Here is a 57,671-nt window from a genome sequence, read left to right on the forward strand (position 1 = left end):
CACATCGATACGCGTCCTCGGCGCGACCACGGTCACCCTGCTGAACACGGTCGTACCGGCTGCCACTGCCCGCCCCCTCGTGAGTTGTCCACAGGTCTGCTCGGACCGACCCCGGCGCGACCGGAATCGGTCCTAGTATGGCCGCACCGATATCCCGCGACGCGCCGGTTGGCGGAAGTAGCGGAAAGGGGGGTGCTGTGGCTGGTGGAGAGCTGTCCGGCGGGGCGGTCGCGCCGTGGCGCGTCCTGCTCCTGCGGTTCCTGCCCGTGTGCCCCGCGGCGCTGGTCGTCCTCGCGTTGGCCGCCGACAGCGGCAACGCCACGCGGCTGGTCCTCGTCGGCTTGGTGGTGGTGGTCGCCGTTGTCCACGCGCTCACCCGGAACCTGCGCGGGCCCGCCGAGTTCGCGGTGGGTGCCGTGCTGGTGGCCGCGTCGGTCGTAGCGACCTACCTGCAGTGGTTCGCGGGCGCGGGCGTGCTGCTGATCGCGGCGCAGGCGCTCTTCGTGGCCGTCCTGGTGTTCGCGTTGATCGCGTGGTCCCGGCTGGTGGAGTCCGCCGCCGCGGCCGATCGGGACGGTTAGCCCGCTCGGTTGCCCACAATGCCGTGAGTTGTCCACAGGTCTGCGCGGACCGACCCCGGCGTGGCCGGAACCGGTCTTAGGATGGCCGCACCGATGTCGCGTGGTGCGCCGGTTCGGCGGCGATCGGGTTCCGGCCGGGTGCGAGGGGGTACGGGGTGGCTGACGTCAGGACGCTGTCGTGGGAGCGCGCCGTGCCCGCGCGCGCCGGTGCGGTGCCGACGTTCGCCGTGCCGTCCCGCGGTGGTTCGGTAGTTTCTCCCAGTCCCGCCCGTCGAGACGAAGAGGTGTCCTCCCGGTGAGCACGCTGCAGTTCAAGCGTTCGCCCCGCCTAGCCGCGCCGAGGCAGCCGGGTGGTGAGGTCCACCTCGAGCCGCCGCCCGAGGTGCCGAGGGTGATCCCGGGCAACATCATGATGAAGATCCTGCCCGGGGTCATGATCGTGGCCTCGATCGGCATGATGGCGTTCATGTTCGTCGTCGGCGGGCGGAACCCGACGTCGTTGCTGTTCGGCGGGATGTTCCTGATGTCGACCGTGGGCATGATGGCGGGCGGCATGGGTGGGCGCGGGGGCGGCCAGAAGAAGGCCGAGATGAACGAGGACCGCAAGGACTACCTGCGCTACCTCGGCCAGATGCGCGACCGGGCCCGCGAGGCCGCGCTCGACCAGCGCTCGTCGCTGGAGTGGACCCACCCGGACCCGCAGGCGCTGTGGTCGATCGCCACCAGCAGGCGCATGTGGGAGCGCCGCCAGGCCGATTCGGACTTCTGCCACCTGCGCGTCGGCCGCGGTTCGCAGCGGCTGGCGACCCGCCTCGTCCCGCCGCAGACCGGGCCGGTCGACGAGTTGGAGCCGATCGCCACGCTGGCGCTGCGCCGGTTCGTGCGCGCCCACTCGATCGTCCCCGACCTGCCCATCCAGGTCGCCGTGCGCGGGTTCGCCGCGGTCGGCCTCACCGGCGACAAGGCGCTCACCCGCGGCCTGACCCGCGCGTTGCTCGCCCAGTTGGTCACCTTCCACACCCCCGACGACGTGCTCATCGCCGTGGTCACCTCGGGCAAGGCCAAGGCGGAGTGGGAGTGGGCCAAGTGGCTCCCGCACGCCCAGCACCCGAGCCTGCTCGACGGCATCGGGCAGCTGCGGATGATGGCGGGCTCGCTGGCGCAGATCGAGGCGTGGCTGGACGAGGAACTGCGCGACCGGCAGCGGTTCACCCGCAACGCCCCGCCGCAGCCGGACCAGCCGCACGTGGTGATCGTCATCGACGACGGCGAGGTCACCCGCGAGGAGCAGATCATCCTGGAGGAGGGGCTGGTCGGCGTCACGCTGATCGACCTGTCCGAGTGCCTGGGCAACCTCACCGCCCGCCGCGGCCTGCGCCTGGTCGTCGAGGAGGACCGGCTCGGCGCCCGCAGCGCGTCTGGCGTCGAGTGGTTCGCCAGCCCGGACACGCTCAGCGTCGCCGAGGCGGAGGCGTTGGCGCGCAAGCTGTCCCCGTACCGGCTCTCGGCGACCGCGGCCGACTCCGGTGACGAGGAGCCGCTGCTGTCGAACCCGACGCTGCTGGAGCTGCTCGGCATCCCCGGCGACCCGATGACCTTCGACGTGCAGCAGGCGTGGCGGCCCCGGCCGGTCCGCGACCGCTACCGGGTGCCCTTCGGCGTCGGCGAGTTCGGCCAGGCCGTCGAGCTCGACATCAAGGAAGCGGCCATGGAGGGCATGGGCCCGCACGGCCTGTGCATCGGCGCGACCGGCTCCGGCAAGTCCGAGTTCCTGCGCACGCTGGTGCTCGGCATGCTCGCCACGCACTCGTCGACCACGCTCAACTTCATCCTGGTCGACTTCAAGGGCGGCGCGACCTTCCTCGGCCTCGACTCCGCCCCGCACGTCGCCGCGACGATCACCAACCTGCAGGGCGACCTCACGCTGGTCGACCGGATGAAGGACGCGCTGGCCGGGGAGATGAACCGGCGCCAGGAGGCGCTGAAGAACGGCGGCAACTTCAAGAACGTCTGGGAGTACGAGAAAGCGCGCGAGAACGGCGCCGACCTCGACCCGCTGCCCGCGCTGTTCATCGTGGTCGACGAGTTCTCCGAGCTGCTCTCGGCCAAGCCGGACTTCATCGACCTGTTCGTCGCGATCGGACGACTGGGCCGGTCGCTGCAGATGCACATGTTGCTCGCGTCGCAGCGGTTGGAGGAGGGCAAGCTGCGCGGCCTCGACTCGCACCTGTCCTACCGGATCGGCCTGAAGACGTTCTCCGCGGCGGAGTCCCGCGCCGCGATCGGCGTGCCGGACGCCTTCGAGCTGCCGTCGATCCCCGGTTCCGGGTACCTGAAGTTCGACACCAGCACCATGGTGCGGTTCAAGGCCGCGTACGTGTCCGGCCCGTACCGCCCCGCCGGGATGCAGGCCGCAGGCCCGGTCGCCGCGGTCTCCGGTGACCGGCGCGCGAAGCTGTTCGTGCCGGACTACGTGGAGATCCCCAAGGAGCCGGAGAAGCCGCTCGAGCCGGTCGTCGAGGAGAAGAAGCCCGAGGGCGGCCAAGAGGCCAGCGAGCTGGACGTGATCGTCAACCGGCTGGTGGGGCAGGGGCCGAACGCGCACGAGGTGTGGCTGCCGCCGCTCAACGAGCCGAACTCGCTCGACACCCTGTTCCCGCCGCTGCAACCCACCGAGGACCGGGGGCTCTCGCCGGTCGGGTTCTACGGCAACGGCAGGCTCCAGGTCCCGCTCGGCATCATCGACAAGCCGTTCGAGCAGCGCCGCGACCTGCTGTGGGCCGACTTCTCCGGCGCCGCCGGGCACGCCGCGATCGCCGGTGGTCCGCAGTCGGGCAAGTCGATGATGCTGCGCACGCTGGTCATGTCGATGGCGTTGACGCACACCGCCGAGGAGGTCCAGTTCTACTGCCTCGACCTCGGCGGCGGCACGCTCGGCTCGATCGAGGGCCTGCCGCACGTCGGTGGCGTCGCGGGCCGCATCGACCCGGACAAGGCGCGCCGGATGGTCGCCGAGGTCACCGGGCTGGTGGCCGAGCGCGAGCAGCGCTTCCGCGACCTGGGCATCGACTCGATGACCGACTTCCGCAACCGCAAGCGCCGCGGTGAGATCAAGGAAGACCCGTTCGGCGACGTGTTCCTGATCGTGGACGGCTGGCTGAACTTCCGCCAGGAGTTCGAGGCGCTGGAGATGCAGGTCGTCAACCTCGCCGCGCAGGGCCTGTCCTTCGGCATCCACGTGATCGTCGCGGCCAACCGGTGGGCGGAGATCCGGCCGGCGCTCAAGGACCTGCTCGGCACCCGGTTCGAACTGCGCCTCGGCGACCCGTCCGAGTCCGATGTGGACCGACGGGTGGCGGTGAACATCCCGGCCGGTCGCCCCGGCCGCGGCCTGTCCCGCGACAAGCTGCACTTCCTCACCGGCCTGCCGCGCATCGACGGGTCGAGCAACCCCGAGGACGTCGCCGGTGGCGTGCAGGACGCGGTCGCCAGGATCAAGTCCGCCTGGCGCGGCCGCGGCGCCCCCAAGGTCCGGCTGCTGCCGGAGGTGCTGCCCTACGACGAGCTCATCGCCCAGGACCCGCGCCGCGACAGCAAACTCGTGCCCATCGGCGTCGACGAGAACGACCTGGCCCCGGTGTACCTCGACCTGGAGTCCGAGCCGCACTTCATCGCCTTCGCCGACGGCGAGTCCGGCAAGACCAACCTGCTGCGCACCATCGTGCGCGGCATCATGGACCGCTACACGCCCAAGGAAGCGGTCATCATCCTGGTCGACTACCGGCGCACCATGCTCGGTTACGTCAACACCGAGCACCTGCTCGGCTACGCCGTCTCCTCCAACCAACTCGGCGACATGATCAAGGACGTCCGCGGCTCGATGCTCAAGCGCCTCCCCGGCCCGGACGTCACCCAGGAGCAGTTGAAGAACCGCTCCTGGTGGAAGGGCCCCGACCTCTTCGTCATCGTCGACGACTACGACCTCGTCGCCACCCAGGGCAACAACCCCCTCCAACCCATCGCCGAGTTCCTCCCCCAAGCCAAGGACGTCGGCCTCCACGTCATCACCGCCCGCCGCACCGGCGGCGCCTCCCGCGCCATGTTCGACCCCGTCCTCGGCAAACTCCGCGAAATCGCCAGCCCCGGCGTCGTCATGAGCGGCAGCAAAGACGAAGGCGCCCTCCTGGGCACCGTCAAACCCTCCGCCCTCCCCCCCGGCCGAGGCACCCTGGTCAGCCGCAAAGTAGGCCAATCCCTCATGCACATCGCCTGGATCCAACCCGAATAACCCCCTCGGGTGGCGGCCCCCAACGCCGCCACCCCACCCACCCAGGCACCCAACAACACTGACCCCCACCCGGCCCCCACCAACGCTGGCCCACGCGCGCCCCGCCACAACGTTGGCCTCACGCGCCCCGCACAGGCGCTTGCCCTAACGCACCCCTCACAGGCGTTGGCCTCCACCCGGCCTTCACGATCGTTGGCCCCCACGCGCCCCCGAACAACGTTGGCCAACCACGCGCCCCTCAACAACGTCGGTCTCCACCCGGCCCTCACGATCGTTGGCCCCAACGCGCCCGTCGCAGTCGTTGGCCCCTACGTGCCCCTCTCAGGCGTTGGCCGAACCGCGCTCCTCGGATCCGCTGGTGCCAAGCCGGCTCGATGGGGCGGACTTGTTTTGTGTGGGGGAGCAGTGCCCGTAGCGTCGTCCACGCGGCAGGGCCTGCTTTTCGGCCCCTGCTTTGTGGTTCTGCCACGGGTGCTGTCGGGGCCCCGCGCAAAACGAGTTCGCCGCATCGAGCAAAGCTCGAAACTCGCGCCAGGCCAATGCCGAAGGCGAGGCGTTCACCGTCGATGGCGCAGCCGAGTTCGAGAGCCGGATCCCCTCAGCTCAAGATCAAACCGCCCACAGCAGCCCCCGATACACAGCTTACCGAGCAGCACTGACAAACCAGGCCGAGCAAGCAGCCACCCTGTGGACAACCCCCACCCACAAGATCAAACCCACCACAGCACCCCCCGATACACAGCCTACCGAGCAGCACCGACAATCCGCGCCGAACGAGCCGCCCCCCTGTGGACAACCCCACCCACCCCACCCCCCACCAACCACGTAGGGTGACCTCCGACATACCGCCAGGTTTCGGTGGCAGCTGCTGCCAGGGAAGGTGGCACCGGTGCTGCGAGTCGCGGTGGACTTCGGGACTTCCAGTACCTGTGTGGCGATTTCCCTGCGTGGCCGTGAGCCCCAGGTAGTGGTAGTCGACGGTCAACCGCTCCTCTCGTCCGCTGTCTACGCGGGCACAGACGGCACTCTCTTCGTCGGTCAAGAAGCCGAGCGCCAAGCCGCGCTGGACCCGTCCAGGTTCGAGCCGCACCCCAAGCGGCGGGTTGACGAGACCGAGCTTCTCCTCGGTGATCGAGTCATTCCGGTCGTGCAGGTTTTCCGGGCTGTTCTAGGTCGGGCGGTGGCTGAGGCGCGGCGGGTGGCGGGTGGGGTTCCGGTTGATCAATTGGTGCTCACCCACCCGGCGGATTGGGGTGGGGTGCGGACGCAGGTCCTGCGCCGGGCCGCCGCTGGATTGGGGAACAGGATTCTTCTGGTGCCCGAACCGGTGGCCGCTGCGGTATTCCACTCGGCGAGCTTTCCCGGGCCGGGGCGGATTCTCGCCGTGCTCGACCTCGGTGGTGGGACGGTCGATGTCAGCGTTGTTCGGACGGAGCCGAACACGACTCTCTTCACCGTCTTGGCCACCAAGGGGAATCCGTCCTTCGGCGGCGCGGACATCGACCAGTCGTTGCTGGAGCACCTGGGTCGGGTGTCGGGCCATCCCGACGAGTGGGACTCGCTCATGCGGGGCCGCGACCTGCTCGACCGGCGGCGCAGGCGGGTGTTGCAGCAGGATGTGCGCGGTGCCAAGGAAACCCTGTCCCGGCACCCCTACGCCGACGTCCCGCTCCCGTCGCCCTTCCCGGACGCGCACATCACCCGAGACGACCTGGAGCGGTTGGTCGCCGAGCCGATCGGGGCCGCCGTCGACCTCGCGCTCGCGGCGGTGCGGGACGCGGGCACCACGCCCGCGCAGCTCGCCGGGATCTTCCTCGTCGGCGGGTCGAGCCGGATCCCGTTGGTGGCGCGGTTGGTCGCCGAGCGGACCGGGGTGGTGCCGGTGACCCTCGACCAGCCGGAGACGGTCGTCGCGCGCGGGGCGTTGCGGGCGGTCGCACCCGATGTCACGCACACCGGCCTGCTCACCGGTCCACAACCGATCTCCGGCCAGCACAGCACCGGCCAGCACAGTACGAGCCAGCACAGCACGAGCCACCAGAACACCGGCCCCCAGCCGATCCACCCGGCCGCCAACTTCCCCGCCACGCCAACGGAACCGCGTCGCAAGACCGGGCTCTACACCGGCATCGTGCTGCTCCTGCTCGCCCTCGTCGGCGGCGGGATCGGGCTCCTGGTCGCGCGGGACCAGAACAGCCCGGCCGCCACCACGATCGACCGCTACGACTACACCTTCGCCCTGCCCGACGGGTGGACGCAGACCGGCGGCAGCCCCGGCATCATGCGCACCGAGATCAAGCCGACCGGTGCCGAGCAGGGCAACGACCTCGTGCTGGTGCAGGAACGCGAACTCGCCTTCGACAGCGGCACCGACCAGCAGCGGGCGCTCGAGCGGCTGCGCGAGGACTACGACAAGCGCGCGCCGGACGTGTCCGAGTACGAGGAGGGCGCCAGCTTCGGCGGGCGGACCGTCGTGCACTACCGGGAGCAGTTGACCAAGCAGGGCGCTACCGTCGACTGGTACGTGATCCTGGAGGGCAAGTACCAGGTCAGCATCGGCTGCCAGTACACCGAGGCCGGTCGGGTCCCGGTGCGGCAGGCTTGCGAGACAGTGGTCCGCTCCACCGTCGTTCGGCGGGGGCAGTGAGCCGGGAGCAGGGAGGCGCGCGGTGAACGACGGGTTCGGCGAGCAGGTGGCCAGGTTCCGCGCCGAGGTGGCCTCCGCGATCACCCAGGCGCGGCGGGCCTCGGCCGAGGCGCGGGAGACCAGCGCCGCGTTCCGGCGCGACACCCAGCGGCTGGCGGCGAAAGCGGCCACCGCGCCGCCGCCGGAGCAGCAGCGGCCCACCCCGCCGCCCCCGGACGACGACGACTTCTCCCAGGACCAGATCCTGCTGCACGGCGGCTGACCTGCGGCGATCGTTCACACCTGTGAACCGCCCCGACCGGTCACCCGCCTGCCGCACCGGTCGTGACCTGCGGGTTCCCGGAAACACCGTTAACGGGAGCAACGACCTGCGGGGAACCTGCACCGAGGGGGAACCAAACCTGGCAGGGTCTTCGTCGTAAGCGGCGTACGAACGAAGAAGGCGTACGACCCAACCACAAGCCAGGGGGTTTCTCCCAATGTCCGGTTACGGAATCACGCCAGAAGAGATGGCCAAGGCCGCCGTCGACGTCGACAACGTCAACGAGGAGAGCCAGAACTCCCTCAAGAGCCTTGGCTCCGCGCTCCAGCCGCTGCACGACAACTGGTCTGGTAACGCCGCTCGCGCCTTCGCCACGCTGATGCAGCGCTACAACGACGACGCCAACAAGCTGCACACCGCCCTCGAGGCGATCTCGCAGCAGCTCAAGGAGAGCAACGCGGCCTACGTCCGCCAGGAAGAGGAGTCGTCCTCCTCGCTCTCGAACATCACCAGCGTCCTCGGCGGCTGAGTTCTCTCTTCCGCGGTAGTGCTTTCCGGCCCACCCCGTACTTGTTAGACGACTCCAGGGAGAAACCCAATGTCCGGCGACATCATCAAGGTCAATTTCGCGGAGGTCGCGAACGCGTCGCAGTCGCTCGCGTCGACCTCCAGCCAGCTGGAGACCCTGCTCGGCGACCTCAAGCAGCGCCTCGCCCCCCTGGCCGCCGGGTACACCGGTGCCGCCTCCGAGGCGTGGAACGCCAAGCAGGCCGAGTGGGACAAGGCGTACGACGAGCTCAAGCAGGTCCTGTCCTCGATCGCGGTCGCGGTGCAGCAGTCCGGTGAGAACTACGAGGCGACCGAGCGCGCGAACGCCAACCGCTGGGGCTGAGCCGTCCCGTTCTCCGCTCGTACCCACAAGGCCCGGGGCTAGTACCCCCGGGCCTTGTCGTGTGTCCGGTGCCCGAACCTCATCGCACCGGCACCGCCGCCCCGTCCGCTGCCAAGCCGGGAACGATGCCGGGCGGGGACGTGGGGGGCGGGTGGCGGGAGGGTGTGTCACCGTGTCGCAGCCCACACTCTGACGGGTGGGGGGAGGGCGGTTTTGACCCTCCAACGGGCACCCGGTAATCTCTTACGTTGTTGTGCGGCGCGGGGCGTAAAGCTCGGCTTGTTCAGTGCGAGTCGAGCCGCGTTGCGCGCTTCTGGGCGACCCGTTCGCCCAGGGGTGATGCCCGCACAGGCACCCATGACGCATGTTGACGATGAGGTAGACCCGTGCCCACGTACAGCCCTAAGCCCGGCGAGGTCGACCGAGCCTGGCACGTGATCGACGCCGAGGACGTGGTGCTCGGTCGTCTCGCCACGCACGTCGCGACGCTCCTTCGCGGCAAGCACAAGCCCACTTACGCCCCCCACGTGGACACCGGCGACTTCGTCGTCATCGTCAACGCGGAGAAGGTTGTCCTCACCGGCAACAAGCGGGACCAGGCGTTCGCCTACCGGCACAGCGGCTACCCCGGCGGTCTGCGCAAGCGGTCCTTCGGCGAGCTGCTCGACACCCGCCCCGACCGCCTGCTCGAGAAGGTCGTCAAGGGCATGCTCCCCAAGAACAAGCTCGGCCGCGCCCAGGGCAAGAAGCTCAAGGTCTACGCAGGCCCCGAGCACCCGCACGTTGCCCAGCAGCCCACGCCGTTCGAGATTGCGAAGGTCGCCAAGTGAGTGACGCCGTGACCCCCGAGGCCGTCGACGCCGACGCCGCCGTCGAGGACACCGCCGCCCCCGTCGAGACCGACGAGGCCGCGGCCGTCGACGAGGCTCCGGCCGCCGACGACGCGCCAGCCGCCGAGGAGGCCCCGGCTGACGAGGCCCCGGCCGACGACGCCGACGAGGCCCCGGTCGCCGACGAGGCCGCCGCTGTCGCCGAGTTCGACGCGCTCGACGAGGACGACGAGGACCAGGCCCCGGCGCTGCCGCACCTGACCTCGGAGACCGCGCAGACGGTCGGCCGCCGCAAGGAGGCTGTCGTCCGCGTCCGGATCACCCCGGGCAGCGGCAAGTTCCAGCTCAACGGCAAGTCGCTGGAGGAGTACTTCCCGAACAAGGTCCACCAGCAGCTCATCCGCGAGCCGCTCGTGGTCGTCGAGAAGCCCGAGTCCTTCGACATCCGCGCGAACCTGCACGGCGGCGGCATCACCGGCCAGGCCGGTGCGCTGCGGCTGGCGATCGCCCGCGCGCTCATCGAGCTCGACTCCGAGGACCGCCCGGTCCTGAAGAAGGCCGGCTTCCTCACCCGTGACCCGCGGGCCAAGGAGCGCAAGAAGTACGGCCTGAAGAAGGCCCGCAAGGCGCCGCAGTACAGCAAGCGCTGACCTTTCGGCGGCAGCACCGGCACCACCCAGCGGGAGCAGCACGTTCGCGACACGAACAGGCTGCTCCCGCTGTGCTTTTCCCCGGGTCCGCGCGACCCGGGGTTGTGCTTTCCCCAGACCCGCTCGCCCCGCGGATCTGGGCTCTCCCCTGAGCTGTGCTGTCCCCGGACCCGGCCCAGGACCTACCCTGCCTCCCAGCCCGTCCCCACACGCGGAGGATCCCGTCCATGGCTCGACTCTTCGGCACCGATGGCGTGCGCGGTCTCGCCAACTCCGAGCTCACCCCGGAACTGGCGCTGTCCGTCGCCGCGGCGGCGGCCAGGGTGCTGACCACCCACGACGGCACGCACCGCCCGGTGGCCGTGGTCGGCCGCGACCCGAGGGCCAGCGGCGAGATGCTGCAGGCGGCGGTGGCCGCCGGGCTCGCCTCGGCCGGGGTCGACGTGATGCAGGTGGGCGTGCTGCCCACCCCCGCGGTGGCGTTCCTGGTCGGTGACCTGGGCGCCGACCTGGGCGTGATGATCTCCGCATCGCACAACCCGATGCCCGACAACGGCATCAAGTTCTTCGCCGCCGGTGGTCAGAAGCTGCCCGACACGGTCGAGGACGAGATCGAGGCCGCGCTCGCCGCGCCGGTCGAGCGCCCCACCGGCGCGGGCGTCGGCCGGGTCTACGACATCGCCGACGCGCACGACCGCTACGTCGCGCACCTGCTCGCCGCCACCCCGAACCGGCTCGACGGGCTCAAGGTCGTCGTCGACTGCGCCAACGGGGCCGCGTGGGCCGCCGCGCCGCAGGCGTACCGGGAGGCGGGCGCCGAGGTCATCGCGATCCACGCCCTGCCAGACGGCGAGAACATCAACGACGGCTGCGGCTCCACCCACCTCGACGACCTGCGCGCCGCCGTGATCGCCGAGGGCGCAGACCTGGGCATCGCGCACGACGGTGACGCCGACCGCTGCCTGGCCGTGGACGCCACCGGCGCCGACATCGACGGCGACCAGATCATGGTCGTGCTGGCGCTGGCCATGCGCGAGGCCGGTGAGCTGGTCGACGACAGCTTCGTGGTCACCGTGATGAGCAACCTCGGCCTGCACGTGGCCATGCGCGACGCGGGCGTGAAGCTGCGCACCACCGCCGTCGGCGACCGGTACGTGCTGGAGGAGCTGCGGGCCAGTGGGCTTGCCCTCGGCGGCGAGCAGTCCGGCCACGTGCTCATCCCGTCGCACGCCACCACCGGTGACGGCCTGCTCACCGCGATGCGGCTGATGGCCAGGGTCACCGCCACCGGCCGCCCGCTGGCCGAGCTGGCCGGGGTGATGACCAGGATGCCGCAGGTGCTGATCAACGTCCGGGTCACCGACAAGGCGACCGTCGCGGCGTCCCCGCTGGTCAGCACGGCTGTCGCGGCCGTGGAGGCCGAGCTCGGCGACACCGGCCGGGTGCTGCTGCGGCCCTCGGGCACCGAGCAGCTGGTCCGGGTGATGGTCGAGGCGCCGAGCGAGGAGGCCGCGCGGACCGCCGCCGACCGCCTCGCCGCCGTCGTCGCCGACGTGCGCTGAGCCCCTACGCCGGTGTGCTTTACCCCACGTCCCCGGTCTTACACGTGGGCTGAGTCCTAACCCCTCGGCGCGGGCCGTCGTTACGATGCCCGCGCCGAGAGGGGGCCGCAGTGAGCATGGGGTTGTCCGAGTTCCTGATCGTGGTCCTGGTCGGCCTCGTCCTGCTCACCGTGGTGGTGGTCGCCAGGACCGCCGAGAAGCAGCGCCGCGCGCGCGAGCTGCGGGCCAGGGAAGAGCTGGACCGGCTGTCGCCGCCGGACGACCTCCGCTGAGTGACTCTCGCCGAGTGAATGCAGTGATTCCTGGGTCGATGCACAGCTGGGCTCGGTAGGTTCTTCTTTGCGTAAGTGACGGCACCGCAGGTCAGCGGCTCGCGTCCAACGCAGGACCACATCGAGGGGCAGGAAGTCAGGGGGGCGCTGTGGCGCTGGACGAGACCATGAAGATGGACCACGAGGTGGTGCGGTCCGCCGGTCTTGACATGGCCGACCTGGCCGTCTCGCTGCAGGAGGTGCAGCGCTACGCCTCGGGGGACGGGCTCAAGGCCGAGCACTTCGGCGGGACCGCGGACGGCGCGGCCGCGTTCACCGCCTTCAACGGCATCGTGCAGCAGCTCGCGGGCTCGGTCGGCAAGGCCCAGCAGTACTGCGTCGAGGCGGCCAAGCGGCTGACCGACTCCGCCAAGGCCACCGACAACACCGACGTCGACAACGCGTGGGGCATCACCGCGGCCGGGGGTGCGTGAGGGTGGCCGAGCAGTTCAGCCACGAGGTGCAGGCCGCCCTGCAAACCCCGTCCGACGTGCACACCGAGGACCACTCCGAGGCCATGCTGGCCAAGTTGGACGAGTTCCTCAAGGTCATGGGCCGCGACTTCCTCGGGTTCCTCTACGAGAAGTGGCGCAACCACCCCGCCTGCCTGCCCGGCAACCGCGGCAAGTGGTCGTCGCAGCCCGCCTGCGGGGACGGCTGGCAGGAGAAGACCGACTCCTCCGGTGGCCTCTACAAGCTGAAGATCATCAACTGGGGTTACCTCTGGGGCGCCCGGGGCAGGCTCGACAACCTGGCCAAGGCCGCAGGCGCGCTCGACGGGGCCGCGGGGGCGGTCACCACCAAGCTGCAGGGCGCGTGGAGCAGCAAGGCCGGTGAGGCCGCCGCCGGGAGGATCAACGACCTGCGCGCCGCGTCGATGGACTACCAGTCGCTGCTGACCCAGCTGCGCGACCACGTGGACGGCGCCCGCTCGGCGACCCGCACCGTGGTGGCGAAGCTCGCCGGGTTCGCCGACTCCTCCGACATCGGCGGCAAGCCCATGGTCGACCGGTACGGCAAGTACGCCATCGGCGGGCCGTTCGACCTGTTCCCGCGCGACCAGTACGAGACCTACATCGACGAGATGGGCCGCATCCTCGACAGCGGCGTGTGGGAGTCCGGGTTCTCCGCGAAGGAGGAGGCGACCTTCCTCAGCGGCTTCGGCCAGGGCCTGCTCAACCTGTCGGTCGTGCCGGTGTCCGCCGAGTCGCTGCACCAGCCGGGCCAGGTGCGGCTGACCGACGGCGACAACCGGTGGTCCGACCAGATCTGCCGCGAGCTCAACGACTTCTGCGAGTGCTACTTCCTGACCGTCGGCAACCTGCGCCGCCGGATCGAGGAGACCATCAAGGCCGTCGAGTCCGCGTGGGACGAGCTGAACTCGGCCACCATCACCATGACCGCGGACCCGTTCGGCAAGCTCAGCCTCGCCGGGGCGTCCCAGCCGCCGCCGGAGGAGAAGAAGCCGGACGCCAAGCCGGTCGAGCAGCAGCCGACGCAGACCGGCGGTGGACCCGGTCCCGGCCAGACCGGCGGTGGCCCGCCCCCGCCCGGTGCGTACGAACCGCCCGCGGTGCCGCAGCCGACCGATCCCGCCGCGGCCATCCCGGCTGTTCCCCAGGTCCCGCAGGTCCCGGCGACGGGTGCGCCGGAGACGGTGACGATCACCGACGGGGACCGGTCGATCAGCGTGCAGAGCCCGGACGGGCAGGGCAAGGTCAGCGTCACGGTCGACGACGGGTCGGGCAAGCCCAAGACCTACGAGCTCGACTTCGGGCAGTCCACACCGGGCGCGCTCGACCCGCTGACCGGGAAGCCGGTGCTCGACCCGGTGACGGGGCAGCCGGTGGGGTCGACGGCCGGGCAGCCCGGGGTCGACCCGGTGACCGGGCGGCCGGTGGTGGACCCGGTGACCGGGCAGCCCGTGCCCGGGCAAGGTGCGGGGCAGGTGCCCGGGCCGGACGGCGTGCAGCACGTGCAGGCGGGACCGGACGGGAAGGCCGTGATCCACGACGGCGACCTGACCATCACCGCCGAGCGGTCCGCCACCGACCCGGACACGGTCAAGATCACCGTGGACGACGGCGACGGCGAGCCGGTCACGTACACGGTGGACTACCAGGACCCGGCGGCGCCTGCGGTGGGCCAACCCGAGGTCAAGCCGACCGCAAGCGCTTTCGTCGGCGATCTCGGCGAGCTGACCCAGCCGGGGGCACGGGAGCCTCAGGCCGCCGCGCCGGGCCAGCCGGGTTACTCGGCCGATCCGTCGGTCCAGCCGAGTCACGCCGCCGATCCGTCGGTTCAGCCAGGCTATGCGGCGGAGCCTTCGGTCCAGCCGGGTTACGCCGTCGAGCCGTCGGTCCAGCAGGGGTATGCGGCTGAGCCGCTGGCCGCCGCGTACGACGGTGGTGGGGCACAGTCGACGTTCGCGGCCGGTGACCAGTCGGGGGCGTGGGGCGCGGCGGGCAGCGTGTTCGACGACCGCGCCGACACCGGCCAGGGCGAGATGTCCAGCGCCAGCGGCGACACCCAGGCGTCGGGCTCCGGTGAGGCCGGGTTGGCGACCGCGCAGCCCGGTTCCGGTGACCACGCGGGCGGCCAGGCCGGGTCCGGTCTCGGCGGCATGCCGATGGGCGCCATGGGCGGCGGTGGCGGTGGCAGCGGGTCCGGTGACTCCGAGCGCGCCGGGTCGCAGTGGCGCACCAGCGGCCAACTGTTCGACGACGACCACGCCACGGCCGAGTCCAGGATCAGCAGCGCCATCGACGGGGGCAGGTGAGGCATGACGCCGGAGACCAGGCAGGTGCTGGCCCGCTACGAGGACATCACCGCGCAGTACACCGCGAGGGTCAACGAGATCGGCGAGGAGTTCGCCGCCGAACTCGCGAGCCACGACGCCGAGGTGGCCGAGCAGAAGCGGCTCGCCGCCCAGCAGCAGCCCTCGATCGACGCCGCGCACGAGGCGGCCAAGGAGGAGTTCGCCCGCGCCCAGGCGGCCGCAGCCGAGGAGAAGCCGACCACCTGGACCCGCGAGTCCCGCCCGACCGTCCTCAGCTTCAACACCGACGAGGACCACCCGGCCCCGCCGCCCCCGGCCGCCCCCGCGCCGCCGTCACTGCCCGCGGTGGTCGTCCCCGAGGACCGCCCGGCCGCGTGGCCCCGCGACCAACGCCCCTCCGTCCACACCTTCGAAGCCGACACCTTCGACGACCCCACACCCCCCACCCCACCACGCCGCCCACCCCCCGCGGACGACCAGGACGACGACTGGTCCGGCCGCAGCTGGGTGCGCTGAGGTGACGCTGCGCCTCGACCAACAAGCCGTCACCGCCCTGGTCACCGAGGCCACCACCCTCCACGCCGCGCTAACGGACATCGCCACCTACGCCGAGGCCGAAACCCTCACCCCCCGCGCTTTCGGCCCCCTCGGCACCCGCGCAGGCGAAGCCTTCGCCGCCGCACACGCGGAAATCCTCACCGCACTGCACAAAGCCGCCCCCGAACTCGACAACACAGTCAGCGGCTTGGTGAAAGCCGCCCAACACCTCACCGAAACCGACCACGACGCCGCTGCCCGGATCACCAGGGCAGGCGAGCGGTGATGGACGTGCGGGAGTTGTTGGTCGAGCCCGTGGTGGAGGCCGAGGTTTCCGACTCGGTGATCGATACGGCGTTGGCCGGGGTGCGGTGGGCGTTGTCGGATCGGGCGGGTGGGGTGGTTTTTGGGCGGTGGCGGGGGCATGCGGCTGCTCGGGGTGGGTGGCGGCAGGAGGTGTGGGGGCCGCGGGATGAGCGGGTGCTCGATGATCTGCGGGGGACTGATTTCGGGGCTCTGCAAGGGGCCGTCGAGCGGTTGACGGCGGTAGCGGCTGCGGTGGGGGTTGTGCGGGAGGGGGCTGGGGGGCTGCGGGGGCGGTTGGCTGATACCTGGGGTGGGCGTGGGGCGGATTCGGCGGCGGGGAGGTTTGACGAGTTCGCGCGGCAGGCTCGGGGGTGGCAGGAGAAGGCGGTTCGGCTCGCGGCGGCGGTTGATGGGGCTCGGGGGGCGGTCCGGTCGGCGGCGCGGGAGTGGGGTGTGCAGGCCGAGTCGGTGCGGGGGATTGAGGTTGATCATCTGCCGACGCGGTTGACGCAGATCGATCGGCTTGACGGGGCGGTGCGGGCGAACCCGGTGGGATTGCTGCGCACGCACGGGGCTCACGCGTTGACCGTGCCCGGTGCGGATCCGTGGTCGTCCGCCGAGGTGATCGAGTACCTCGACGGGTACTGCTCCCGCTACGAGGCCGCCATTGCCCGCTTCCGGCGCGACCTGGCCGCCGTGCACAAAGCGACCACCGACACCTGGGACCTGTTCGTCCGGTTGCTGCCCGGTGAACCGCCACCCACACCCGCGCCCGCCCAACAACCAGCCCACCAGGAGCCCGCCACCGCCTGCCCAGTCTCAAGTGGACACACCACCGAACCAGGCCCCGGCGCCGTGGCCTGCGCCGAAACCCCACCCCCCACCGCAGACCCCCAACGCCAAGCCCCCACCCCCCAAACCAGCACCCCGACAGGCGGTGCACCAGGCGGGATGATGGGTGGAATGGGCGGCGGCGGTGGTGGTGGCGGCGACACCGAGCGCAAGTCGAGCCAGTGGCGCCTGGTCGGCAGCCTGTTCGACGACACCGACCCCGCCACCCGCTTCGACGGGATCATCGGCGAGGACCCGGCCAACCGCGCGAGGGGCTGATCGTGCTCGACGACACCGACCCGGCCGTCCGGGCAATCCGCGCGCCGTTCCAGCAGCTCAGCGCCACCCTCGCCGACGAGCTGGCTCGCTCCGGCGCTACCTACGAGCAAGACATGGAGCAGCGCCCCCGCAAGCGCCGCTCGCACCTGGAAGACCCCACCGACACCGGCGTCTTCACCGTCAGCTGGATGACCAACCGCGGCTAGTCCTTCGACAGCGTCGGCACCGTCTCGTAGCTCAACGGCGCGGCCTTCACCGACTCCGAGAGCAGCGGCAGGTACGTCTGGTCCCCCGCCAGGTGCACGAGGAAGAACGCCGTCAGCAGCGCCCGGCTGATCCGGTGCGTCGCGTGCTCGGCCTTCCCGTGCACGAGCAGCCCGCTCCAGTGCCGCCCCTCCGCGAACCCGAGGTGCGACGCCTTGGGCAGTTCCCGCAGCTGGGTCGGCCCGCCCCACGCCTGCGCGATCAGCTCACCGTGCGACCGGGGCGGCGCCACCAGGTCGTTGCCGCCCACCACGTGCAGTGACGGCATCGAACACCGCTGGGCCGCGTCGGTGGCGAATGGCTTCGTCTGCGCCGGGGCGAGCGTGGCGACGGCCTTGACCCGGTCGTCGTCCGCGGCAGCCAGCACCGCGGCACCCGCGCCCGTCGAGTGGCCGGCCAGCCCGAGCTTGTCCGGGTCGACGCTGATCGCCCCGTCACCCAGGCGGACCCCGGCGCACACGTCGAGTGCCGTGCGCAGGTCGGCGGCCAGCAGCCGGGCCGAGCCGAGCGGGCCGACGTGCGTGCCCGGCGCGGCGGTGACGATGCCCCAGGACGCCAGGTGCCGGAACAGGCCCCGGTAGCGGCTCGGCGGCTGCAACCAGCCGTGGCCGAACGCGACGGCGGGCAGGCCGAAGCCGGAAGCGGGGGTGAACACCACCCCGGGCATGCCGACCAACGCCAGGTCGCCCCGCAGAACCTGGTGCGGACCCCGGCGGGCGAGCTCGTCGAGCAGGTGCTTGGCCGTGCGTGCCATGGGGCAAGCCTATCGGCCGTCGAGGTTTCCGGTCGTTACCCTGGTGCGCGTGTGCGGAATCGTGGGATATGTGGGGCACCGTCCGGCTCTCGACGTGGTGCTCGCCGGGCTGCGACGGCTCGAGTACCGGGGGTACGACTCGGCGGGGGTGGCGGTCCTCGTCGGTGACGGCTTGGCCGTCGAGCGCAAGGCGGGCCGGTTGGCCAACCTCGAGGCCAGGCTGGACGAGGTGGGCCGGGACGAGTTCGCGGGCACCGCGGGCATGGGCCACACCCGGTGGGCCACCCACGGCGCCCCGGTCGACCGCAACTCCCACCCGCACCGCGACGCCACCGGGCGGGTCGCGGTCGTGCACAACGGGATCATCGAGAACTTCGCCGCGCTGCGCGCCGAATTGGAGGCGGCCGGGGTCGAGCTGTCCAGCGACACCGACTCCGAGACCGCGGCGCACCTGGTCGCCCGCGCGTACGCCGACGGCGACACCCGGGGCGACCTGCCCGCCAGCGTCCGGTCGGTCTGCCGCAGGCTGGAGGGCGCGTTCACCCTGGTCGTGACGCACGCCGACGTGCCGGACCTGATCGTCGCGGCCCGCCGCAGCTCGCCGCTGGTGGTCGGGATCGGCGAGGGGGAGACCTTCGTCGCCTCCGACGTCGCCGCGTTCATCGAGCACACCCGCCACGCCGTCGAGCTGGGCCAGGACCAGGTGGTGCTGATCACCCGCGACGGCTACGAGGTCGTCGACTTCCACGGCGAACCCGCCCCCGCGAAGCCGTTCACCGTCGACTGGGACCTCTCGGCCGCCGAGAAGGGCGGCCACGAGTACTTCATGCTCAAGGAAATCAGCGAACAACCGGCAGCCATCGAGAACACCCTGCGCGGGCACTTCGCGGGTGGGCGGATCGTGCTCGACGAGCAGCGGCTGTCCGACCAGGACCTGCGCGACGTCGACAAGGTGTTCGTGGTGGCCTGCGGCTCGGCGTACCACTCTGGCCTGGTCGCCAAGTACGCCATCGAGCACTGGACCCGGCTGCCGGTCGAGGTCGAGCTGGCCTCGGAGTTCCGCTACCGCGACCCGGTGCTCGACCGCGACACCCTGGTCGTGGCCGTGTCCCAGTCCGGTGAGACCGCCGACACGCTGGAGGCCGTCCGGCACGCCCGCGAGCAGAAGGCCAGGGTGCTGGCGGTCTGCAACACCAACGGCGCGCAGATCCCCCGCGAGTCCGACGCGGTGCTCTACACCCACGCCGGACCGGAGATCGGGGTCGCCTCCACCAAGGCGTTCCTGGCCCAGATCGCGGCGAACTACCTGGTCGGCCTGGCCCTGGCGCAGGCGCGCGGCACCAAGTACCCCGACGAGGTCGCCCGCGAGTTCCACGAGCTGGAGGCCATGCCCGAGGCCGTGGGGCGGGTGCTGGGCACCACCGCCCAGGTCCAGGCGCTCGGCCGGGAGCTCTCCGACGCCAAGGCCGTGCTGTTCCTCGGTCGGCACGTCGGCTACCCGGTGGCCCTGGAGGGCGCGCTCAAGCTGAAGGAACTGGCGTACATGCACGCCGAGGGCTTCGCCGCCGGTGAGCTCAAGCACGGCCCGATCGCGTTGATCGAGCCGGGGCTGCCGGTGGTCGTGGTGATGCCGTCGCCGAAGGGGCGGGCGGTGCTGCACTCGAAGCTGGTGTCCAACATCAGCGAGATCCAGGCCCGCGGCGCGCGCACCATCGTCATCGCCGAGGAGGGCGACGACACGGTGCGGCCCTACGCCGACGAGCTGATCGAGATCCCCGCCGTGCCCACGTTGTTGCAGCCGCTGGTCTCGACCGTGCCGCTGCAGGTACTCGCCGCGGAGATCGCCCGGTCGCGCGGCTACGACGTGGACAAGCCGCGCAACCTGGCCAAGTCGGTCACCGTCGAATAGGAGCCGCGCTTGCTGGGCGTCTGGACCACCACCGCTGTCCGCGAGGCCGAACGGCCCGTCCTGGCCGCGACCGCGCCGGGCGCCCTCATGCGCCGCGCCTCGTACGCCGTCGCGCTGCACGCGGCCCGGTTGCTGGATCGGCGCACCGGCGGGGTGTCCGGGCGTCGCGTCGTCCTGCTGGTCGGCGCTGGCGACAACGGTGGCGACGCGCTGTGGGCCGGGGCGTTCCTGCGCAGGCGTTCGGTCGGGGTGACGGCGGTGCTGCTCGCCCCGGACCGCGCGCACGCCGAGGGGTTGGCGGCGTTCAAGCGCGCGGGCGGCCGGATCGGCGCGCCGGAGGACGTCGACTTCGCCGACCTGGTGATCGACGGCATCGTCGGTCTGTCGGCTCACGGCCCGCTACGGCCGGACGCCGCCGCGGTCGTGGCCAGGGTGCGGGCGCCGGTCGTCGCGGTCGACCTCCCGAGCGGGGTCGACCCGGACACCGGCGCCGTGACCGGGCCCGCGGTGACGGCGGACGTGACGGTGACCTTCGGCGGGCACAAGCCGGTGCACTTCCTGGCCGGTGCCCGCTGCGGTGAGGTGCACCTGGTGGACCTCGGGCTCGACCTGCCTTCGCCTCGGTTCTCGGTGCTGTCGGCCGACGATGTCGCCGCTGCCTGGCCGTTGCCCGAGTCCGGGGACGACAAGTACACGCAGGGTGTCGTGGGCGTGGCCGCCGGATCGTCGACCTACCCGGGTGCGGCGGTGTTGTCCGTGGGCGCGGCCGTGCTGGCTACCTCCGGGCTGACCAGGTACGCGGGCTCGGCGGCGGACGAGGTGCGGCGCCGGTGGCCGGAGGTCATCGCGACCGGATCCTTGGGTGACGCCGGCCGGGTCCAGGCTTGGGTCGCCGGGCCCGGGATGGGGACGGGCAAGGCGGCGCGGGACGTGCTCGGGGATGTCCTCGGGGCGGGCGTTCCGGTGTGCGCCGATGCCGACGCGATCACGCTGCTGGCGTCCCACCCGGACCTGTGGGACGCGCGGGACCCGGACGTGCCGGTGCTGCTGACCCCGCACGACCGGGAGTTCGCCCGGATCGCGGAGCCGCACGGCATCGACCTGGGTGCCGACCGGGTCACGGCCGCGCTGGAGTTGGCTGCTGCGTTGAGCGTGACCGTGCTGCTCAAGGGGCATGTCACGGTGGTCGCGGATCCACGTGGTCGGGTGCTGGTGAACGCGGCCCGGTCGCACTGGCTGGCCACCGCGGGGTCCGGGGACGTCCTGTCCGGGGTGATCGGCGCGCTGCTCGCGGCGGGGCTGGATCCGTTGCTGGCGGCGGGATGTGCCGCGTTCGTGCACGTCCGGGCGGGGGAGTTGGCCGCCAGGGGTGCGCCTGCCCCGGCGTCGGCGATCGTGTCGGCGCTGTCGGACGCGATCCGGTCGGTGGTGTCATGAGCAGGGCCGAGGTCGTGATCGACCTGGACGCGTTGCGGCACAACGTGTCGCTGCTGGTTGGCCGGGCCGCCGGGGCCGAGAGCATGGCCGTGGTCAAGGCCGACGGGTACGGCCATGGCGCTGTTCCGGTCGCCAAGGCAGCGTTGCAGGCGGGTGTGACCTGGCTGGGTTCGTGCTCCCTGGACGAGGCGCTCGCCTTGCGGGAAGCCGGGATCACGGCGCCGATCCTGTCCTGGTTGGACGGTCCTGACTCCGATATGGCCGCCGCGGTCGAGGCAGGCGTGGACGTCGGTGTGTCCTCTGTGGAGCAGCTGCGGCGGCTGTCCGGGGCGAGGATCCACCTGAAGATCGACACCGGGCTGAGCCGCAACGGGTGCCCGCCGCAGCGGTGGGCGGAACTGGTGCGGGCCGCGGCGGCGTCGGACAACGAGGTCTACGCGGTCTGGTCGCACCTCGCCTGCGCCGACGACCCGGGCCACCCGTCGATCGACGAGCAGGCCAAGCGGTTCGCCGACGCCTACGAGGAAGCCGTGGCGGCCGGGCTGAACCCCAAGCGGCACCTGGCGAACTCGGCGGCGACGCTGAACCGGCCCGACCTGCACTTCGACCTTGTCCGGCTCGGCATCGCGATGTACGGGCTCAACCCGCTCAAGCAGCACGAGGACCTGCGGCCGGTGATGACCTTCCGCTCTCAAGTCGCCTTGGTCAAACGGATCCGCGCCGGTGAGTCCGTCTCGTATGGACAGACGTGGACGGCCACGGAAGACACGACGCTCGCGTTGGTCACCGCGGGTTACGCGGACGGTGTCCCCAGGCTGTTGTCCAACCGCATGGACGTGCTGCTCAACGGCGCGCGGCGGCCGATCCGGGGACGGGTGTGCATGGACCAGGTAGTGGTCGACTGCGGCGACGCGGCCGTATCCGAAGGGGACGAGGTCGTGCTGTTCGGCTCGGCGGCGCGCGGTGAGCCGACCGCGACGGAGTGGGCCGAGACCATCGGGACCATCGACTACGAGATCGTCACCGGCATGTGCCGACCGCGGGTGCGGCGCCGGTACCTGGGCGGATGAACCGCGCCGGGAAGGTCGCCGCGGGCGCGGGTGTGCTCGCGGCTGCCGCTGCCGCTGCCGCTGTCGTCGTCGGGGTGCGCAAGCGGTCGCCGAACGAGGACCCGTACCTCGAAGAGCCGTTGGGGGAGCTGAAGCCGACCCGCGGCGGTTCGGTCGTGGCCGCTGACGGGGTTGTGCTGTCGTACGAGGAAGTCGACCCGGCCGACGGCGGCGCGCCGGACGTGACCGCGGTGCTGGTGCACGGGTTCGCGATGAGCAGGCTCGCCTGGCACTTCCAGCGCCGCGACCTCGCCGAGATGGTCGACCCCAGGGTGCGGCTGGTGCTCTACGACCACCGCAGCCACGGCCGCTCCGGCCGCGCGGACGCCGCCTCCAGCACCATCGACCAGCTCGCCGACGACCTCGACGAGGTGCTGCGCGCGGTCGTGCCGGACGGGCCGATCGTCCTCATCGGACACTCGATGGGCGGCATGGTGGTGATGGCGCTCGCCGAACGCGACCCGGACCTGTTCGCCGAACGGGTCAGCGGGGTCGCGCTCATCGGCACCTCGGCCGGTGAGGTCGGCCGCAGCGGACTGCCCCGGCCGCTGCTGTCCAAGTACAACCCGCTGACCAGGGTCCTCGGCCGGGTCGCGGAGTGGCAGCCCGCCGCGGTCGAACTCATCCGCACCGCGGGCGGCGGCATCACCCGGCAGGCGGCCCGCGCGATCGGCTTCGGCCCCGGCAACACCAGCCCCCGGCTGGTCGACTTCGCGGTGCGGCTGCTCGACGTCACCCCGGTCCGGGTGCTCGCCGACTTCGTCGACACCCTGGGCAGCCACAACCGCTACGCCGCGCTCGCCGGGCTCAAGCACTGCCCGGTCCTGGTGCTCAGCGGCGACCACGACTGGATGACCCCGTTCGCGCACGCCGAGCGGATCGCCGCCGAACTGCCCGACGCCACCCTGGTGCGGGTCCCCGGCGCCGGGCACCTGGTGATGCTGGAGCAGGCGGACCTGGTCGACGAGCACCTGGCTACGCTGCTGCGCGAGAGCCACCAGGGAGGGACCCGTGACCAACACTGAGACGGTGGCGCTGCCCACTCCGCAGGACACCCACGCCTTCGGGCGAGCACTCGGCGGCGTGCTGCGCCCCGGTGACCTCGTGCTGCTCGCCGGGCCGCTGGGGGCGGGCAAGACCGCGCTCGCGCAGGGCATCGGCGCCGGGTTGGGTGTCGGCGGGCGGGTCAGCAGCCCGACGTTCATCATCGCCCGCGAGCACAAGGCGGGCAGCCGCGGCATCCCGATGGTCCACGTCGACGCCTACCGGCTCGGCGGGTCGCTCGACGAACTCGACGACCTCGACCTCGACACCGAACTGGTCTCCTCCGCCGTGGTGGTCGAGTGGGGCGAGGGCAGCGCCGAGCGGCTCTCCGGCGACCACCTGCTGATCCGGCTGGACCGGCAGGTCGACGACTCCCGCGTGGCCACCGTCGAACGGTACGGTGCCTGGGTCGACCGACCGATCAGCTGAGCCCCGGCGGGGCTCGGGATGGGGGCCTCGTGCGTGCGGTGATCTTCGACTGGGGCGGCACGCTCACCCCGTGGGTGACCATGGACCACCTCGCCGCCTGGCGCGCGTACGCCGACGTGGTGCACCCGGACGACCAGGCCAGGGCCACCGAACTGGCGGCGGCCGTGCTGACCGCGGAGAACGCCGCGTGGACCCTGGTGCGGGAGCAGCACGTCGCGTTCACGCTGGCACAGGTGCTCGACACCGCCGCCGCGCCCGCCGACGAGCAGGCCCTGCGGGCGTTCCGCGACTACTGGGACCGCGCGACCCACACCGACCCCGAGGTGGCGCCGATGCTGACCGGGCTGCGGGAACGCGGGCTGCGCACCGGCGTGCTGTCGTCGACCGCGTGGCCAGCGGCGTGGCACGAGGAAGTCCTGCACCGCGACGGCGTGCTCGACCTGTTCCACGCGCGGGTCTGGAGCAGCGACCTGCAGTACACCAAGCCGCACCGCGCCGCGTTCGAGGCCGCGATGGCCGCCGTCGGCGTCGACGACCCGGCCGACTGCGTGTACGTCGGCGACCGCCCGTACGACGACATCAGCGGCGCCAAGGCGATCGGGATGCGCGCGGTGCTGATTCCGCACAGTGACATCCCGGTCACGCAACAGGTGCCGGTCGACGTCACCCCGGACGCCGTGGTGCAGCGGCTCTCGGAACTGCCCGCAGTCGTCGACCGCTGGTTGACCTGATCGGGGAGCCGAACAAGCCGACCGGGGGATCGGCCTGGCGGTGTTGTCGGGCCAGGGTTGGTGTCCGGACGGGACAGTCCTGTCCGGACTGGAGGTTGTGGGCAATGACCGCACGAACCCTTGTCGCCGTGATCACCGGAGCTGTGGCGATCCTCCTCGCGAGCGCACTACCCGCCGCGGCGGACATCGACGGCGCCTGGCACGAACTACGCCCGAAGAGCAGCGACAAGTGCCTCGACGTGGAAGGTGCCAGCCTCGACAGCGGGGCCGACATCATCCAGTGGACCTGCCACTACGGGGACAACCAAGCCTGGCAACTGGTCCTGGTGGAGTCCTACGACATCTACCAGATCGTCGCCAAGAGCAGCGGCAAGTGCCTCGACGTCACCGGCGCCGCCACCGACAGCGGCGCCCAGGTGATCCAGTGGGACTGCTCCGGCGACACCAACCAGCAGTGGCAACTCATCCCCCGCACCGACAACAGCTACGAACTCCAAGCCGTCCACAGCTCCAAGTGCCTGGACGTCACCGGCTCCTCCACCGACGACGGCGCCCGCGTGATCCAGTGGGACTGCTCCGGCAACGACAACCAGGCTTGGTCCATCACCAACATCTAACCCGCGCACCACGTCTACAGTGGCCACAACCGGCGCCTTGGGGCCGGCAGCGCGCGACCCCGCCGCTGACCCCAAGGCCCCGGGCACCCGGGCCGTCCTCTGCGGACACTGCTATCGAACAACCTTGCCGAGTTCGTTGCGTGACAAGGTGATCAGCTATCGTACTCGCTGTCGCCGTTGCGGAGACAGAGGCCACGTCAAGCGGCAGCTAGGCGTCACCGCTGCGGCATTGTCGGCCTGCTGGTCGTTGCTGCCCGTCGGTGGTGCTGTTCCCCCAGCGCATGCCTGGTCGCCTTGCCGACCTCGTTGCGCGACAAGGCGACCAGCTAGCACACCACCCTTTGCCGTTTGCGCGGAGACAGCAGCTGCGTCGTTACCTGCCCTGCCGGGCGAGCAGGTATCGCCTTGGCTACTCCGTTCACCGACTCCGCCGACCGGAGCCGCGCCCGCATGTTCGCCATCGCTGCTGGTCGCCGCGGCGTTCGACGGTGCCTGCGTGCGTCTCGGTGGAGTCGTGCGGCATCCGCTGCGGTCCACCGGTCGTGCCGCTCACCCCAGTGCGCGCTTGGTGACCTTCCCGAGTTCGTTGCGCGGCAACGCGTCCAGGTAGCGCACCACCCGTGGTCGTTTGTGCGGGGACAGCAGTCGGGCGACGTGGTCGGACAGGGTTTGTTCCGAGGGGCGCCGCGGGCCGGTCACCACCCAGGCGACGATCCGCTCGCCGAGGTCGTCGTCTGGTTCGCCGGTCACCGCGGCCTCGATGACGTCCGGGTGTTCGAGCAGGGCGTTCTCGATCTCGCCCGCGCCGATCTTGTAGCCGCCGCTCTTGATCAGGTCGGTTGCCCGTCTGCCGAGGATGCGCACGTGGCCGTCCGGTTCGCGGGTGGCGACGTCGCCGGTGCGGAACCAGTCGTCGCGGAAGGCGTCGGCGGTGGCTCCGGGGCGGTTCAGGTAGCCGAGGAACAGGTTCGGGCCGCGGACCTCGATCTCGCCGATCTCCCCGTCGGCGACGGGCGCGCCCGCCTCGTCCACCAGCCGGACCTCGACCCCGTCGACCGCCGGGCCCACGCTGCCCGGTCGCGGGTCGGCCGACCGGATCGCGCAGTTCATCAGCGTCTCGGTCATCCCGTACCGCTCGACCACCCGCTGCCCGGTCGCCGCGGTGATCCGGGCGTGGTCGACCGCGGGGAGCCCCGCCGAGCCCGACACCAGCAGCCGCGCCCGCGCCACGCCCCGCGCCACGGCGGGGTCGGTCTCGCAGTCGGCGGCCAGCCGGTGGTACATCGTCGGCACGCCGAACATCACCGTCGCCCCGCCGGACAGCGCGGCCGCGAGCGCCGACGGGTCGAACCGGCCGAGGTGCCAGACCGTCCCGCCCCGGCGCAGCGGCCCCAGCACCCCCAGGACCAGGCCGTGCACGTGGAACAGCGGCAGCGCGTGCACCACCGTGTCCGCCGCGGTCCAGTCCCACGCCACCGCCAGCGCGTCCAGGTTCGTCGCGATCGCCCGCCGCGGCAGCAGCACGCCCTTGGGCGGACCGGTCGTGCCCGAGGTGTAGACGATCACCGCGGCCGACTCCGGGTCCGGTTCCGGCGGCACCGAGCCACCCCCGGGACCGGCCACGACCCGCGGCAGAGCGGCCAACGCGGGCGGCAATTCGACGCCGGCCTCGGCCAGCACCAGGTCAGGGGAGCTGTCGGCGACGATGTGCGCCAGTTCGCGCTCCCCGGTCTTCGGGTTGATCGGCACAACCGGCACCCCAGCGGCCAGCGCACCCACTACGGCAACGCACGTGTGCGCTGTCGGCGTCGCCCACACAGCGACCCTCTTAGCGCCAGCGATCGCGGTAGCCGTACCAACGGCGGCCGCGGCTAGATCCGCGTAAGTCAGCTCACCGGATTCGAAGCGCAACGCGACACGGTCCGGACGATCAGCCAGAGTGGGCAGCAGCACCGGACCAACCCTAGTGTCGGGATCCGGTCGCCGCGGCGGTGAAGTTCGTCGCACACGGTTACACCGGGGTCGGTCAGCGCGATACCCGACCAGGTGGCCTCGGGTGTCGGGAGCGTCGGGTGTACTTCGGGAAGTTCTTCGCGCTGCTGGTGCGGCGGTGGCTGGTGATCGTGCCGCTGCTGCTGGTCACGCTGGTCGGCGCGGGTTACGCCTACGTCTCCACCCCGCTGGGCTACCAGTGGACCGGCACGGTCGTCATGCTCGCCCCCAAGGACGGCCGGATCGTGCGCCCGCCGAGCCAGCTGGAGCAGACCAACTCGCTGCTCGCCTTCGCGCCGACGCTGTCGACCATCACGATCATGCTCATCGAGGAGACCGCGGTCTCGGCTGGCAAGCTGGTCACCCAGCCCAAGGACGCCGTCGAGATCACCCGCGAGGGCCCGTTCATGACCGCCAAGGTCGAGGGCGCCACCATCGCCAGGGCCAAGGAGCTCGGCCAGCAGGCGTTCACCCTGATCCGCAAGTCGCTCGACGACAAGCAGCGCTCCCTCGGCGCCCCGCCGAGCACCTGGGTGACCGTCAGCGTCGTCAGCGCGCCGCAGGACCCGGAGAAGCTGCCCAAGGCGAAAATCACCAAGGTCGGCGGCATCCTGGCCGCGGGCGGGCTGCTGGCGCTGTTCTGCGCGGTGGCCGTCGAGAGCTTCGCGGAGAACCGGCGCAGGCGGCAGCAGCCGGTCACCTGACCGGGCGGCCGGGCCGCCTCGTACCCTTGTCGACCGTGCTGGTCCTCGCGGTCGACACCGCCACCCCCGCGGTCACCGCCGGAGTCGTCGAACTCACCGGCGGGACCCCCAGGCTGCTCGCGCGCCGGGTCACCGTCGACGCGCGCGCGCACGGCGAACTGCTCACCCCGCACCTGCGCGACGCCGTCGCCGAGGCTGGCCACACCCTGGCCGACCTCGACGCCGTGGTCTGCGGGGTCGGGCCGGGCCCGTTCACCGGCCTGCGCGCGGGCATGGTCACCGCCGCCGCCCTCGGGCACGCGCTGGACAGGCCGGTGTTCCCGGTGTGCTCGCTCGACGCCATCGCCGCCGAGGTACGCGGCGAGCCGTTGCTCGTGGTCACCGACGCGAGGCGCAAGGAGCTCTACTGGGCGACCTACGCGGCCGACGGCACCCGGACGACCGAACCGAGCGTCAACAAGCCGGTCGACATCCCCCTCAAGGGGGTCACCCGGATCGCGGGCACCCGGATCGTCGACCTCGGCGTGCCGATCACCGGACCCGAGTACCCGAGCCCGGTCGGCCTCGTCCTCGCCGCCGACCTCGACGGCGAACCCGGCCCGCTCACCCCGCTCTACCTGCGCAGGCCGGACGCGGTCGAGCCGGGCGCCCGCAAACGGGTGAGCCCGGGATGACCGACACGATCCGGATCGAGCCGCTGCGCCGCGTCGACCTGCGCCGCTGCGCCGAACTGGAACGCGCCCTGTTCCCGAACGACGACCCGTGGAGTGAGTCCGCGTTCGCATCCGAGCTCGACTGGGGCCACTTCTACCTCGGCGCGCACACCGGCGAGCTGCTCGTCGGCTACGGCGGCCTGTCCCTGGCCGGTGCGCCGGGCGACATGGAGGCCAGCGTGCACAACATCGGCGTCGACCCGGTCTGGCAGGGCAGGGGCATCGGCAAGGCGCTGCTGCGCGGCCTGCTCGGCCGGGCCGACGACGAACGCGCGCAGGTGTTCCTCGAGGTCCGCACGGACAACGCCGCCGCCATCGCGCTCTACGAGGCCCACGGCTTCGCCACCATCGGCCTGCGCCGCCGCTACTACCAACCCTCCGGGGCCGACGCCTTCACCATGGTCCGGCCCGCACGGGTGGAGGACACCACGTGACGATCATCCTGGGCATCGAGAGCTCCTGCGACGAGACCGGCGTCGGCATCGCCCGGCTCGGCGCGGACGGCTCGGTCGAACTGCTGGCCGACGAGGTCGCCTCCAGCGTCGAGCAGCACGCGCGCTTCGGCGGGGTGGTGCCGGAGGTGGCCAGCCGGGCGCACCTGGAGGCCATGGTCCCCACCATGCGCCGGGCGTTCGAGGTCGCCGGGCTGCGGCTGTCCGACGTGGACGCCATCGCGGTGACCTGCGGGCCGGGTCTGGCCGGGGCGCTGCTGGTGGGGGTGTCGGCGGCCAAGGCGTACGCGCTGTCGCTGGGGGTGCCGCTGTACGGGGTCAACCACCTGGCCGGGCACGTCGCCGCGGACACCCTGGAACACGGCGCCCTGCCGTCACCGTCGCTGGCCCTGCTGGTCTCCGGCGGCCACAGCCAACTGCTGCGCGTGGACGACATCGCGACCCGGATCACCGAGATCGGCTCCACCATCGACGACGCCGCGGGCGAGGCATACGACAAGGTCGCCCGCATCCTCGACCTCCCGTACCCCGGCGGCCCCCCGATCGACAAGGCCGCCCAACGCGGCAACCCCCGCGCCATCGCCTTCCCCCGGGGCCTCACCGGCCCCCGCGACGCCCGCCACGACTTCTCCTTCTCGGGCCTCAAGACCTCCGTGGCCCGCTGGGTCGAAGCCCAGGAACGCGCGGGCACGCAAATCCCGGTCGACGACGTGGCCGCCTCCTTCCAGGAAGCCGTAGCCGACGTCCTCACCGCCAAAGCCGTCCGCGCCGCCACCGACCTGAACATCACCACCCTCATCATCTCCGGCGGCGTCGCCGCCAACTCCCGCCTCAAGCAACTGGCCGCCGAACGCTGCGCCACCGCCGGAATCACCCTCCGCGTCCCCCGCCCCCGCCTCTGCACCGACAACGGCGCCATGATCGCCGCCCTCGGCGCCCACCTGGTCGCCGCCGGTGTCACACCGTCCTCTTTGGACCTCACCACCGACCCGGCCCTGCCGGTATCGGTGATCTCGGTCTAACCCCCCACTTCCGCCCAGCCCCTGCCTGACCAAGGCATGCCCAACCCCCACTCTCTTACCCCGTGCGGGCTCCCCTACCCCCGCACGCCTCCGCCAGCCCCACCCCAGCCGCCTCGCGCGCACGCGGTCCCGACCCTGCCCAGCCCCCACCCACACCGGGGGGCGTCCCAGTGCCAGTCTATCGGGGGGCACCGACAGTGGATCTTGAAACGGGGGGCTGAAGATCCAGATGTGGATAACTTCTGTCGCTGGGACGGGTGAATGTGGCGGCGGGGTCGGCAGGGAAACGCCTGGTCGGGGGTGTGTGGGCGTGATCGGGGCGGCGGCGTGGAGGGAAGTCGTCCTGGTGGAGATCAACTCGGGCCGGGAGATGCCGACGAGTATCCACAGTGGACTGTGAGGTGTCGCGCCCCGACGGTCGGGGCGGCACGGTTGGGCGCGTCGGCACTCCGTGGCCCCCATCGCTCGTGACGCGCGGTCCTGAGGGGCGCCAAGGGGCGGGAGTCGCCCGTCTCGGGTCGCTTGTGACGCGCAACCCTGAGGGGCGTCAAGGAGTGCGAGCCATTCATCCCAAGTCGCCTGTGGCGCGCAGTCCTGCGGGGGTGTCAAAGACCGGGAGCCGTCCATCCCGAGCAAGTCCCCCCGGCCCACCGAGAACTCTTACCCCGCAGCGGACCCACGCCCTGTACCGGCCCCCACGCCCCGCAGCGGCCCCCACACCCCACAGCGACCGCTTCGCGCGCGCACGCCAGTCCGACCCCAGCCCCCACCCTCTCCGGGGGGCGTCCCAGTGCCAGTCTACCGGCACCCACCGACAAACGATCTTCACACAAGCCGCCCAAGATCCACATGTGGACAACTTCTGTCCCTGAACCGGGTGAACCTCCACACCTCCCAACAGAAACATCGCCAGCTCAAGACCACCACCCCCGCGCGACACCACCGTCAAGCGCCCAAGTCATTCGGCCACCGACCAACAACAGCGGCGAACCCGAACAAAGTGTCCACAATGGACGGGGTGGCCCCAGTGAGGAGCCACCCCGAGGAAACTCAAGCCTGGTGCAACGTACGACCCCGGTCCTCAACCACAAAGCTCGCCGCCGTGGTCGCAGCACCGCCAGCAGTCCGCACATAAGGCAGCACCCGGAAGTCCGCCCGAAGCTCCCGCGCCGTGAACCGGGTCCGCACGTACCCCCGCCGGTTCTTGTAGAACTTCAGATGCGGGTTCTCCGCCAACACGACCGCGTTCGTGTCATCGCCCCCATCCCCGGTCGAGGTGATGGACGTCGTGACCAGTTCCACCGCAACGTTGCGGGAGTCAGCCCGGTCGAAGCTCTCCTTGACGTCCCCAGCCCAGTGCCGGTGCACATCGCCCGTCAGCACGACACCGTTGCGCGAAGTGCCCAGGCCGGCGGCAACCTTGTCGCGGCTGGCCTTGTAGCCGTCCCAGGCGTCCATGCTGAAGCCCTGCTTCTCGCCCGCGGTCAGGTCGCGCTGGGCGAAGAAGACCTGCTGGCCCAGGACGTCCCAGCGGGCCCGCGAGTCGCGCAGGCCGTCGAGGAGCCACTTCTCCTGCTCGGCGCCGGTGATGGTGCGGGCGGTGTCGAGGCGGTCGGCGCAATCGACCTTGGTGCCGTCGCCGCACGCCTGGTCGGAGCGGTACTGGCGGGTGTCGAGCATGTGGAAGTTGGCCAGCGCGCCCCAACGGACCCGGCGGAACAGTCGCATGTCCTGGCCGCGGGGGCGGGCGGTGCGGCGCAGGGGCATGTTCTCGTAGTACGCCTGGAAAGCGGCCGCGCGGCGGGCCGGGAAGTCCGGGTCCGGGGCCTCGGGGACCTCGTCGGCCCAGTTGTTCTCGACCTCGTGGTCGTCGAACACGACCAGCCACGGTGCGACCTGGTGGGCCAGTTGCAGGTCGGGGTCGGACTTGTACTGCGCGTGCCGCAGCCGGTAGTCGGCCAGGGTGCGCGTCTCCGGGCCCGCGACCGCGCGGACGTCGGCCGCCTTGGCCGCGTACTCGTACTGGTAGTCGCCCAGGTGCAGCACGAGGTCGGGCTGGTCCTCGGCGAGGCGGCGGTACGCGGTGAAGAAGCCCTCGCCGTAGTGCGAGCAGGACGCGAAGCACATGGTCAGCGCGCCGGACAGCGAGTGCGGGGCGGGCGCGGTCCGGGTGCGGCCGACCTCGGACACGTGGTCCTGCACGCGGAAGCGGTAGAAGTACTCGGCTCCGGGGCGCAGGCCCGCCAGTTCGACGTGGACGCTGTGCGCGGTCTCGGGCCTGGCCCACTCGACGCCGGTGCGCACGACGTGCCGGAAGCGCTCGTCGGTCGCGACCTGCCACAGCACGGGGAACGTCCGACCCGGCATGGCGCCGAGGCCGTCGAGCGCGAGCGGGTCCTGGGCGAGGCGGGTCCACAGGACGACGCCGTCCGCGGACGGGTCACCGGAGGCGACGCCGAGGGTGAACGGGTCGGTGAGGCCGCGGTTCGGGGTGGCCAGCGCGGGTGCGCCGGTGCCGACGGCGGCGATGCCGACCGCCGCGGCGCCGCCGAGCAGCACGGACCTGCGGGTGGTGTTCATGGTGGTGGGGACCTCCCGGTTCGGGGTATGCCGGTGAGCCACCCTGCTCCGCGTCGGTTTCCCGCGACCCACTTCCGGATGAGACCTGGGTGATGACCCGGCGTACCCCCGCTGACATGCCGCCGACTGGACTAACGTCGTCCGGGTGCACCCCGTGATCTCGCTGCTGCGCTCCCGCATGGCCTCCGGCAGCCGCGCCGACGGCCGCAAACTCGCCCTCGCCGTCGAGGGCGGTGGCAGCAGGGGCGCCTACTCCGGCGGGATGGTCGCAGGGCTCGACGACCTGGGGTTCGCGCACTGCTTCGACGCGGTCTACGGCGCGTCGGCCGGTGCGCTCAACGGCGCGTGGCTGCTCGGCGGGCAGGCGCAGATCGGCACCATCGGCTGGTCCGACCCGGCCATCATGCGCCGCGTCACCAACCCGTGGCGGCTGCGCCGGGTCGTCGACACCGAGCACCTGGTGCAGGTCGTCTACGAGGCCGTCCCGATGGACTTCGCGGCGATCCTGGCCAACCCCACCACGTTCCACCCGCTGGCCACCGACACCGCGACCGGCGAGGCCGTCGACCTGCACCCGCACCTGACCGACCAGCGCTCGCTCCAGTTGGCGTTACGCGCGTCGACGGGCCTGCCGGTGCTGTCCGGTCGCCCGGTCACCCTGGCCGGTCGCCGTTGGATCGACGCGGGCCTCGCCGAGGCGATCCCGTTCCGCACCGCGATCGCCGACGGCGCGACCGACGTCCTGGTCCTGCGCACCCGCCCCGACGGCTGGTCCGCGACCCCGCCGTCGCGCGTCGAGACCGCCGTCGTCTCCCGCTACCTCCGCCGCGTGGCCCCCGGCGCCGTCTCCGGTTGGCACACCCGCCACAGCCGCCAACTCACCGACGACACCGAGCTGTCGACCCACCCGTCGATCCTGCAGATCCGGCCACCCGCCACCGCCCCCGAAGTCCCCCGCCTCACCCGCGACACCCTCCTCCTCCGCCGCGCGGTCCGTCTCGGCCGCGAAGCAGCACTGACGGCACTGAGCGCTTAGAGAAGTCGGCGCCTAGAGGTCGCGACGCATGCAGACGCGGGTGGTTGGGTCTAGGCCGAGGGTGGCCTCGTGGTCGACGACGGCTTGAAGGGCTGGAGTTGGCTTTACCGTGCGGAAACCGATTCGCTCGTAGTAGGGCGCGTTCCAGGGGACGTCGCGGAAAGTGGTTAGCGTCAACGCTTCGAGGTTGTGTTGACGCGCCCAGGATTCAAGGTGGTCCACCAACGCCCGTCCCAGCCCGCGCCCCCGCACCACCGGATCCACGCTGACCTGGGCGACGTGCGCGCACCCACCCACCACCTCGGCCAGCAGGTATCCGACAACCTGCTCCCGGTACTCCCCGACCCAAGCCCGCCCACCCGCCACGAACCCCGCCAACTCCACCACCGTCGGCGGCCCGTCCTCGGCGATCTCCGGCATCCCGACCTCGCGGAACGCCGCACCGGCCAGCACCTCGATCTCCTGGAGCCGCCCGAAGTCCGCCGAAGTCGCCAGTCTGATCACCCCTGAGCCTTATCACGATCGGGGCTGGTCAGGCCACGTTCCCATGTCACACGTGGGGGTCGTTGCAGGCTTAGCAGTCGCGTGGGTAGAGTGCTAGATGCACGGCGCCAGTACCGCCCCGGCACCCGCGACGGCGGGGTGGCAGGAGCCGTGGGCGCGGCACCCAGGGGGAGTCGCGCTCTTGTACCTGCCAACGCTTTCGACGACCCGTGGAGGTCACAGCGGTGAGCGTGAACATCAAGCCGCTCGAGGACAAGATCGTCGTCCAGGCGAGCGAGGCCGAGGCGACTACCGCCTCCGGTCTGGTCATCCCGGACACCGCCAAGGAGAAGCCCCAGGAGGGCAAGGTCCTGGCTGTCGGCCCGGGCCGCATCGACGACAAGGGCAACCGCGTCCCGGTGGACGTGGCTGTCGGCGACGTCGTCATCTACTCCAAGTACGGCGGCACCGAGGTCAAGTACAACGGCGAGGAGTACTTGATCCTCTCCGCCCGCGACGTGCTGGCTGTCATCAACTGACACCCCGGCTGACCAGCGCCCCGGCGGCCCCGTTCGGGGTTACCGGGGCGTTCGGCGTCTCCAGCGCCGCCATCAACGAGAGGTAGGCAATGCCCAAGCAGATCGCCTTCGACGAGGACGCTCGTCGGGCACTCGAGCGTGGCGTGAACAAGCTCGCCGACGCGGTCAAGGTCACCCTTGGCCCGCGCGGGCGTCACGTCGTGCTCGCCAAGAAGTTCGGCGGACCGACGGTCACCAACGACGGTGTGACCATCGCCCGTGAGATCGACCTCGAGGACCCCTTCGAGAACCTCGGCGCGCAGCTCGCCAAGAACGTCGCCACCAAGACCAACGACGTCGCCGGTGACGGCACCACCACCGCGACCGTGCTGGCCCAGGCCCTGGTCCGGGTCGGCCTGCGCAACGTCGCCGCAGGCGCCAACCCGACCGCGATCGGCAAGGGCATCCAGGCCGCGGCCGACGCCGTGGTCGAGTCGCTCAAGGCCAAGGCCACCCCAGTCAAGGGCCGCGACAACATCGCCCAGGTCGGCACCGTCGCCTCCCGCGACGCCTCGATCGGCGCGCTGCTCGGCGAGGCCATCGAGAAGGTCGGCGAGGACGGTGTGATCACCGTGGAGGAGTCCTCCACGCTGGCCACCGAGCTCGTCATCACCGAGGGCGTCCAGTTCGACAAGGGCTACGTCTCGGCCCACTTCGCCACCGACCTGGAGGCGCAGGAGGCCGTGCTGGAGGACACCTACGTCCTGCTGCACCGCGAGAAGATCTCCGCGCTCGCCGACCTGCTGCCGCTGCTGGAGAAGGTCGCGCAGAGCGGCCGCTCCATCCTGATCGTGGCCGAGGACGTCGACGGCGAGGCGCTGTCCACCCTGGTGGTCAACGCCCTGCGCAAGACGATCAAGGCCGTCGCGGTCAAGGCGCCGTTCTTCGGCGACCGCCGCAAGGCGTTCCTCGACGACCTCGCGGTCGTCACCGGTGGCGAGGTCATCTCCGCGGAGATCGGCGTCAAGCTGTCCGAGGCGACCCTGGAGCAGCTGGGCAGTGCCCGCCGCGTCGTGATCACCAAGGACGACACCACGCTGATCGACGGCGGTGGCGAGAAGTCCGGTGTCGCCGCGCGCGCCGAGCAGCTGCGCAAGGAGATCGAGGCGTCCGACTCCGACTGGGACCGCGAGAAGCTGCAGGAGCGGCTGGCCAAGCTCTCCGGTGGCGTCGCGGTCATCAAGGTCGGCGCCGCGACCGAGACCGAGCTCTCCGAGCGCAAGCACCGCATCGAGGACGCGGTCGCCGCGACCAAGGCCGCGGTCGAGGAGGGCATCGTCCCCGGTGGCGGTTCCGCGCTGGTGCAGGTCGCCAAGGAGCTCGATGGCAACCTCGGCCTCACCGGCGACGAGGCGACCGGTGTCGCGATCGTCCGCGAGGCGCTCAGCGCGCCGCTGTTCTGGATCGCCGCCAACGGCGGCCAGGAGGGCGCGGTCGTGGTGAACAAGGTCCGCGAGCTGCCGTGGGGCCAGGGCTTCAACGCCGCCAAGCTGGTCTACGGCGACCTGCTCGCCGACGGCGTCGTCGACCCGGTGAAGGTCACCCGCTCCGCGGTCGCCAACGCCGCCTCCATCGCGCGCATGGTGCTCACCACCGAGAGCGCGGTCGTGGAGAAGAAGGAAGACGAGCCCGCGGGCAACCACGGGCACGGTCACGGCCACGGGCACTGATCCGAGGGTGTGAAACGCGAAGGACCCGGTCGGCTTGTCGACCGGGTCCTTCGGCTTTTCCGCGCTACTTGGCCACGGCCAGGGTGCGCTTCTCCGTCTTGATGATCGCCTCGCGCTCGGACTCCGAGAGCCCGCCCCAGATCCCGTACGGCTCGTGCACCGCGAGCGCGTGGCTGCGGCACAGCGACAGCACCGGGCACGCCTGGCAGATGGCCTTCGCCTTGGCCTCCCGCCGGGCCCGCGCCGGACCGCGCTCGCCGTCGGGGTGGAAGAAGAACGCGCTGTCCATACCCCGGCAGGAACCGTCGAGCTGCCAATCCCACACGTCGGCGTTCGGACCGGGGAGCCTGCGCGTGTCCGCCATGGTGGCCGCCTCCTGACGAGTGGACTTGCGGAGTCACTACTCCATTTGGTGCAGCGGCTTAGACGTTAGAAGCGCGTTGTCGGTTTGTTCAAGGGTGATCGACTCATCGGATACGCGATTCAGCCGATCGGATTCACCCAGTCGACGCAGCGTGGTCAACTCGTCCGGTTGCCGGACCTCCCGTGTCACCCGACGATGGGCCAGTGGTGGCCGACATCCACACTGACCACGACCGCTGTTGCACCGAGCGTGGCCGGCTCCCGCTCGCGAACCGCCCGCTTGGTGACAGCGGTGTAACGACGACGCCGGTCACGAGCGAGGGGGAACCCCGCTCGCGACCGGCCGCGCCCGACGACCGCCCGCGCCGTTCGCCCGCGGCCGCGCTGGTCCGGACGGCCGCGCCGCACCTCGTCGTCCAGCCGCGGGCCGGACGGGTGGGGCAGGATCAGCCGGGTGAGTGACCACGATCGTGAGCGGGCCTGGGCGGCCGCCTTCGGTTCGGAACCGGGCGAACACCCACCGAGAGTGGGTGTTTCCGGTCGCGCCGGGTGGTTGGCCGCGGTCACTCTCGGTGGCCAGGGTCGCTACGCCGCGGCCGCCGCGCTGCTCTGGCCGGTGATCTCCGGGGCCGACCCGGTGCTGGCCGCGCTGGCCGCGGCGACCCTCGCCGCGCACCGCAGGCAGCTCGGTGGCCACGCCGCCGCGAGGGAGCTGGACGCGGTCGGTCTGCGCCGCCTCGCCGAGGCGGGGCTGGTCGCCGGGAAACGATCACCACAAGATCAGCGGGAGCCCGCGGCGGCGGACGGGACCGACGCGGCGGCCGCCCGGTCCGACGTCCTGCTCGGCCTCGCCGCCGACGCGATCGGGCTCGGCAGGCTCCGCGAGGCGCGGACGCTGATCGGAATCGAGTCCGCCTCGGGCGATGGCGGGTGGCGGGCCGGGATCAAACGCGGCTGGGTGGCCGCGGAGGTCGAGTTGGCCGCGGGGCACCCGGCCGCGGCCGAGGCCCCCGCACGGGCCGCCAAGGCCGCCGCGCGGAGATCACCTTCGGTCCGCCTGCTGGCCAAGTCGGACCTCGTGCTCGGGGTCGTCCTGGCCGGGGTCGGTGATCGCCGGGAGGCGGTGCGGGCGATCACCGACTGCCTGGCGGTGTCGATCACCCACGGGTTGGTCCCGCTGCGTTGGCCCAGCCGCATCGTGCTCGCCGACCTGGAACCCGAACGGGCCTCGCGACACCGATCGGCGGCGGGCATCGACCTTGACTGTGTGTTACGACACGCCGACCCGGTCGGCCGCGCGCTGGCCGCGGCCTCGCCATGGGTCCCGACCTCGGGTTTTGACCTTGGTCCGAACAGGTGACATCGGCAGTCCGGTCTTCCGGTGGATTGGTTGACAGATTTACCACCGAATCGTGTCAAGGTTCGGGCGCCGGCGTCCGATAGGGGTTATGGAACGTCACTCGGCTGCAGGAAGGAGTCCCCGTGACGACGGTCTTGATCTGCGACGACCGCCGCAGCGTTCGGGAGGGCTTGACCCGTGTCATGTCTGCTGTGCCAGGGGTCAGTCGCATCGACTGCGTAGCGCACGGTGACGAGCTGCTCGCCCGCTTCTCCCGGCAGCCCGTGGACGTCGTCCTCGTCGGCACCCAGCGCGCGGTGCCCACCGGCGTGGAGGCCACACGGCGGTTGGTCTCGGCCAACCCCCAGGCGAACGTCATCGTGTTCGGCGCGCCGGACGACGCGGGCAGCATCGCCGCTGCCATCGCCGGTGGTGCGCGCGGTTACCTCCGTTGGGACGCCTCGCGCCCCGAACTGGTCGCCGCGCTCGCCCACACACTGGCGAGCACCTCGGTACCGGCACCACGGCAGCCGTCCGACCCGGGCGTGCAGCTCACCGACCGCGAGCTGCAGGTGCTGCGCGGCATGAGTCAGGGCAAGAGCAACGGACAGATCGGCCGCGAGCTGTACCTGTCCGAAGACACCGTGAAGACCCACGCGCGGCGGCTGTTCCGCAAGCTCGGCGTGCGTGACCGTGCTCAGGCGGTGGCCCATGGGTTCCGGCGCGGCCTGGTCTCCTAACCGCACCAGCGTCGGCGAACAGCCGTGCGTGCCCGAAGCGCACCGGGCCCGCACGGCTGTTCGTGTGTGCTCACTCAGCCGACCGGTGAGCACTTGCACAGTCGGCTGCACTTGCACCAGCGGCTACTGTGTCGCGTGCCACCGCACCTCCCCCCGACCCCACCGACCGCAGCCGCGGCCGTGGGCACACCGGTCCGGGCGGTACGGTGGACCCCGTGTCGGGCAACGGCTGCGATTCGGTGTCCTTCAGATGACCGCACTCGTAACACCAGGGCTGCATTCTGCGATGACCACATTGGGGGACGGACTGGACGCGTCGGTGAGCGCTGCCGTCGAGGGTGACCCTCGCGCGGTGGAGCGGGTGCTGGCGTCCGTTCGGCCCCTGGTGGTGCGGTATTGCCGCGCCCGTGTCGGCAGGCAGGAACGCTCGTTCGCCTCGGCGGACGACGTGGCGCAGGAGGTGTGTCTCGCGGTGTTGACGGCCCTGCCCGGCTACCGCGACCAAGGCCGCCCGTTCCTGGCCTTCGTCTACGGCATCGCCGCGCACAAGGTCGCCGACGCGCACCGCGCGGCAGCGCGTAACCGATCAGAGCCGGTCGCCGACGTACCTGACGAACCGGAGACCGAGGCAGGGCCGGAGCAGCGGCTGATGCAGGGGGAGCTGTCGCGCCGGATGAGCGAACTGCTGGCGGTCCTACCGGACAAGCAACGCGAGATCGTCGTACTGCGGGTCGTGGTGGGGCTCTCGGCGGAGGAGACAGCCGAGGCGGTGGGATCCACCCCCGGTGCGGTTCGGGTGGCCCAACACCGGGCACTTGCCAGGTTGCGCAAGACTTTGTCGGCGGAGGAGGTGGCCTGAAGTGCCCGACCAGAGCGATCGCGACGAACGCGGCGTTGACGACCAGTCGTCCGCCGCCCGGGGTGACCACTCGAACGTGACCCCGGTCTCGTTCGATTCCGACCTGCGGCTGGGTTCCTTCGTCGGCAGGCTCGACGACCTGGACCGGGCCGAGTACGCCGACCTGGCCGACGACGCCGTCGACATCTCCCGGGTGCACGCCGACGACGCGTTCCTCGACGCGCTCGGCGCCGCGGTCCGGGGTGAGCGGCTCGACGTCGACCCGCTCGACCCCTCGGTGTTCGACACCGACCTGCCTGCCGACTTCCGCGACGACGAACTGGCCGCGCTGCTCAGCTCCTGGCGCGACGAGGTCGACTCGGCCCCGATCGGCGAACTGGTCGACACCAAGCTCGCGGTGGCGACCGTGGCCGCCGCGAAGGCCCGCAGGCGGCGCAGACCCAGGCTCCTGGTGCCGTTCGCCGCCGCCGCCGCGGTGCTGGCCATCGCCTTCACCGGCGCCGGCCTCGCCGCCCGCGACGCCCAGCCGGGCGACACCCTGTGGAGCCTCACCAAGGTCCTCTACGCCGACCACGCCCGCTCCGTCGAGGCGGCCGCGTCGGTGCGCCAGGACCTCGACATCGCCCAGACCGCCCTCGCCGAGGGCAAGGTCGCCGAGGCGAAGTCCAAGCTCGAGGACGCCAAGAAGGGCCTGCCGTCGGTCGCCAGCGAGGACGGTGCCGCCGAACTGGCCGCCACCCACGCCGACCTGCTCTCCCAGCTGCCCGGCATCCCCGCCAACGGCGTCCAGCCGCCGCCGTCGGCCACCCCGACGATGCTGCCGCCGGTGACCACGACCGTGCCGAGCACCACGACCACGGTCGTCCCGGTGCCGCCGGTCACGACCGCGCCGAGCTCGCCCCCGGTGACCACCACCGAACCGTCGACGCCGTCGTCCACCTCGCAGCCGACGTCGGAGACCACCGCGCCGGAGACCGGTGCCCCCAGGCTGATCGACCCGCCCGCGGGACCGCCGCAGTCCGGCACCGGCACCCAGTCCGGTCCGCTCTCCGCCCCGGTCGCGGTCGACTCGGCGCCCTGACGCTCCAGCAACCCCGAAAGACACCCCAGTAGCCCCGAAAAGGCCCCGTAGGACGTTCCTACGGGGCCTTTCGGTGTCTCGGGGATCTAGAGGGCTGTCTCGGGGGTCTAACGGCTAGAGGGCGTTCTCGCTCGCGGTGACGCCATCGGCGTAGCCGCGGCAGTACTCCCAGCTGACGTAGCTGGCCGGGTCCGGGTCGAACGCGGGCTCGTGCGGGCGCATCTTGCCGTCGTTGAGCAGCTGCTCCAGGCTCGCCGCCAGCAGCGCCCAGTCGTGGTAGTGCGGCTCCTGGCACTCGCCGCAGTCCACCACGATGCCGCGCACCCCGCGCGGCTCCAGCAGCGCCTGGTACACGGCCAGGTCGGACAGGTCGGCGAGCAACTCCTCGCGCTCCTGCTCGCTCATCGGCGGGGCGGTCTCGTCGTCGCCGTCGTCGTCGAGCGCCTTGGCCGGGTCGTCCGGGTCACCGGCGAACGGGTCGGGCGGCAGCGCGCCGCGGTGGCCCCCGGTCGACCTGTCGTCCCACGGTCCACCGGCGGACGGGCTGGGCGGAATCGCGTCATGCGGCACGACCACGCACGGTACCGGGCGGGGCCAGTGGGGTGCCCGGATACCATGGGGGAACCGGGCCACCTGCGCACCACGTGGGCTCACGGCGCGGCAGCAGGCCACCCCCGAAACCCCCGGCTCGGCCACCGGGACCGCCAGCCGTGCAGGAAGGTCCGCCACCCACCATGACCAGCGAGCTCAACGCTGACGGGGTCCCGCCCAAGTTCGCCACCCTCGGCCTCACCTTCGACGACGTTCTGCTCCAGCCCGCCCAGTCGGATGTGATCCCGAGCACTGTCGACACCTCGACCCGGATCTCGCGCAACGTCACGCTGCGCATCCCGCTCGCCTCCGCGGCCATGGACACCGTCACCGAGGCCAGGATGGCCATCGCGATGGCCCGCCAGGGCGGCATCGGCATCCTGCAGCGCAACCTGTCCATCGAGGAGCAGGCGCGGCAGGCGGAGACGGTCAAGCGCTCCGAGGCGGGGATGGTCACCGACCCGGTCACCTGCTCGCCGGGCGACACCCTCGCCGAGGTCGACGCCATGTGCGCGCGCTACCGCATCTCGGGGCTGCCGGTCACCGACGCCGAGGGCACCCTGGTGGGGATCATCACCAACCGGGACATGCGCTTCGAGGTCGACCACACCCGGCTGGTCAGCGAGGTCATGACCAAGGGACCGCTGGTCACCGCCCAGGTCGGCGTGTCGGCCGACGCCGCGCTCGGGCTGCTGCGCCGCCACAAGGTGGAGAAGCTGCCGATCATCGACGGCGACGGCAAGCTGCGCGGCCTGATCACGGTCAAGGACTTCGTCAAGACCGAGCAGTACCCCAACGCCACCAAGGACCCGGACGGTCGGCTCATCTGCGGCGCGGCGGTCGGCGTCGGCGACGACGGCTACAAGCGCGCGATGACCCTGTTCGAGGCCGGGGTGGACGTGCTGATGGTCGACACCGCGCACGGCCACGGCCGGGCGGTCATCGACATCGTCACCCGGCTCAAGAAGGAACTCGGCGACGCGGTCGACGTCGTCGGCGGCAACGTGGCCACCCGCGCCGGGGCGCAGGCGATGGTCGACGCGGGCGCCGACGGCGTCAAGGTCGGCGTCGGCCCCGGCTCGATCTGCACCACCCGGGTGGTCGCGGGCGTCGGCGTGCCGCAGATCACCGCGATCTACGAGGCGTCCCTCGCCGCCGCCCCCGCGGGCGTGCCGGTGATCGGCGACGGCGGCATCCAGTACTCCGGCGACATCGCCAAGGCCATCGCGGCCGGGGCGAGCGCGGTCATGCTCGGCAGCCTGCTCGCGGGCACCGCCGAGGCCCCCGGTGAGCTGATCCTGGTCAACGGCAAGCAGTTCAAGAGCTACCGCGGCATGGGCTCGCTCGGCGCGATGCGTTCGCGCGGCGAGGCCAAGTCGTACTCGAAGGACCGCTACGCCCAGGACGACGTGCTCTCCGACGACAAGCTGGTGCCCGAGGGCATCGAGGGCCGGGTGCCCTACCGGGGCCCGCTGTCGCAGGTCGTCTTCCAGCTCGTCGGCGGCCTGCGCGCGGGCATGGGCTTCACCGGCTCGCGCACCATCGCCGAACTCCAGCAGGCGCAGCTCATCAGGATCACGGCGGCCGGGCTCAAGGAGAGCCACCCGCACGACATCACGATGACCGTCGAGGCGCCCAACTACACCACCCGCTGAACCCGGTTCAGCGCTCGGAAAGGACACCCCCGTGCGGGATCTTGTCGACATCGGCATGGGCCGGACCGCCCGGCGCGCCTTCGGGCTCGACGAGGTGGAGATCGTGCCGTCGCGGCGCACCCGCTCGTCCAAGGACGTCGCCACCACCTGGCAGATCGATGCCTACCGGTTCGACATCCCGCTGATCACCCACCCGACCGACGCGATCGTCTCGCCAGCCACCGCGGTGGCGGTCGGCGAGCTCGGCGGGCTCGGTGTGATCAACGCCGAGGGCCTGTGGGCGCGCCACGCCGACGTCGCGGACAAGCTGTTCGCGCTGGTCAGCGCGGCCGAGAAGGGCGACGACCCCGGTCTGCTGGTGGCCGAGCTGCAGCGGCTGCACGCGGCGCCGATCCAGGTCGAGCTGATCGCCGAGGCGATCCGGCCGGTCCGCGAGTCCGGGGTGACGGTCGCGGCGCGGGTCAGCCCGCAGCGCGCCGCCGAGCTGACCCCGCACCTGCTGGCCGCGGGCGTGGAGGTGCTGGTCGTGCAGGGCACGATCGTCTCCGCCGAGCACGTGGCCCGCGACTCCGACGACGACGGCGAGCCGCTGAACCTCAAGCGGTTCATCGCCGACCTGGACGTGCCGGTCATCGCGGGCGGTGTGCACGACTACCGCACCGCGATGCACCTCATGCGCACCGGCGCCGCGGGCGTGATCGTGGGCTACGGGCACTGCGAGGGCATCACCACCACCGACAGCGCGCTGGGGATCGGGACCCCAATGGCGACGGCGATCGTTGACGCTGCCGCCGCCCGGCGGGACTACCTGGACGAGACCGGCGGTCGGTACGTGCACGTCATCGCCGACGGTGACGTGCACGCGAGCGGTGACATCGCCAAGTCCATCGCCTGCGGCGCGGACGCGGTCATGCTCGGCGCGCCGCTCGCGCTGGCCGCCGAGGCGCCGGGGCAGGGGCTCTACTGGACCTCCGCCGCCGCGCACCCGTCGCTGCCGCGCAGCCGGGTGCTGCCGGTCGCCGAGGACGTCGAGGTGGACCTCAAGACCCTGCTGTTCGGCCCGTCCACCGACGCCGACGGCCTGGTCAACCTGTTCGGCGCGCTGCGCAGGGCGATGGCGAAGACCGGGTACTCCGACCTCAAGGAGTTCCAGAAGGTCGGCCTGACGGTCCGCGCATGAGGCGCGTGCTGGCCGCTGACGGCGGGTTCGGCCTGGCCGAACCCGCCGAGGGCGAGGTCGATCGGCTGCGCGCGGAGTCCGACGGCGCGTTCGACGTCGACCCGGACCCGCGCCGGTCGCCGCCGCCCAACGACATCGGCCGGGCGGTGGTCATCGACACGGCCACCGGCGAGCTGCTCGGGGACGTGAGCTGGCACCAGGTGTCCTACGGGCCGACGCGGGGCTGCACGGCGTGGAACATGGGCATCGGGCTGCTGCCGTCCGCGCGGGGCCGGGGCGCCGGTGTCGCCGCGCTGCGGTTGCTGGTCGGGCACCTGTTCGCCACGACCGACCTGGACCGGCTGGAGGCGTCGACCGACGTGTCGAACGTGCCTGCCCAGCGGGCGCTGGAAGCGGCCGGGCTGCTGCGTGAGGGCGTCGCGCGCGGGGCGCAGCTGCGGGGCGGCGAGCGCAGGGACATGGCGCTGTACGGAGTCCTGCGGTCTGACCTGGCCTGAGCTGAATCATTCTCCCCCGCCGCCCGCCCCCTCGTCCCCACCCGGCATCGTTCCCGACTCGGGTGCGACCGCCCCGGCTCGGCCGAAGGCTTGTGTTACCGGCGGTCATAGAAAACTTGAGCCTAGCTCTAGCCGGGCGCCGGGGGCTGGGCCTAGCCTGGCGCCATGGGCGCGCAACTCGCCGGTAACTTGCCGGACTACGACGTCGTGGTGGTGGGTTCCGGCTTCGGCGGCAGCGTCGCCGCGCTCCGGTTGACCGAGAAGGGCTACCGGGTCGCGGTGGTCGAGGCGGGCCGCCGCTTCGCCGACGACGAGTTCGCCAAGACCTCGTGGGACGTGCGCAACTACCTGTGGGCGCCGCAGTTGGGGTGCTACGGCATCCAACGCATCCACCTGCTCAAGGACGTCCTGGTGCTCGCGGGCGCGGGCGTCGGCGGTGGGTCCTTGGTCTACGCGAACACCCTCTACCGGCCGTTGAAGCCGTTCTACCAAGACCGGCAATGGGCGCACATCGCCGACTGGGAAGCGGAACTCGCGCCGCACTACGACCAGGCCACGCGCATGTTGGGTGTAGTCACGAACCCCACCGTGACGCCATCGGACGAGGTGATGCAGAAGGTCGCCGCCGACATGGGGGTCGCCGACAGCTACCACCCGACGCCGGTGGGGGTGTACTTCGGCTCTCCGGGTAAGACCGTCGAGGACCCGTTCTTCGGCGGCGAAGGCCCTGCGCGCGTGGGATGCACCGAGTGCGGCTCGTGCATGACCGGCTGCCGGGTCGGGGCTAAGAACACACTGGTGAAGAACTACCTGTACCTGGCGGAGAAGAACGGCGCACAGGTCATTCCCCTCACGACAGTTACCGCTGTCCGTCCCGGTGGGGATGGGGGATTCGAGTTGGAGCTGCGCAAGACAGGGCGGCGCTCTCGGAAGTTCCGCACGACGATCACAGCCGGACAGGTTGTGCTGGCCGCGGGCACTTGGGGCACGCAGAACCTCTTGCACGCGATGCGCGATTCCGGTGCCCTACCGCAACTCTCGCCGCGCCTGGGTGAGCTGACGCGGACGAACTCGGAGTCGATCGTCGGCGCCGGACGCACCACAGTGGACCCGCGGCACGACTACAGCCGGGGCGTCGCGATCACGTCGTCGTTCCACCCCGACGAGAACACCCACATCGAGCCGGTGCGGTACGGCAAGGGCAGCAACGCCATGAGCCTGCTGCAAACCCTGGCGACCGACGGCTCACTCCCGGTGCCGCGCTACCGCCAAGCCCTGCGCTTCGCCCTGCGCCACCCGGTCCAGACCGCGCGGCTGCTGCAGGGCTACCGGTGGAGCGAGCGGACGGTGATCCTGCTGGTGATGCAGAGCCTGGACAACTCCATCACCACCTACACCCGCCCCGGCCTGTTCGGCCGCCGCAAGTACACCTCCCGCCAGGGCCACGGCGAACCCAACCCGTCGTTCATCCCCGCGGGCTACGAGGCCAACCAGCTCACCGCCAAGCACATCGGCGGCATGCCCGGCGGCACCTGGGGCGACCTGGCCGACATCCCCCTCACCGCCCACTTCATCGGCGGCTGCCCCATCGGCGCCACCCCGGAGGACGGCGTCCTCGACCCCTACCACCGGGTCCACAACTACCCCGGCCTCTCCGTGGTCGACGGCTCCGCCATCACCGCCAACCTCGGCGTGAACCCCTCCCTCACCATCACCGCCCAAGCCGAACGAGCCTTCTCCCTCTGGCCCAACAACGGCACCGCAGACCCGCGCCCCACCCAGGGCGCCCCGTACCGCCCCATCCCCCCAACCGCCCCCGCCCACCCCGCGGTTCCCCCCACAGCCCCCGCCGCCCTACGCCCAACCCCCTAACCGCGATCAGTCGGCCGCGCGCCCTTTCGCCCTTGCGGCTCAAGCCGACGACGCTGGCCCCACGCGCCCACCAAGGTCGTTTGCCCAAGCCCGGCCCTCACGATCGTTGGCCCAACTTGCCCCTCTCAGGCGACGGTCCTCACCGCGCCCCTCTACAACGTTGGCTCCAACACGCCCCTCTCAGGCGTTGGTCCCAACCCGCCCCTCTGAGGCGTCGGCCCCCACACGCCCCTCTACGACGTTGGCCGAACCGCGCTCCTCGGGTTCGCTGGTGCCAGGCCGGCTCGATGGGGTGGACTTGTTTTGTGTGGGGTGGCGGCGTCCGTAAGCTCGCTGCGCGGGGGAGGGCCGTCTCTTCAGGCCCCGCCTTTGTGCTCTTCCCAGGAGGTCGTAGGGGCCCCGCGCAAAACAAGTTCGCCCCATCGAGCAAAGCTCAAAACTCGCGCCCCCCTGCAATGGCGAAGCCGAGCCGTCCCCCCTCGCAATGCCGAAGGCGAGCCGCCGCCCCCCCGCGATGGCGCAGCCGAGCAGTCCCCCTCACACCTTCTCCACCACCCACCCAGCAGCCCGCCGAATAGCGTCCTGCGGCGACTCGCCAGTCAACACCGCCGCAATAAACCCATCCGGCCGCACCACCACCGCGCCGCCCTCAGGGATCTCCAGTGCGGTCTGGCCGACGGGTAAGACGACAACCGTCAACCCGTAAGCCGGATCCGCAGGATCCAACACCTCCGCCAGTTCACGCCCCTCCGCCACCAACACCGTGAACCGCACCCCCAGGTGATCCCGCAGCCGACTCCCATCCGGAAACGGGAAGTCCGGGCACAGCACCCCGGGCAACGGCGGCCGCACATCCCCAGCCTCCCGCGGGAACCGAGCGATCTCCTCCGCCGGAGCCTGGGTGGTCAGCGGCGACTCCAGGTACCAGAACGGTTCCGACAACTTGCCGGAGTCGATCTGGGCGCGGGCGGCCGGGTCGGTGATGCTGCGTTCCAGGATGTCGCGGCGGCGGGTCCACTCGTCCTCGTCGGCGGGGCACAGGAAGCGCATGGTGGTGCTGGTGACCCGCAGGTTCTCCTCGGTGGCCGGGCCGCGCTCGAGGTCGTAGCTGTCGAGCAGCGCCGGGCCGCCCCAGCCGCGGCGGGTGGCGGCGATCTTCCAGGCGGCGTTCTCCACGTCGGCCAGGCCGGAGTTCATGCCGCGCGCGCCGAACGGGCTCATGATGTGCGCCGAGTCGCCTGCCAGCAGCACCCGGCCGAGCCGCATCCGCGGTACCCGGCGCTGGTGGAAGCGGTAGAGCGACGCCCAGACCAGTTCGTAGTCGATGTCGCCGATGACGGTGCGGATGCGCTTGTCGAGATCGCCGTTGCCCTGCTCGGCGGCCAAGTCGTACTCGTCGGGCACCTGCCAGTCGATGCGCCACACCGAGTCCGGCTGCGGGTGCAGCAGGGCCTGGCGGCCGGGGTTCCACTCCGGGTCGAAGTAGAACCGGCGCTCGGGCACCGGGAAGTCGAACTCGGCCCGGATGTCGGTGATCAGGAACTTGTCGCCGAACGAGTGCCCCTCGAACGGGATGCCGAGCAGCTTGCGGATCGTGGACCGGTTGCCGTCCGCGGCGATGCAGTGCGTCCCGCGCAGGTCGTACCCGCCGTCCGGCCCCTCGACCGCCAGGGTCACGCCGTCGTCGTCCTGGCTGATGGCGACGGCCCTGGTGCTGTACCGCAGGTCGATCAGCGGCTCGGCAAGCACGAGGCGCTCCAGCACGTGCTCGATGCTGTTCTGCGGCGTGTTCACGAACGGCGGGAAGTGCCCCGGGGCAGGCACGGGCAGCTCCATCGAGAACACCTCGTGCCCCCGGTAGAAGATCCGCCCCGAGTACCAGGTGACCCCCAGGCCGACGACGTCGTGCCCGGCGCCGACCCGCTCCAGCACGTCCAGCACGTCGCGCTGCACGCAGATCGCGCGGCTGCCCTCCAGCAGCCGCCCGGGCAGGGCGTCGACCACCACGCTCGGCACCCCGTGCCTGGCCAGCACCAGGGCGCCGGTCATGCCGACCGGGCCTGCCCCCACCACCAGGACCGGCTCGGTCACCGCCCGGCCTCCTGCTGCCCGTCCGCCGCGGCGTCGCCTTCCTGGAGCGCGGCCCAGACCTCGCGGTCGCGCTCCGCGGTCCAGACGACCGGCCAGTCGGTGCCGTCGAGCTCGTCCCAGTACCGCTGCACGTCGAAGGGCAGGCAGTGCTCGAAGATCGGCCACCGGCCGTACTCCGGCTCCAGCGCGGCGTGCGTGGCGCGGAACGCCTCGGCCACCGTGCCGCCCCTGCCGTGCACCTCGCCGACCAGGCGGCGCAGCTCGTCGAGGAAGTGGCGGCTCTGCGCGATGGCCGCGGCCACCTCGTCCTTGCCCCGCGCGACCGCGCCCCGGCCGCCGACGAGCACCTCGGCGTCGAAGCTCGCTACGGTGTCCAAAGTGGAGGTCGCCCAGTCGTCGTGGAAGGCGTCGCCGGTGTAGAGCGCGGCCTTGGCCTCGACCAGGTCACCGGCGAAGAGGATCTTGTGCTTGGGCAGCCAGGCGACGATGTCGCCCGCGGTGTGCCCGCGCCCGCAGTGGGCGAGCACCAGGTCGCCCCGGTCGCCGCCGAGCGGGATGACCAGCCGGTCGGTGAACGTCAGCGTCGGCCAGGTGAGGCCGGGCACGCTGTCTGGCTCCTCGAACAGCCGGGGCATCCGGCCGAACTCGCTGGCCCAGTCCGCCTCGCCGCGCTCGGCGATCAGCGTCCTGGTGGTCTCGTGGGTGACGATCTCCTGGGCGTCGAACGCGCTCGCGCCGAGCACCCGGACCGCGTGGTAGTGGCTGAGCACCAGGTAGCGCACGGGCTTGCCGGTCCGCTCCCGCAGCTGGTCGAGCCAGCGGCGCGCGGCGACCGGGGTGGCCCTCGCCTCGAAGCAGACCAGGAAGTCCTCGCCCTCGATGGCGCCGACGTTCGGGTCGCCCTCCGCGGTCAGCGCGTAGACGCCGTCCGCCAGTTCGGTGAAGGTCTCGACTTTGCGCTCGAGGTCGGCGCTGGATGCGAATGCCTTGGTCACAATCGCCACCCTGCCACCGGGCGGCGTCCGGGTACAGGGGCTGCGGTGACCTGTGGACAAGTCGGGTGGTTGTGCATGCCTGGTCTGGACCAGCGTGGATCACAATGCGGCTCCGGGGCTGGGTTTCACCGCCTGCCCAGTGTCTACTGGGAACAGGTCGTGCCTGGTAGAGCTATGCGGGATGGGCGCAGGAGTGGTGTGATCAGACGGGTGTGATCGGGAACACTTGGGAGGTCGGGGAGTGCTCAGCAGGAGGGCCTTTCTGCGGGCGGCGGGTGTCGGGGTAGCGGCAACGGCCGTGTCGTGTTCGGGGAGCGGACAGCAAGGGGGAGCGTCATCACCGACCACCACCAGCACACCGATCGCCCCGACTAGCGTGCGCCCGGCCGCGGTTCCCCCTGACTTCGACGGGTTGCGCAAACGGCTGGGTGGCGGTCTGCTGCAAGCCAGCGACAAGGGCTACGACCAAGCTCGCCGCTCGTTCAACCCCGCCTACGACCAGCGCACCCCGGCCGCGGTGGCGTTGTGCACCACTAGCGACCACGTGCAGGCATGCGTCGCTCTAGCCAGGAACTCCTACTTGCCGATCGCGGCTCGTAGTGGCGGGCACAGCTACGCCGGGTACTCCGCCCCCGATGGCGGTCTTATCGTCGACCTGCGTGGAATGTCCGCAGTGGATGTCCGACCTGACGGGACCGCGGTAATCGGCGCAGGCGCGCGCCTGATCGACGTTTACACCGCCCTGGCTGCTGCGGGCCGCTGCCTCCCCGCAGGCAGCTGTCCGACCGTGGGCATCGCCGGGCTGACCCTCGGCGGCGGTCTCGGTGTGCTCACCCGCAAGTACGGGCTGACCTGCGACCACCTGCTCTCGGCCCAGGTCATCACCGCCGACAGCGTCGTCCGCACCGCGACCCCCAACAACGAGCAGGACCTCTACTGGGCGCTGCGCGGCGGCGGTGGCGGCAACTTCGGCATCGCCACCTCGTTCACCTTCTCCACCGAGCCCGCCCCCTCGGTGACGGTCTTCCAGCTCGGCTTCACCGACGGCGCGGCGGCCGTGGTCGGCGCGTGGCAGGAGTGGACCGCTAAGGTGCCCGACGAGCTGTGGTCCACGGTCGTCGTCACCGGCGGCCGTACCCCGACCGCCAGGCTCACCGGCTGCTTCATCGGCCCCCAGTCCGGGCTCACCCCGCTGCTGGACCAGTTCACCGCCGCCGCGGGCAAGCCGGGCAGCCGGTTGGTGCAGCAGAAGTCGTACCTCGACGCCATGCGCTTCTTCGCCGGGTGCGCGCAACGCGCCGAGTGCGGCACGGAGACCTCGCCGCGGGCCACCTTCGCGGCCTCGTCGCGGATCCTGTCCGAGCCGGTCACCGACCCGGCCGCCCTGGTCGACCTCCTCGACGACCGCACCGACATGGACCTGCTGCTCGACTCCCTCGGCGGCGCTGTGTCCAGAGTGGACTCAGCGGCAACCGCGTTCCCGCACCGCAAGGCGCTAGGCACCATCCAGGTCTACCAGAAGACCACAGTGGACAAGCGCGAGGAAGCGGCAAGATCGGTCGCCCAAGTCCGCGACGCGCTCGGCCGGATTGGTGCTAGAGGCGGGTACGTCAACTACATCGAAGCCGCGATGCCCGACTGGGGCACCGCCTACTACGGGCCGAACCTGAGCAGGCTCGACAGCGTTGCCCGCCGCTATGACCCTGACGCCGTCTTCAGCTTCGCCCAGTCGATCCACCGCGCCTGAAAACCGGCCAAGTCAACGACAAGGCCCCTACGATCTACAGGTGTGAAGGACGGGCTCACGACCATCGTCGTCGGGGTCGACGGCAGCCAGGCGTCGCTCAACGCGTTCGCGTGGGCCGCCGGGTTGGCCCGCCGTGAACATGCCCGGCTGGTGCTCGTCTACGTGGAGCAGTTGGCCAATCCCGCCTACTGGACCGGCGTTGGCATTACCGGCGCACGCGAAGCCGCCGAGGCGTACGCCGATGAGCTTCGCCTGGACGCAACCCGTTACCTGGACCCGATAGGCGTGCCCTGGGAGGTCGTGCACATCAGTGGGGATCCCGCGCGCGGCATAGAGTCCGCAGCCGAACAGGCGGGCGCGGATTGCGTCGTAGTGGGGCGTTCCCGCCACGGTCGCGTCACGCGAACCCTCATCGCCGATGCCGCGCGGCCAGTTGTCGTAGTGCCGTGACACGCTGAGCCCGTGGAGACGATCGGCGAGGACTTCAGCGAGACCGACCTGCATGAGCAGCACTGGGAGCAGCGGACCTTCACCGCGTGCGACTTCACCGGCGCCGACATGCGCGGTGTCACCACGGTCGGCTGCGTGTTCGTGGACTGCAAGTTCACCCGGACCGACCTCGGCGAGTCCGTGCACCGCACGTCCGCGTTCCGCACCTGCGTGTTCGACCGCACCACCCTCACCGACAGCGAGTTCACCGGCTGCTCGCTGATCGGCTCCACCTTCGTCGACGTCCGGTTCCGCCCCATCACGCTGCGCGACACCGACCTCACCCTGGTCAGCCTGGCCCGCGCCGCACTGCCCAAGACCACCTTGCGCGGGCTGCGGTTCCGCGAGGCCAACCTGATGGAGGCGGACCTCAAGGAGGCCGACCTGCGCGACTGCGACCTCAGCGGCGCCCGCCTGACCGGCACCCGGCTGGAGAAGGCCGACCTGCGCGGCGCGAGGCTCGACGCCAACGGCCTCGTCGCGGCCTCGCTGCGCGGCGCCAAGGTCGACCTGGACACCGCCATCGCGTTCGCCGCCGCCCACGGCCTGGTCATCGACTGACCGGGTGGGCGGCGGCGCACCGCGGCTAGGGCAGCGTCGGCGCGTCCCTGTCGTCCACCTCGACCAGGTGCCCGTGGTCGAGCAGCTCGCCGATGGATCGCTTGAGCAGGTACGCGACCCCGCCGCCCGGCTGGTCGAACCACGGGATGGCGACCCCGGTCAGCGCCTCGGTCGGCTTGACCACCCGGTACGCGCGGTACGGGCGGTTCACCCACTCCGGCACCAGCGAACGCCGCTCGAACGGGGTCCCTGCCGCGTAGGTCAGGTTGCCCGCCGGCTCGCCGTAGCGGTCGATCTCGGTACCGGGGGGCAGCTCCATCAGCTGCTTGCCGCGGAACAGCGTCAGCGGCGGCTCGCCGGGCTTCGGCTGGATCGGCCACTCCTGCTGCTTGCGGCCGGTCGGCTCGGTCCGGTGCGCGACCGGCTCCTGGCGGGCTGGTTCCTGTCGGGCAGGTTCCTGGCGGCGCACGGCGGGCTCCGGCTTGCGCGGCAACTGCCGCTGCTGGGGCCTGCGCGGGGTGAAGTCGTCGTCATCGTCGTCGAACACCGGGGTCGGCGCGGCGACGGTGGCGTTCGGCTCCGGGCGCCGCGGCGGGGTGAACAGGTCGGCGGACCGCTCCGCCTCCAACTCGGCCAGCGACGCCTGCACGGTCGACGGCCCGGGGTCCTGCGGGATGACCGCGGGGGCGGGCGCGGGCGTGGCGCCGGAGTCGAGCAGGAGCTTGCCCAGCAGGAACGCCGACGCGTCCGCGACGTCCTCGAACACCGCGGGCGCCACGTACCGGTCGTCGAACCAGCCGACGCGCCAACCTTCCCCGGTCTGCTCCATCGTCCACGCGGCCTCGGACGGCGACCCCATCCGGTAGCGCGATGGGGAGACTCCTAGGTCGGTCAGCCGCGTTCGCAACCGAGCCACCACGTCAGCGGCGGGACCCTGCGACGGTAGTGCTGCCGCGGGCGGGGTCCGCATGTCCTTCGTGGCGGGTTCGCGTGGAGGTGCAGGCAGGTCTACCCCGGCCTGCTCGGCGATGGCCGCTTGGCCACGAGTCAGCCCTGTCTCCTGCGGCGCGGCACTGTGCGCGACGTCGGCCTCGGGGGTGTCCTGCCAGGTCGGCTGCCCGGCGGCGGGCTGCCACTGAGCAGCCGCGTCCTCGGTCGCCGGTTGTGCCTGCTCAGCCGACTGCCACGGTGCGTTTGGCTGTCGAGCGGGCAGGGCTTCAGGCGTTGCCTGCCAGGGAGCAGCCGTGTCTTCGGTCGCTGGCTGTGCCTGCTCCGTCGACTGCCATGACGCGTTCTGCTGCCGAACGGGCAGGGCCTCGGAGGCTGGCTGCCACTGAGCAGCCGCGTCCTCGGTCGCCGGTTGTGCCTGCTCAGCCGACTGCCACGGTGCGTTTGGCTGCCGGACGGGTAGGGCTTCAGGCGTTGCCTGCCAGGGAGCGGCCGCGTCGTCGGCCGCTGGCTGTGCCTGCTCGGTCGACTGCCACGATGCGTTCTGCTGTGGGACAGGCAGGGCCTCAGACGCCGGCTGCCAGGGAGTCGCCGCGTTGTCAGCCGCTGGTTGTGCCTGCTCGGCTGCTTGCCACGATGCGTTCTGCTGCCGAACGGGCAAGGCTTCAGGCGCGGGCTGCCACGGAGCAGCGGCGTTGTCGGTCGCTGGTTGTGCCTGCTCGGTCGACTGCCATGGCGCGTTCGGCTGCCGGACTGCGTCTTGGCCTTGCTCCCACGGTGCCGGAGGCTCTGCCTGCGCGGGCGCGCTCTGTTCGGGCTGCGGTTCGGCTTGCTCGGACGCGCCCGGCTGCCAGGTAGGGCTGTCTTGCTCAGCGGCAGCGCCCTGAGCGTTCTGCTGCCATGTCGGGCCAGACTCTTGCGCCACCGGTTGCCAGGGGGTGTCCCGTTCCTGGGCCGCCGCTTCTGGCTCGGCCTGCCACGGGGCTCTCACCTGTTCCGGCACCTCAGCCTGCTGCCAGGGCGCCTGCTCGGCCGTGTCCGCCGGTCCGGGCTGCCAGGGTGCCGTCGCCTGCTCAGCGTGCCCACCAGGCTGCCAAGACGGCTGGTCCGCGGCAGCGTCAGCGGACGGCTGCCACGGTGCGGCCTCGTCCTGCTGGCCAGCCTCCGCATCGGTAGCCCGCTCCTGCTGCCACGGCGCGGCGGCCTGACCGTTGTTGCCCTCAGCCGGCTGCTGCCAGGTCCCAGCACCGGTGTCACCCGCGCGGTCCTGCTGCCACGGCGCGCTCACCGCCGCGGCCGACTGCTGCCATGCCGGAGCGACCTGGTCCTGCTCACCTGCGTCCGCAGTCCCGTCGTGCTGCCACGGCGCGGTGGCTTGCCCACCATCCGACTGCTGCCCCGCCAGCTCTGCCTGGCCCTGGTCGCGCGCTCCCGCGTCGGTAGCCCGCCCCTGCTCCCACGGCGCGTTCGCGACCGGAGCTACCTCACCCTGACTGTGCGCTCCGGCATCGTGCTGGCGCGTCCCGGTGTCTGATGTCCGGTTCTGCTGCCAAGAGCCGCTGGCCTGACCGTTGTCACTGGCTGCTCCGGCCACCTGGGCCTGCCAAGCCGGACTTGCCTCGTCCTGCTGACGCGTCTCAGCATCAGCCGCCCGGCCCTGCTGCCACGGCGCCGCGACCTGTGCGTCACCGGTCGCGGCCGACTGCTCCTGCCAGGCATGGCCCGCGCCGTCCTGCTGGCGCCCCTCCGCGCCGACCTGGGCATCCTCGGCGGACCGCTGCTGCCAGGCAGGGCTTGCCTCGCCCTGCTGGTGTGCTCCAGCGTCCGGTGTCCGGTTCTCGGCTGACTGCTGCTGCCAGGCGGGGCCTGCCTCGTCTTGCTGCCGTGCCTCGGCGTCAGCCGTGCGGTCCTGCTGCCACGGGGCGCTGACCTGGGCATCCTCAGCGGATCGCTGCCAGGCCGGGGCTGCCCCATCTTGCTGGCGTGTCCCACCCTCAGGTGTCCGGTTCTGCTGCCACGAGGTGCTGGCCTGCCCGTTCTCGCCAGCCGCGTCAGCAGGCTGCTGCTGCCAGGCGGGACCTGCCTCGTCCTGCTGCCGTGCCCCTCCATCAGCCGCGCGGTCCTGCCACGGCGCGCTGGCCTGGGCATCCTCGGCGGGCTGTTGCTGCCAACTCGGGCCTGCGTCGTCCTGCTGGTGTGTTCCAGCCTCAGGCGTCCGGTTCTGCTGCCAGGCAGGGCCTGCTTCGTCCTGCTGCTGTGATCCGGCATCGGCTGCACGGTCTTGCTGCCACGGCGCGCTGGCCTGGGCACCCTCAGCGGGCTGCTGCTGCCACGGCGGGACTGCCTGGCCGTTCTGGATGCCTGCCTCGGCCGACTGGGGCTGCCAAGCTGGGCCTGCCTCAACCTGCTGGTGCGCTCCAGCATCGGCTGCCCGGTCCTGCCAGGAAGGGCCAGCCTGGCCGTTCGCGCTAGCTGCCTCGGCCGTCTGGGGTTGCCAGGTCGGGCTCGCCTCTCCCTGCCAACCCGTGCCGCCCTCTTCCGCAGCCCGGTCCTGCTGCCACTGCGCGCTCGGCTGGCCGCTGGCCGCTGCTGTCGGTTGCTGCTGCCAGGGCGCGTTGGCCTGGTCCTTGTCGGATTCGACCGGCTGCCAAGTGGGTGTCTGCTCGGGCTGCCAGGCGGGGCTTACCTCGTCCTGCTTGTGTGCTCCGGCTTCCTTTTGGCGCTGGTTGGCCTCACCCTTGGCCGTTGGCTGCCACGGCGCGACAGCGTGCTCCGGCTGCCATGCCTGCGTGGCCTCACTCTGCCGTGCGTCGGCAAGCCGGTCCTGCTGCCACGGCGTGTCAGCCTGGGCGGCGTCAGCCTCAACCGGTTCCTCTACCTCCGGCGTGCGCTGCCACGGGGCCGCAGCCTGGTCGGGGACTGCCGGTGCGTCAGCGGCCTGCGGCGCCCACGGCGTGTCGGTCTCCGCCTTGATCGGGGGTGTCGGGACGGTCTCGTCGACCTCGGGCTGCCACGGCGCGGTGTCCTCTACGGGGGACTTCTCCGCTACCGGCTGCATGCCCTTGGCGGTGTCCTCCGGCTCGGCCGCGTCCGGAGTGCGTTCCCACGGCGCCTGCTCGGGAGTGTGCGAGTGCCCGTTGCGCGGACCCTCGGCCGAGTCGTCGCCCTTGGGCGCCCACGGTGAGTCCGGCTTCTCCACCTCGGCCGGGGTGCGGGACCACGGCGGCGGGGTCTCCAGGTTCACCGGCGCGGGGCTGAACGCGTCGAAGGTGGTGCCGAAGGGGCCCATCTCCTCCTTGGGCGCGGCGACCGCACCCCGCTCGCCTGCGTTGACGAACGCGTTGGCGGCATCCGACTCAGGTAGCGCTACCGCTGCGACCTTGGGCTGCACCGCGCGCGGGTCGGGGAGCCGGGGTACCTCGGCCTCGACCGGCGCCGCGCCGTTGACCGGCACCGGGCGTGGCGGGCGACCACGGTTGAGGAAAGCGGCCGCGTTAGCCCTGACGTGCTCCTCGACCTCGGGGAGGGCGAACTCCGAGCGGCGGATGTGGTCCACCAGCTCCGGCTCGGGGGCCACGCCGTGCGCGCGCAGGTAGTAGTTGACCGCGGCGGGCCAGATCCAGTTGCCGTCGGTGTGGAAGGCGACCGGCACGCTCTGACGGCCCTCGTCGTCGAGGTGGTCGGTGTCGAGCCCGCGGTGCGGCAGCGCCAGCGGGGCCTCGTCCAGGAAGCGCTGCAGCGACTCGCGCTCGGCGTCCACGACCTGCGGCCGGTTGACCAGCGGGCGGCCGTTGGGGCCCTTCCCGTCGAAGATGCGGGCGACCCGGAACGGCGGCTTCAGCGCGGCGAGCCTGCGCGCCAGCCACTCCGGCACGTTCTCCTCTTCCCTGGGGAAGATCCGCAGGTCGTCGGCGAAGGCGGGCGGCGGGGGCGGCTGGATCCAGGTCGGCTCGTCGCGGTCGTACTCCAGGTTGTAGGCCGAGGGCTGGTCGAGCTGGTAGCGCGCGTTGAACCAGGTGCCCCTGCCCTCCCGGTACATGCCCGCGCGCAGCCTGCTGAACAGCATGGTGATGTCCTGGGACACCGGGAGGTCGGCCGCGCCCTCCTGGTCCTGCACCGTGACCTGGCCCACGGTCTCCATGTACCGGCCGATGGCGCGGTACTCGACCACGATCGACGCCCACCGCTGCGGGGCGCCCCGCAGCAACGCCAGCCCGATCTGCTTGACCAGGGCGTCCTGTTCGGTCGGGTTCAGCTGCGTCGGTAGTGCCACGGTCACATCTTCTCCTGGGTGCATGCCTTCGGCATACGGTGGATCGTGCGGTACCGGTCTGCCAGCGACAATGACATACCGTTATCCCCCAGTCGGGGGTGTGGGGCACAG

51 protein-coding genes (1 of these 51 running past the window's edge) are annotated in these 57,671 nt (G+C 71.5%); 41 read left to right on the top strand and 10 right to left on the bottom strand.

What is annotated here, in order from left to right:
* Positions 1-66: the 5' portion of a type VII secretion integral membrane protein EccD gene (gene eccD, locus CLV68_RS06625; RefSeq protein WP_170224139.1), read on the bottom strand. The gene continues 1,329 nt to the left of window position 1, outside the view; 66 of the gene's 1,395 nt are visible here — the first part of the coding sequence; it begins with the start codon at positions 64-66; the stop codon falls past the left edge of the window.
* Positions 67-197: 131 nt separating this feature from the next.
* On the opposite strand from eccD, the gene CLV68_RS06630 reads away from it, so the two are divergent.
* From CLV68_RS06630 to CLV68_RS06700, 16 genes are all read left to right on the top strand, one after another.
* Positions 198-581 (top strand): hypothetical protein, encoded by a 384-nt coding sequence (locus CLV68_RS06630; protein WP_121389609.1) that lies wholly within the window; start codon positions 198-200, stop codon positions 579-581.
* A gap of 295 nt (positions 582-876) precedes the next feature.
* Positions 877-4,869, top strand: coding sequence for a type VII secretion protein EccCa (gene eccCa, locus CLV68_RS06635; protein ID WP_121389610.1), 3,993 nt, complete (start codon positions 877-879; stop codon positions 4,867-4,869).
* Between the two features lie 931 nt (positions 4,870-5,800).
* Entirely contained in the window at positions 5,801-7,516 is a 1,716-nt protein-coding gene (locus CLV68_RS06640) for a type VII secretion-associated protein (protein WP_425454822.1), read from the top strand.
* Positions 7,517-7,538: 22 nt separating this feature from the next.
* A complete protein-coding gene (locus CLV68_RS06645) occupies positions 7,539-7,778 on the top strand; it encodes a hypothetical protein (protein WP_121389612.1) in 240 nt (79 codons plus the stop codon).
* A 217-nt stretch (positions 7,779-7,995) separates the two neighbouring features.
* The gene (locus CLV68_RS06650) at positions 7,996-8,307 is read left to right on the top strand and encodes a WXG100 family type VII secretion target (RefSeq protein ID WP_092777730.1); all 312 of its coding nucleotides are present in this window, start codon (positions 7,996-7,998) and stop codon (positions 8,305-8,307) included.
* Positions 8,308-8,376: 69 nt separating this feature from the next.
* Positions 8,377-8,670: a WXG100 family type VII secretion target gene (locus CLV68_RS06655; protein ID WP_092777732.1), complete on the top strand. Its 294-nt coding sequence runs from the start codon at positions 8,377-8,379 to the stop codon at positions 8,668-8,670.
* Positions 8,671-9,056: 386 nt separating this feature from the next.
* On the top strand, positions 9,057-9,500 hold the full coding sequence (gene rplM / locus CLV68_RS06660; RefSeq protein ID WP_092777734.1) for a 50S ribosomal protein L13: 444 nt from the start codon (positions 9,057-9,059) through the stop codon (positions 9,498-9,500).
* Positions 9,497-10,150, top strand: a complete 654-nt coding sequence (rpsI, locus tag CLV68_RS34945; RefSeq protein ID WP_121389613.1) for a 30S ribosomal protein S9 — start codon at positions 9,497-9,499, stop codon at positions 10,148-10,150. The genes rplM and rpsI overlap by 4 nt, the downstream gene beginning before the upstream one ends.
* A gap of 227 nt (positions 10,151-10,377) precedes the next feature.
* Positions 10,378-11,712, top strand: a complete 1,335-nt coding sequence (gene glmM, locus CLV68_RS06670) for a phosphoglucosamine mutase (protein ID WP_121389614.1) — start codon at positions 10,378-10,380, stop codon at positions 11,710-11,712.
* Between the two features lie 110 nt (positions 11,713-11,822).
* On the top strand, positions 11,823-11,984 hold the full coding sequence (locus CLV68_RS33710; protein WP_170224141.1) for a hypothetical protein: 162 nt from the start codon (positions 11,823-11,825) through the stop codon (positions 11,982-11,984).
* A gap of 149 nt (positions 11,985-12,133) precedes the next feature.
* Positions 12,134-12,457: a hypothetical protein gene (locus tag CLV68_RS06675; RefSeq protein WP_121389615.1), complete on the top strand. Its 324-nt coding sequence runs from the start codon at positions 12,134-12,136 to the stop codon at positions 12,455-12,457.
* 2 nt (positions 12,458-12,459) lie between these two features.
* Entirely contained in the window at positions 12,460-14,802 is a 2,343-nt protein-coding gene (locus CLV68_RS06680; RefSeq protein WP_121389616.1) for a hypothetical protein, read from the top strand.
* A 3-nt stretch (positions 14,803-14,805) separates the two neighbouring features.
* Complete coding sequence (locus CLV68_RS06685) at positions 14,806-15,318, top strand: hypothetical protein (protein WP_121389617.1); 513 nt, start codon at positions 14,806-14,808, stop codon at positions 15,316-15,318.
* A gap of 1 nt (position 15,319) precedes the next feature.
* On the top strand, positions 15,320-15,625 hold the full coding sequence (locus tag CLV68_RS06690) for a hypothetical protein (protein ID WP_121389618.1): 306 nt from the start codon (positions 15,320-15,322) through the stop codon (positions 15,623-15,625).
* Between the two features lie 524 nt (positions 15,626-16,149).
* Positions 16,150-16,755: a hypothetical protein gene (locus tag CLV68_RS33300; RefSeq protein ID WP_147459894.1), complete on the top strand. Its 606-nt coding sequence runs from the start codon at positions 16,150-16,152 to the stop codon at positions 16,753-16,755.
* Between the two features lie 2 nt (positions 16,756-16,757).
* Positions 16,758-16,961, top strand: coding sequence for a hypothetical protein (locus tag CLV68_RS06700; protein WP_121389620.1), 204 nt, complete (start codon positions 16,758-16,760; stop codon positions 16,959-16,961).
* Here the strand turns inward: CLV68_RS06700 and CLV68_RS06705 are convergent.
* Entirely contained in the window at positions 16,958-17,773 is an 816-nt protein-coding gene (locus CLV68_RS06705) for a dienelactone hydrolase family protein (RefSeq protein ID WP_121389621.1), read from the bottom strand. The genes CLV68_RS06700 and CLV68_RS06705 overlap by 4 nt on opposite strands.
* 49 nt (positions 17,774-17,822) lie before the next feature.
* Here CLV68_RS06705 and glmS point away from each other — a divergent pair, with 49 nt between their 5' ends.
* The 7 genes from glmS (at position 17,823) to CLV68_RS06740 (ending at position 25,049) form a co-directional block, all read left to right on the top strand.
* Positions 17,823-19,682, top strand: coding sequence for a glutamine--fructose-6-phosphate transaminase (isomerizing) (glmS, locus tag CLV68_RS06710; RefSeq protein WP_121391009.1), 1,860 nt, complete (start codon positions 17,823-17,825; stop codon positions 19,680-19,682).
* Between the two features lie 9 nt (positions 19,683-19,691).
* Entirely contained in the window at positions 19,692-21,119 is a 1,428-nt protein-coding gene (locus tag CLV68_RS06715) for an NAD(P)H-hydrate dehydratase (protein ID WP_121389622.1), read from the top strand.
* Positions 21,116-22,189, top strand: coding sequence for an alanine racemase (gene alr, locus CLV68_RS06720; RefSeq protein WP_121389623.1), 1,074 nt, complete (start codon positions 21,116-21,118; stop codon positions 22,187-22,189). Before CLV68_RS06715 ends, alr begins: the two co-directional genes overlap by 4 nt.
* Positions 22,186-23,253: an alpha/beta fold hydrolase gene (locus CLV68_RS06725; RefSeq protein WP_121391010.1), complete on the top strand. Its 1,068-nt coding sequence runs from the start codon at positions 22,186-22,188 to the stop codon at positions 23,251-23,253. The genes alr and CLV68_RS06725 overlap by 4 nt, the downstream gene beginning before the upstream one ends.
* A complete protein-coding gene (tsaE, locus tag CLV68_RS06730; protein WP_121389624.1) occupies positions 23,240-23,701 on the top strand; it encodes a tRNA (adenosine(37)-N6)-threonylcarbamoyltransferase complex ATPase subunit type 1 TsaE in 462 nt (153 codons plus the stop codon). Before CLV68_RS06725 ends, tsaE begins: the two co-directional genes overlap by 14 nt.
* Positions 23,702-23,730: 29 nt before the next feature.
* Complete coding sequence (locus CLV68_RS06735; RefSeq protein ID WP_121389625.1) at positions 23,731-24,432, top strand: HAD family hydrolase; 702 nt, start codon at positions 23,731-23,733, stop codon at positions 24,430-24,432.
* 104 nt (positions 24,433-24,536) lie between these two features.
* Complete coding sequence (locus tag CLV68_RS06740; RefSeq protein WP_121389626.1) at positions 24,537-25,049, top strand: RICIN domain-containing protein; 513 nt, start codon at positions 24,537-24,539, stop codon at positions 25,047-25,049.
* Positions 25,050-25,598: 549 nt separating this feature from the next.
* Here CLV68_RS06740 and CLV68_RS06745 read toward each other — a convergent pair.
* Complete coding sequence (locus CLV68_RS06745) at positions 25,599-26,999, bottom strand: acyl-CoA synthetase (RefSeq protein WP_425454842.1); 1,401 nt, start codon at positions 26,997-26,999, stop codon at positions 25,599-25,601.
* 122 nt (positions 27,000-27,121) lie between these two features.
* Here CLV68_RS06745 and CLV68_RS06750 point away from each other — a divergent pair, with 122 nt between their 5' ends.
* Genes CLV68_RS06750 through tsaD form a run of 4 tightly spaced genes read left to right on the top strand, consistent with a single transcriptional unit; the run spans position 27,122 to position 29,932 of the window.
* Positions 27,122-27,745 carry a hypothetical protein gene (locus CLV68_RS06750; protein ID WP_121389628.1) on the top strand — a complete coding sequence of 208 codons (624 nt, stop codon included), beginning with the start codon at positions 27,122-27,124 and terminating at the stop codon, positions 27,743-27,745.
* A 35-nt stretch (positions 27,746-27,780) separates the two neighbouring features.
* Positions 27,781-28,419 (top strand): tRNA (adenosine(37)-N6)-threonylcarbamoyltransferase complex dimerization subunit type 1 TsaB, encoded by a 639-nt coding sequence (gene tsaB / locus CLV68_RS06755; protein WP_121389629.1) that lies wholly within the window; start codon positions 27,781-27,783, stop codon positions 28,417-28,419.
* Complete coding sequence (gene rimI, locus CLV68_RS06760; protein ID WP_425454823.1) at positions 28,416-28,892, top strand: ribosomal protein S18-alanine N-acetyltransferase; 477 nt, start codon at positions 28,416-28,418, stop codon at positions 28,890-28,892. The genes tsaB and rimI overlap by 4 nt, the downstream gene beginning before the upstream one ends.
* A complete protein-coding gene (tsaD, locus tag CLV68_RS06765; RefSeq protein ID WP_121389630.1) occupies positions 28,889-29,932 on the top strand; it encodes a tRNA (adenosine(37)-N6)-threonylcarbamoyltransferase complex transferase subunit TsaD in 1,044 nt (347 codons plus the stop codon). The genes rimI and tsaD overlap by 4 nt, the downstream gene beginning before the upstream one ends.
* Positions 29,933-30,982: 1,050 nt before the next feature.
* Here tsaD and CLV68_RS06770 read toward each other — a convergent pair.
* Positions 30,983-32,512 (bottom strand): alkaline phosphatase D family protein, encoded by a 1,530-nt coding sequence (locus CLV68_RS06770; RefSeq protein ID WP_121389631.1) that lies wholly within the window; start codon positions 32,510-32,512, stop codon positions 30,983-30,985.
* Positions 32,513-32,657: 145 nt separating this feature from the next.
* Here CLV68_RS06770 and CLV68_RS06775 point away from each other — a divergent pair, with 145 nt between their 5' ends.
* Positions 32,658-33,548, top strand: a complete 891-nt coding sequence (locus CLV68_RS06775; protein ID WP_121389632.1) for a patatin-like phospholipase family protein — start codon at positions 32,658-32,660, stop codon at positions 33,546-33,548.
* A gap of 12 nt (positions 33,549-33,560) precedes the next feature.
* Here the strand turns inward: CLV68_RS06775 and CLV68_RS06780 are convergent, their stop codons facing one another.
* The gene (locus CLV68_RS06780) at positions 33,561-34,052 is read right to left on the bottom strand and encodes a GNAT family N-acetyltransferase (protein ID WP_211346438.1); all 492 of its coding nucleotides are present in this window, start codon (positions 34,050-34,052) and stop codon (positions 33,561-33,563) included.
* Between the two features lie 224 nt (positions 34,053-34,276).
* Between CLV68_RS06780 and groES the strand changes: the two genes are divergently transcribed.
* Together groES and groL are read left to right on the top strand one after the other, a co-directional pair.
* Positions 34,277-34,570 carry a co-chaperone GroES gene (gene groES, locus CLV68_RS06785; protein WP_026316263.1) on the top strand — a complete coding sequence of 98 codons (294 nt, stop codon included), beginning with the start codon at positions 34,277-34,279 and terminating at the stop codon, positions 34,568-34,570.
* Positions 34,571-34,659: 89 nt separating this feature from the next.
* Positions 34,660-36,279 (top strand): chaperonin GroEL, encoded by a 1,620-nt coding sequence (gene groL / locus CLV68_RS06790; RefSeq protein WP_121389633.1) that lies wholly within the window; start codon positions 34,660-34,662, stop codon positions 36,277-36,279.
* A 64-nt stretch (positions 36,280-36,343) separates the two neighbouring features.
* Here groL and CLV68_RS06795 read toward each other — a convergent pair whose 3' ends face one another.
* Positions 36,344-36,643: a WhiB family transcriptional regulator gene (locus tag CLV68_RS06795; protein WP_092777779.1), complete on the bottom strand. Its 300-nt coding sequence runs from the start codon at positions 36,641-36,643 to the stop codon at positions 36,344-36,346.
* A gap of 453 nt (positions 36,644-37,096) precedes the next feature.
* Between CLV68_RS06795 and CLV68_RS06800 the strand changes: the two genes are divergently transcribed.
* From CLV68_RS06800 to CLV68_RS34475, 4 genes are all read left to right on the top strand, one after another.
* The gene (locus CLV68_RS06800) at positions 37,097-38,002 is read left to right on the top strand and encodes a hypothetical protein (RefSeq protein ID WP_121389634.1); all 906 of its coding nucleotides are present in this window, start codon (positions 37,097-37,099) and stop codon (positions 38,000-38,002) included.
* Between the two features lie 122 nt (positions 38,003-38,124).
* Positions 38,125-38,721: a response regulator transcription factor gene (locus tag CLV68_RS06805; RefSeq protein ID WP_018682728.1), complete on the top strand. Its 597-nt coding sequence runs from the start codon at positions 38,125-38,127 to the stop codon at positions 38,719-38,721.
* A 286-nt stretch (positions 38,722-39,007) separates the two neighbouring features.
* A complete protein-coding gene (locus tag CLV68_RS06810; RefSeq protein ID WP_092777783.1) occupies positions 39,008-39,580 on the top strand; it encodes a sigma-70 family RNA polymerase sigma factor in 573 nt (190 codons plus the stop codon).
* Position 39,581: 1 nt separating this feature from the next.
* Positions 39,582-40,661, top strand: a complete 1,080-nt coding sequence (locus tag CLV68_RS34475; protein ID WP_246009691.1) for an anti-sigma-D factor RsdA — start codon at positions 39,582-39,584, stop codon at positions 40,659-40,661.
* Positions 40,662-40,775: 114 nt separating this feature from the next.
* Here CLV68_RS34475 and CLV68_RS06820 read toward each other — a convergent pair whose 3' ends face one another.
* A complete protein-coding gene (locus CLV68_RS06820; protein ID WP_121391014.1) occupies positions 40,776-41,150 on the bottom strand; it encodes a DUF5319 domain-containing protein in 375 nt (124 codons plus the stop codon).
* 245 nt (positions 41,151-41,395) lie between these two features.
* On the opposite strand from CLV68_RS06820, the gene guaB reads away from it, so the two are divergent.
* The 4 genes from guaB (at position 41,396) to CLV68_RS06840 (ending at position 46,456) form a co-directional block, all read left to right on the top strand.
* Positions 41,396-42,907, top strand: a complete 1,512-nt coding sequence (gene guaB, locus CLV68_RS06825; protein ID WP_121389635.1) for an IMP dehydrogenase — start codon at positions 41,396-41,398, stop codon at positions 42,905-42,907.
* A 31-nt stretch (positions 42,908-42,938) separates the two neighbouring features.
* A complete protein-coding gene (locus tag CLV68_RS06830; protein WP_121389636.1) occupies positions 42,939-44,087 on the top strand; it encodes a GuaB3 family IMP dehydrogenase-related protein in 1,149 nt (382 codons plus the stop codon).
* Positions 44,084-44,584: a GNAT family N-acetyltransferase gene (locus CLV68_RS06835; RefSeq protein ID WP_121389637.1), complete on the top strand. Its 501-nt coding sequence runs from the start codon at positions 44,084-44,086 to the stop codon at positions 44,582-44,584. Before CLV68_RS06830 ends, CLV68_RS06835 begins: the two co-directional genes overlap by 4 nt.
* 165 nt (positions 44,585-44,749) lie before the next feature.
* Complete coding sequence (locus tag CLV68_RS06840) at positions 44,750-46,456, top strand: GMC family oxidoreductase (protein WP_121389638.1); 1,707 nt, start codon at positions 44,750-44,752, stop codon at positions 46,454-46,456.
* A 537-nt stretch (positions 46,457-46,993) separates the two neighbouring features.
* Here the strand turns inward: CLV68_RS06840 and CLV68_RS06845 are convergent.
* On the bottom strand, positions 46,994-48,547 hold the full coding sequence (locus CLV68_RS06845; RefSeq protein ID WP_121389639.1) for an FAD-dependent monooxygenase: 1,554 nt from the start codon (positions 48,545-48,547) through the stop codon (positions 46,994-46,996).
* Positions 48,544-49,545 (bottom strand): MBL fold metallo-hydrolase, encoded by a 1,002-nt coding sequence (locus CLV68_RS06850; RefSeq protein WP_211346517.1) that lies wholly within the window; start codon positions 49,543-49,545, stop codon positions 48,544-48,546. The genes CLV68_RS06845 and CLV68_RS06850 overlap by 4 nt, the downstream gene beginning before the upstream one ends.
* Positions 49,546-49,918: 373 nt before the next feature.
* Between CLV68_RS06850 and CLV68_RS06855 the strand changes: the two genes are divergently transcribed.
* Genes CLV68_RS06855 through CLV68_RS06865 form a run of 3 tightly spaced genes read left to right on the top strand, consistent with a single transcriptional unit; the run spans position 49,919 to position 52,339 of the window.
* On the top strand, positions 49,919-51,289 hold the full coding sequence (locus tag CLV68_RS06855; protein ID WP_246009692.1) for an FAD-binding oxidoreductase: 1,371 nt from the start codon (positions 49,919-49,921) through the stop codon (positions 51,287-51,289).
* A gap of 42 nt (positions 51,290-51,331) precedes the next feature.
* On the top strand, positions 51,332-51,739 hold the full coding sequence (locus CLV68_RS06860; protein ID WP_121389642.1) for a universal stress protein: 408 nt from the start codon (positions 51,332-51,334) through the stop codon (positions 51,737-51,739).
* A gap of 12 nt (positions 51,740-51,751) precedes the next feature.
* The gene (locus tag CLV68_RS06865) at positions 51,752-52,339 is read left to right on the top strand and encodes a pentapeptide repeat-containing protein (RefSeq protein ID WP_121389643.1); all 588 of its coding nucleotides are present in this window, start codon (positions 51,752-51,754) and stop codon (positions 52,337-52,339) included.
* Positions 52,340-52,364: 25 nt separating this feature from the next.
* Here CLV68_RS06865 and CLV68_RS06870 read toward each other — a convergent pair whose 3' ends face one another.
* Positions 52,365-57,566: a glycohydrolase toxin TNT-related protein gene (locus CLV68_RS06870; protein WP_121389644.1), complete on the bottom strand. Its 5,202-nt coding sequence runs from the start codon at positions 57,564-57,566 to the stop codon at positions 52,365-52,367.
* Positions 57,567-57,671 lie beyond the last annotated feature (105 nt).

It is taken from the genome of Actinokineospora cianjurensis, assembly GCF_003663795.1.
Taxonomy (GTDB): domain Bacteria; phylum Actinomycetota; class Actinomycetes; order Mycobacteriales; family Pseudonocardiaceae; genus Actinokineospora; species Actinokineospora terrae.

What these genes read in the sequence shown, in the direction of transcription:
- CLV68_RS06650 (WP_092777730.1), top strand. Translation starts at nt 7,996, where the DNA reads ATGTCCGGTTACGGAATCACGCCAGAAGAGATGGCCAAGGCCGCCGTC.
- CLV68_RS06655 (WP_092777732.1), top strand. Translation starts at nt 8,377, where the DNA reads ATGTCCGGCGACATCATCAAGGTCAATTTCGCGGAGGTCGCGAACGCG.
- glmM (WP_121389614.1), top strand. Translation starts at nt 10,378, where the DNA reads ATGGCTCGACTCTTCGGCACCGATGGCGTGCGCGGTCTCGCCAACTCC.
- CLV68_RS06685 (WP_121389617.1), top strand. Translation starts at nt 14,806, where the DNA reads ATGACGCCGGAGACCAGGCAGGTGCTGGCCCGCTACGAGGACATCACC.
- CLV68_RS06705 (WP_121389621.1), bottom strand. Translation starts at nt 17,773, where the DNA reads ATGGCACGCACGGCCAAGCACCTGCTCGACGAGCTCGCCCGCCGGGGT.
- alr (WP_121389623.1), top strand. Translation starts at nt 21,116, where the DNA reads ATGAGCAGGGCCGAGGTCGTGATCGACCTGGACGCGTTGCGGCACAAC.
- CLV68_RS06725 (WP_121391010.1), top strand. Translation starts at nt 22,186, where the DNA reads ATGAACCGCGCCGGGAAGGTCGCCGCGGGCGCGGGTGTGCTCGCGGCT.
- CLV68_RS06740 (WP_121389626.1), top strand. Translation starts at nt 24,537, where the DNA reads ATGACCGCACGAACCCTTGTCGCCGTGATCACCGGAGCTGTGGCGATC.
- rimI (WP_425454823.1), top strand. Translation starts at nt 28,416, where the DNA reads ATGACCGACACGATCCGGATCGAGCCGCTGCGCCGCGTCGACCTGCGC.
- CLV68_RS06770 (WP_121389631.1), bottom strand. Translation starts at nt 32,512, where the DNA reads ATGAACACCACCCGCAGGTCCGTGCTGCTCGGCGGCGCCGCGGCGGTC.
- groL (WP_121389633.1), top strand. Translation starts at nt 34,660, where the DNA reads ATGCCCAAGCAGATCGCCTTCGACGAGGACGCTCGTCGGGCACTCGAG.
- CLV68_RS06795 (WP_092777779.1), bottom strand. Translation starts at nt 36,643, where the DNA reads ATGGCGGACACGCGCAGGCTCCCCGGTCCGAACGCCGACGTGTGGGAT.
- CLV68_RS06810 (WP_092777783.1), top strand. Translation starts at nt 39,008, where the DNA reads ATGACCACATTGGGGGACGGACTGGACGCGTCGGTGAGCGCTGCCGTC.
- guaB (WP_121389635.1), top strand. Translation starts at nt 41,396, where the DNA reads ATGACCAGCGAGCTCAACGCTGACGGGGTCCCGCCCAAGTTCGCCACC.
- CLV68_RS06835 (WP_121389637.1), top strand. Translation starts at nt 44,084, where the DNA reads ATGAGGCGCGTGCTGGCCGCTGACGGCGGGTTCGGCCTGGCCGAACCC.
- CLV68_RS06840 (WP_121389638.1), top strand. Translation starts at nt 44,750, where the DNA reads ATGGGCGCGCAACTCGCCGGTAACTTGCCGGACTACGACGTCGTGGTG.